At 40.8% G+C, this 57,671-nt stretch carries 56 protein-coding genes, 3 tRNA genes and 1 riboswitch (2 of these 60 running past the window's edge); of the genes, 18 read left to right on the top strand and 41 right to left on the bottom strand.

Annotation, left to right across the window (positions count from 1 at the left end; all coding sequences use genetic code 11):
- On the bottom strand, positions 1-670 hold the 5' end (the start) of the coding sequence (locus tag PQO05_RS14570; protein ID WP_273628047.1) for a putative LPS assembly protein LptD. It extends 1,979 nt beyond the left edge of the window; only the first 670 of its 2,649 coding nucleotides appear in the window; the start codon lies at positions 668-670; the stop codon falls past the left edge of the window.
- A gap of 147 nt (positions 671-817) precedes the next feature.
- Between PQO05_RS14570 and PQO05_RS14565 the strand changes: the two genes are divergently transcribed.
- Both PQO05_RS14565 and PQO05_RS14560 read left to right on the top strand, forming a co-directional pair.
- Complete coding sequence (locus PQO05_RS14565) at positions 818-1,696, top strand: N-acetylmuramoyl-L-alanine amidase family protein (RefSeq protein WP_273628046.1); 879 nt, start codon at positions 818-820, stop codon at positions 1,694-1,696.
- A gap of 27 nt (positions 1,697-1,723) precedes the next feature.
- Positions 1,724-2,668, top strand: coding sequence for an MlaD family protein (locus tag PQO05_RS14560; protein ID WP_273628045.1), 945 nt, complete (start codon positions 1,724-1,726; stop codon positions 2,666-2,668).
- Positions 2,669-2,698: 30 nt separating this feature from the next.
- Here the strand turns inward: PQO05_RS14560 and PQO05_RS14555 are convergent, their stop codons facing one another.
- The 4 genes from PQO05_RS14555 to PQO05_RS14540 all read right to left on the bottom strand — a co-directional run bounded on the left by PQO05_RS14555 (position 2,699) and on the right by PQO05_RS14540 (position 6,120).
- A complete protein-coding gene (locus PQO05_RS14555) occupies positions 2,699-3,616 on the bottom strand; it encodes a ribonuclease Z (protein ID WP_273628044.1) in 918 nt (305 codons plus the stop codon).
- A gap of 21 nt (positions 3,617-3,637) precedes the next feature.
- Complete coding sequence (locus PQO05_RS14550) at positions 3,638-4,015, bottom strand: STAS domain-containing protein (RefSeq protein ID WP_273628043.1); 378 nt, start codon at positions 4,013-4,015, stop codon at positions 3,638-3,640.
- A gap of 55 nt (positions 4,016-4,070) precedes the next feature.
- Positions 4,071-5,015, bottom strand: coding sequence for a phosphoribosylaminoimidazolesuccinocarboxamide synthase (locus PQO05_RS14545; RefSeq protein ID WP_273628042.1), 945 nt, complete (start codon positions 5,013-5,015; stop codon positions 4,071-4,073).
- A gap of 145 nt (positions 5,016-5,160) precedes the next feature.
- Positions 5,161-6,120, bottom strand: a complete 960-nt coding sequence (locus tag PQO05_RS14540) for a PhoH family protein (protein WP_273628041.1) — start codon at positions 6,118-6,120, stop codon at positions 5,161-5,163.
- Positions 6,121-6,224: 104 nt separating this feature from the next.
- Here PQO05_RS14540 and PQO05_RS14535 point away from each other — a divergent pair, with 104 nt between their 5' ends.
- The 4 genes from PQO05_RS14535 (at position 6,225) to PQO05_RS14520 (ending at position 10,964) form a co-directional block, all read left to right on the top strand.
- On the top strand, positions 6,225-7,001 hold the full coding sequence (locus PQO05_RS14535; protein ID WP_273628040.1) for an SAM hydrolase/SAM-dependent halogenase family protein: 777 nt from the start codon (positions 6,225-6,227) through the stop codon (positions 6,999-7,001).
- Between the two features lie 16 nt (positions 7,002-7,017).
- Positions 7,018-7,554, top strand: a complete 537-nt coding sequence (locus PQO05_RS14530) for a hypothetical protein (protein WP_273628039.1) — start codon at positions 7,018-7,020, stop codon at positions 7,552-7,554.
- A 26-nt stretch (positions 7,555-7,580) separates the two neighbouring features.
- Positions 7,581-9,410, top strand: a complete 1,830-nt coding sequence (locus tag PQO05_RS14525; protein WP_273628038.1) for an ABC transporter ATP-binding protein — start codon at positions 7,581-7,583, stop codon at positions 9,408-9,410.
- Between the two features lie 156 nt (positions 9,411-9,566).
- A complete protein-coding gene (locus PQO05_RS14520) occupies positions 9,567-10,964 on the top strand; it encodes an MBL fold metallo-hydrolase RNA specificity domain-containing protein (RefSeq protein WP_273628037.1) in 1,398 nt (465 codons plus the stop codon).
- A 160-nt stretch (positions 10,965-11,124) separates the two neighbouring features.
- Here PQO05_RS14520 and PQO05_RS14515 read toward each other — a convergent pair whose 3' ends face one another.
- From PQO05_RS14515 to PQO05_RS14490, 6 genes are all read right to left on the bottom strand, one after another.
- Positions 11,125-11,814 carry an SIR2 family NAD-dependent protein deacylase gene (locus PQO05_RS14515; RefSeq protein ID WP_273628036.1) on the bottom strand — a complete coding sequence of 230 codons (690 nt, stop codon included), beginning with the start codon at positions 11,812-11,814 and terminating at the stop codon, positions 11,125-11,127.
- Between the two features lie 67 nt (positions 11,815-11,881).
- Entirely contained in the window at positions 11,882-12,460 is a 579-nt protein-coding gene (locus PQO05_RS14510; RefSeq protein WP_273628035.1) for a DUF6580 family putative transport protein, read from the bottom strand.
- Positions 12,461-12,508: 48 nt separating this feature from the next.
- Positions 12,509-13,561, bottom strand: a complete 1,053-nt coding sequence (locus PQO05_RS14505) for a DUF5074 domain-containing protein (protein ID WP_273628034.1) — start codon at positions 13,559-13,561, stop codon at positions 12,509-12,511.
- A 10-nt stretch (positions 13,562-13,571) separates the two neighbouring features.
- Positions 13,572-15,617, bottom strand: a complete 2,046-nt coding sequence (locus tag PQO05_RS14500) for a TonB-dependent receptor (RefSeq protein WP_273628033.1) — start codon at positions 15,615-15,617, stop codon at positions 13,572-13,574.
- Between the two features lie 109 nt (positions 15,618-15,726).
- A riboswitch (cobalamin riboswitch) is annotated at positions 15,727-15,932 on the bottom strand.
- 109 nt (positions 15,933-16,041) lie between these two features.
- Positions 16,042-18,438 carry a ribonucleoside-diphosphate reductase subunit alpha gene (locus PQO05_RS14495; protein ID WP_273628032.1) on the bottom strand — a complete coding sequence of 799 codons (2,397 nt, stop codon included), beginning with the start codon at positions 18,436-18,438 and terminating at the stop codon, positions 16,042-16,044.
- 46 nt (positions 18,439-18,484) lie between these two features.
- The gene (locus PQO05_RS14490) at positions 18,485-19,459 is read right to left on the bottom strand and encodes a ribonucleoside-diphosphate reductase small subunit (protein WP_273628031.1); all 975 of its coding nucleotides are present in this window, start codon (positions 19,457-19,459) and stop codon (positions 18,485-18,487) included.
- A gap of 373 nt (positions 19,460-19,832) precedes the next feature.
- Between PQO05_RS14490 and PQO05_RS14485 the strand changes: the two genes are divergently transcribed.
- Positions 19,833-21,077 (top strand): serine hydrolase, encoded by a 1,245-nt coding sequence (locus tag PQO05_RS14485; RefSeq protein ID WP_273628030.1) that lies wholly within the window; start codon positions 19,833-19,835, stop codon positions 21,075-21,077.
- Between the two features lie 167 nt (positions 21,078-21,244).
- Positions 21,245-21,991 carry an SRPBCC family protein gene (locus PQO05_RS14480; RefSeq protein WP_273628029.1) on the top strand — a complete coding sequence of 249 codons (747 nt, stop codon included), beginning with the start codon at positions 21,245-21,247 and terminating at the stop codon, positions 21,989-21,991.
- Between the two features lie 71 nt (positions 21,992-22,062).
- Here the strand turns inward: PQO05_RS14480 and PQO05_RS14475 are convergent, their stop codons facing one another.
- From PQO05_RS14475 to PQO05_RS14445, 7 genes are all read right to left on the bottom strand, one after another.
- On the bottom strand, positions 22,063-22,506 hold the full coding sequence (locus PQO05_RS14475; protein WP_273628028.1) for a hypothetical protein: 444 nt from the start codon (positions 22,504-22,506) through the stop codon (positions 22,063-22,065).
- 74 nt (positions 22,507-22,580) lie between these two features.
- Positions 22,581-22,928 (bottom strand): 50S ribosomal protein L20, encoded by a 348-nt coding sequence (rplT, locus tag PQO05_RS14470; RefSeq protein WP_273628026.1) that lies wholly within the window; start codon positions 22,926-22,928, stop codon positions 22,581-22,583.
- An 81-nt stretch (positions 22,929-23,009) separates the two neighbouring features.
- Positions 23,010-23,210 (bottom strand): 50S ribosomal protein L35, encoded by a 201-nt coding sequence (rpmI, locus tag PQO05_RS14465; RefSeq protein WP_166586142.1) that lies wholly within the window; start codon positions 23,208-23,210, stop codon positions 23,010-23,012.
- A gap of 68 nt (positions 23,211-23,278) precedes the next feature.
- Entirely contained in the window at positions 23,279-23,848 is a 570-nt protein-coding gene (gene infC, locus PQO05_RS14460) for a translation initiation factor IF-3 (RefSeq protein WP_166586141.1), read from the bottom strand.
- 1 nt (position 23,849) lies between these two features.
- Positions 23,850-25,775 carry a threonine--tRNA ligase gene (gene thrS, locus PQO05_RS14455; protein ID WP_273628025.1) on the bottom strand — a complete coding sequence of 642 codons (1,926 nt, stop codon included), beginning with the start codon at positions 25,773-25,775 and terminating at the stop codon, positions 23,850-23,852.
- 288 nt (positions 25,776-26,063) lie between these two features.
- Positions 26,064-26,792 carry a (Fe-S)-binding protein gene (locus tag PQO05_RS14450; RefSeq protein ID WP_273628024.1) on the bottom strand — a complete coding sequence of 243 codons (729 nt, stop codon included), beginning with the start codon at positions 26,790-26,792 and terminating at the stop codon, positions 26,064-26,066.
- A 14-nt stretch (positions 26,793-26,806) separates the two neighbouring features.
- Complete coding sequence (locus PQO05_RS14445; protein ID WP_273628023.1) at positions 26,807-28,132, bottom strand: MFS transporter; 1,326 nt, start codon at positions 28,130-28,132, stop codon at positions 26,807-26,809.
- Positions 28,133-28,272: 140 nt separating this feature from the next.
- Between PQO05_RS14445 and PQO05_RS14440 the strand changes: the two genes are divergently transcribed.
- The gene (locus PQO05_RS14440; protein ID WP_273628022.1) at positions 28,273-28,779 is read left to right on the top strand and encodes a DUF3347 domain-containing protein; all 507 of its coding nucleotides are present in this window, start codon (positions 28,273-28,275) and stop codon (positions 28,777-28,779) included.
- 153 nt (positions 28,780-28,932) lie between these two features.
- Here the strand turns inward: PQO05_RS14440 and PQO05_RS14435 are convergent, their stop codons facing one another.
- From PQO05_RS14435 to PQO05_RS14425, 3 genes are read right to left on the bottom strand one after another with little or no spacing between them, the layout of a single operon-like run.
- Positions 28,933-30,534, bottom strand: coding sequence for an MFS transporter (locus tag PQO05_RS14435; RefSeq protein ID WP_273628021.1), 1,602 nt, complete (start codon positions 30,532-30,534; stop codon positions 28,933-28,935).
- A 4-nt stretch (positions 30,535-30,538) separates the two neighbouring features.
- A complete protein-coding gene (locus tag PQO05_RS14430) occupies positions 30,539-31,597 on the bottom strand; it encodes an HlyD family secretion protein (RefSeq protein WP_273628020.1) in 1,059 nt (352 codons plus the stop codon).
- 2 nt (positions 31,598-31,599) lie between these two features.
- The gene (locus tag PQO05_RS14425; protein WP_273628019.1) at positions 31,600-32,940 is read right to left on the bottom strand and encodes a TolC family protein; all 1,341 of its coding nucleotides are present in this window, start codon (positions 32,938-32,940) and stop codon (positions 31,600-31,602) included.
- Between the two features lie 80 nt (positions 32,941-33,020).
- Here PQO05_RS14425 and PQO05_RS14420 point away from each other — a divergent pair, with 80 nt between their 5' ends.
- Positions 33,021-33,821: a helix-turn-helix transcriptional regulator gene (locus PQO05_RS14420; RefSeq protein ID WP_273628018.1), complete on the top strand. Its 801-nt coding sequence runs from the start codon at positions 33,021-33,023 to the stop codon at positions 33,819-33,821.
- Positions 33,822-33,899: 78 nt separating this feature from the next.
- On the top strand, positions 33,900-35,165 hold the full coding sequence (locus PQO05_RS14415) for a tetratricopeptide repeat protein (protein ID WP_273628017.1): 1,266 nt from the start codon (positions 33,900-33,902) through the stop codon (positions 35,163-35,165).
- A 14-nt stretch (positions 35,166-35,179) separates the two neighbouring features.
- Here PQO05_RS14415 and PQO05_RS14410 read toward each other — a convergent pair whose 3' ends face one another.
- Positions 35,180-35,524 carry a winged helix-turn-helix transcriptional regulator gene (locus PQO05_RS14410; RefSeq protein WP_273628016.1) on the bottom strand — a complete coding sequence of 115 codons (345 nt, stop codon included), beginning with the start codon at positions 35,522-35,524 and terminating at the stop codon, positions 35,180-35,182.
- 76 nt (positions 35,525-35,600) lie between these two features.
- Between PQO05_RS14410 and PQO05_RS14405 the strand changes: the two genes are divergently transcribed.
- Both PQO05_RS14405 and PQO05_RS14400 read left to right on the top strand, forming a co-directional pair.
- The gene (locus tag PQO05_RS14405; protein ID WP_273628015.1) at positions 35,601-36,170 is read left to right on the top strand and encodes a hypothetical protein; all 570 of its coding nucleotides are present in this window, start codon (positions 35,601-35,603) and stop codon (positions 36,168-36,170) included.
- Between the two features lie 113 nt (positions 36,171-36,283).
- Entirely contained in the window at positions 36,284-37,462 is a 1,179-nt protein-coding gene (locus PQO05_RS14400; RefSeq protein WP_273628014.1) for a metallophosphoesterase, read from the top strand.
- Positions 37,463-37,530: 68 nt separating this feature from the next.
- On the opposite strand, the gene PQO05_RS14395 is transcribed toward PQO05_RS14400, so the two are convergent.
- The 4 genes from PQO05_RS14395 to kdsA form a co-directional block, all read right to left on the bottom strand.
- Positions 37,531-37,612 (bottom strand) — tRNA-Leu (locus tag PQO05_RS14395).
- A gap of 109 nt (positions 37,613-37,721) precedes the next feature.
- Positions 37,722-39,125: an undecaprenyl-phosphate glucose phosphotransferase gene (locus PQO05_RS14390; RefSeq protein ID WP_273628013.1), complete on the bottom strand. Its 1,404-nt coding sequence runs from the start codon at positions 39,123-39,125 to the stop codon at positions 37,722-37,724.
- A gap of 287 nt (positions 39,126-39,412) precedes the next feature.
- On the bottom strand, positions 39,413-40,348 hold the full coding sequence (locus tag PQO05_RS14385) for a KpsF/GutQ family sugar-phosphate isomerase (RefSeq protein WP_273628012.1): 936 nt from the start codon (positions 40,346-40,348) through the stop codon (positions 39,413-39,415).
- A gap of 4 nt (positions 40,349-40,352) precedes the next feature.
- The gene (kdsA, locus tag PQO05_RS14380) at positions 40,353-41,129 is read right to left on the bottom strand and encodes a 3-deoxy-8-phosphooctulonate synthase (RefSeq protein ID WP_273628011.1); all 777 of its coding nucleotides are present in this window, start codon (positions 41,127-41,129) and stop codon (positions 40,353-40,355) included.
- Between the two features lie 246 nt (positions 41,130-41,375).
- On the opposite strand from kdsA, the gene hscB reads away from it, so the two are divergent.
- Positions 41,376-41,903 carry a Fe-S protein assembly co-chaperone HscB gene (gene hscB, locus PQO05_RS14375; RefSeq protein ID WP_273628010.1) on the top strand — a complete coding sequence of 176 codons (528 nt, stop codon included), beginning with the start codon at positions 41,376-41,378 and terminating at the stop codon, positions 41,901-41,903.
- 9 nt (positions 41,904-41,912) lie between these two features.
- Positions 41,913-41,992, top strand: a tRNA-Leu gene (locus PQO05_RS14370).
- Positions 41,993-42,613: 621 nt separating this feature from the next.
- Here PQO05_RS14370 and PQO05_RS14365 read toward each other — a convergent pair.
- The 15 genes from PQO05_RS14365 to PQO05_RS14295 form a co-directional block, all read right to left on the bottom strand.
- Positions 42,614-43,096 (bottom strand): hypothetical protein, encoded by a 483-nt coding sequence (locus PQO05_RS14365; RefSeq protein WP_273628009.1) that lies wholly within the window; start codon positions 43,094-43,096, stop codon positions 42,614-42,616.
- Entirely contained in the window at positions 43,093-44,034 is a 942-nt protein-coding gene (locus tag PQO05_RS14360; RefSeq protein WP_273628008.1) for a heme-binding domain-containing protein, read from the bottom strand. The genes PQO05_RS14365 and PQO05_RS14360 overlap by 4 nt, the downstream gene beginning before the upstream one ends.
- 122 nt (positions 44,035-44,156) lie before the next feature.
- Positions 44,157-45,143: a zinc-dependent alcohol dehydrogenase family protein gene (locus PQO05_RS14355; RefSeq protein ID WP_273628007.1), complete on the bottom strand. Its 987-nt coding sequence runs from the start codon at positions 45,141-45,143 to the stop codon at positions 44,157-44,159.
- A gap of 36 nt (positions 45,144-45,179) precedes the next feature.
- Complete coding sequence (locus PQO05_RS14350; RefSeq protein WP_273628006.1) at positions 45,180-46,031, bottom strand: nuclear transport factor 2-like protein; 852 nt, start codon at positions 46,029-46,031, stop codon at positions 45,180-45,182.
- 7 nt (positions 46,032-46,038) lie between these two features.
- On the bottom strand, positions 46,039-46,422 hold the full coding sequence (locus PQO05_RS14345; protein ID WP_273628005.1) for a DUF302 domain-containing protein: 384 nt from the start codon (positions 46,420-46,422) through the stop codon (positions 46,039-46,041).
- A gap of 60 nt (positions 46,423-46,482) precedes the next feature.
- The gene (locus PQO05_RS14340) at positions 46,483-47,022 is read right to left on the bottom strand and encodes a carboxymuconolactone decarboxylase family protein (protein WP_273628004.1); all 540 of its coding nucleotides are present in this window, start codon (positions 47,020-47,022) and stop codon (positions 46,483-46,485) included.
- 68 nt (positions 47,023-47,090) lie between these two features.
- On the bottom strand, positions 47,091-47,615 hold the full coding sequence (locus PQO05_RS14335; protein ID WP_273628003.1) for a DUF417 family protein: 525 nt from the start codon (positions 47,613-47,615) through the stop codon (positions 47,091-47,093).
- Between the two features lie 171 nt (positions 47,616-47,786).
- Positions 47,787-48,629: a helix-turn-helix domain-containing protein gene (locus tag PQO05_RS14330; RefSeq protein WP_273628002.1), complete on the bottom strand. Its 843-nt coding sequence runs from the start codon at positions 48,627-48,629 to the stop codon at positions 47,787-47,789.
- Between the two features lie 230 nt (positions 48,630-48,859).
- Positions 48,860-49,459: a GIN domain-containing protein gene (locus PQO05_RS14325; RefSeq protein WP_273628001.1), complete on the bottom strand. Its 600-nt coding sequence runs from the start codon at positions 49,457-49,459 to the stop codon at positions 48,860-48,862.
- A gap of 246 nt (positions 49,460-49,705) precedes the next feature.
- Positions 49,706-50,941 carry an RNA polymerase sigma factor gene (locus tag PQO05_RS14320; RefSeq protein WP_273628000.1) on the bottom strand — a complete coding sequence of 412 codons (1,236 nt, stop codon included), beginning with the start codon at positions 50,939-50,941 and terminating at the stop codon, positions 49,706-49,708.
- 51 nt (positions 50,942-50,992) lie between these two features.
- A complete protein-coding gene (locus tag PQO05_RS14315) occupies positions 50,993-51,334 on the bottom strand; it encodes a YciI family protein (RefSeq protein WP_273627999.1) in 342 nt (113 codons plus the stop codon).
- A gap of 58 nt (positions 51,335-51,392) precedes the next feature.
- Positions 51,393-51,848: a carboxymuconolactone decarboxylase family protein gene (locus tag PQO05_RS14310; RefSeq protein WP_273627998.1), complete on the bottom strand. Its 456-nt coding sequence runs from the start codon at positions 51,846-51,848 to the stop codon at positions 51,393-51,395.
- Between the two features lie 174 nt (positions 51,849-52,022).
- A complete protein-coding gene (locus PQO05_RS14305; RefSeq protein WP_273627997.1) occupies positions 52,023-52,988 on the bottom strand; it encodes a phosphatase PAP2 family protein in 966 nt (321 codons plus the stop codon).
- Between the two features lie 417 nt (positions 52,989-53,405).
- Complete coding sequence (locus PQO05_RS14300; protein ID WP_273627996.1) at positions 53,406-54,218, bottom strand: patatin-like phospholipase family protein; 813 nt, start codon at positions 54,216-54,218, stop codon at positions 53,406-53,408.
- Between the two features lie 111 nt (positions 54,219-54,329).
- Positions 54,330-55,826 (bottom strand): TonB-dependent receptor, encoded by a 1,497-nt coding sequence (locus tag PQO05_RS14295; RefSeq protein ID WP_273627995.1) that lies wholly within the window; start codon positions 55,824-55,826, stop codon positions 54,330-54,332.
- A gap of 299 nt (positions 55,827-56,125) precedes the next feature.
- Between PQO05_RS14295 and PQO05_RS14290 the strand changes: the two genes are divergently transcribed.
- The 3 genes from PQO05_RS14290 to PQO05_RS14280 all read left to right on the top strand — a co-directional run.
- Positions 56,126-56,215: transfer RNA gene (locus PQO05_RS14290), tRNA-Ser, on the top strand.
- A 306-nt stretch (positions 56,216-56,521) separates the two neighbouring features.
- Positions 56,522-57,085 carry a TetR/AcrR family transcriptional regulator gene (locus tag PQO05_RS14285; RefSeq protein WP_273627994.1) on the top strand — a complete coding sequence of 188 codons (564 nt, stop codon included), beginning with the start codon at positions 56,522-56,524 and terminating at the stop codon, positions 57,083-57,085.
- Positions 57,086-57,109: 24 nt separating this feature from the next.
- On the top strand, positions 57,110-57,671 hold the 5' end (the start) of the coding sequence (locus PQO05_RS14280; protein ID WP_273627993.1) for a TolC family protein. The gene runs 902 nt beyond the window's last position; the window shows 562 of its 1,464 coding nt (coding positions 1-562); the start codon lies at positions 57,110-57,112; the stop codon falls past the right edge of the window.

Raw genomic sequence — 57,671 nt, 5'->3', positions numbered from 1 at the left:
TAGGTTTTGGGAAAAAACCGAATGGTATAGCCAAAGGTAATGGCACGCCCTCAATTTCGAGGTAAGCCGGCCCGGATACAATTTGATTTTTCTCTGCAATACCTTTGGTAATTACTATACCAAAGTGCGTATCCGGATAAGGCAAATCGCACGTACTGTATAAAACATTGTGGTAAGCCACCTCGTTTTCATTCAGTTTTTTGGCTAAACCACCCGAAACAAAGTTGCCCCCCTGCTCAGATGCAGGGTTAAACACTTTCCCTTTTTTGGTTTCATAATTATAGTAGATAGAATCTGCTGCGGCAGGTTTATCGTTTCTTTGCTTGGTAATTGGCCTGCCTACATAGCGGTGTGTACGTGGGTCTATCCGGCCTTTGGCAAATATCTGGTGGTTCTTTTGGTCAACCCTGATAAAATCTGCATCGAGCTCAAAATCTTCATAAGTTACCCGTGCTTTACCATACAGATACATAATATTATGGTCATTATCGGTGTAAGTAGAGTCTTCAGCACTCCATTTTACCATCGACTCAAGTCGGCTATTTGATTTTGAAGATGTATCTTTAGCTGCGGAAACAGGCTTAGCCCCTTTTACAGGTTTGCCTTTTTTACCCGTATTGGGTTTAGCTTTGTGTAGTGTGTCTCGCTGGATAATTGTATCAATTGCCAATAAATGCCTGTTTAAAGCGTTATAATTGGCAGCTAATGATACATTCGCCGCGATAACAAGTGATAAGAGAAAAATTAGACTGGCGAATTTCAAAATTAGTTTCGAATAGTATTTTTGCAGTTCAGATAATAACAGCGTTCAAAAATAATGAAAAATAAAGCATTCAAAAGATTCATTTACCGTACTTGTATATTCCTGTTTTCAATTCCATTGTTTTCATTTAAAATTTTACCAGATACAGCTAAAAAAGACAGCACCGTTTACAACGGCTATAAAGTTAAAACTATTGTTGTTGATGCTGGCCATGGTGGAAAAAGAGCCGGGGCGTCCGGCGATTATTCCGTTGAAAAGAATGTAACGCTGGCATTGGCTTTTAAATTGCAGAAGGCGTTAGAAAAAGATGTGCCCGATGTTAAAGTAGTGATGACCCGCACCACAGATGATGACATATTATGGCAAAAACGTTCTGATATTGCGAACGAAGCTAAAGGCGATCTTTTTATCTCATTGCATTGTAATTCATTATCTGACCGGGTTGTTACGGTAAACGGCCGCAAAAAACGGGTACCCGATCAATCAGGCCGGGGCGTTTTACTTTTGGTATACGGTTTTCACCGTGGCGGAAACGAAAAAGGCGGCGATAATGAAGAGGCTGCTGCAATAAGGGAAAACTTAATTGAGGAAAAAGATGTTAATGGGGGAAGTACGGTAGATTTTAACGACCCTACCCAAATGATTTTACTTAATGCGTTTAAAAATAAGTACAGAAAAAACAGCATCCGCCTGGCCAACATTTTAAACGACGAATTTAAAGAGACAGACGGGCGGCCAAGCGAAGGTGTGAGAGAGCAAAGCATTTTAATATTATGCCACAGTGCAATGCCGGCCGTGCTGGTAGAAACAGGATATATTAATAACCCTAAAGACGAAGCTTACTTAAATTCTGAGGATGGGCAAAACGAGATCATCAGCACTATTATAAGATCAATAAAAACGTATAAGGCAGAACTTGAACAATCAAACTAAACATATTCAATCTAAAACATCTACATTTTGAAAATAAATAACGAAACCAAGGTAGGCGTACTGACTGTAGTAGCCATTACTATATTATTATTAGGGTACAGTTACTTAAAAGGTTCTGACGTATTTTCGAGCGATAACCGCTTTTATGCCGTTTACAGAAGCGTTGAAGGCTTAACTGTTTCTAAACCTGTGTTGGTTAATGGCTTCCCTATCGGTAAGGTTTCTAAAATGGAACTGCAGCCCGACGGGCGTACTATTGTTGAATTTAAAGTTTCGCATAAGTACAATGTGCCGGTTAATACTTTGGCCAAACTGGAAAGTACAGACCTTTTAGGCGGCAAAGCCATTATATTTGAACTGGGCACCAGTAAAGAGTATGCGGATGATAAAGACACCCTCCGTGCCGACGTACAAGGTAGCCTGGCCGAAAGCCTGCAGCCAATACAAAGAAAAGCCGAGTTGCTGATCGCTAAATTAGATTCGACTTTGGGTTCGGTAAACAAGATCCTGAACCCTGATTTTCAGAAAAATGTTGACCGCAGTTTCCTGAGCATTGCAAACTCGTTACAAACGCTCGAAGGGACTACTAAGAAAATTGACAACCTGGTTGGCGCACAAAGCGGGCATATCAATAACATCATGTCTAATGCCGAGGTTGTATCATCAAACCTAAAGGTTACAACGGGGCACCTGCAAACGGTATCTACCAACTTCGAAACCTTTAGTACAGATTTGGCTAACGGTAACGTTAAACAAACACTGGATAATGCCAACAAAGCCGTTGCTGATCTACAGGCTACTATTGCCAAAATTAACAATGGCACCGGCTCTATCTCACTTTTGCTTAACGACGATAAGATGTACAAAAATCTTAACGCCGCTTCTGGTAACTTAAACAATCTGTTTATTGATATCAAAGCACATCCAAGCCGTTATGTAAGCTTCTCGGTGTTTGGTAAAAAAGATAAGTAAGAGATTATTTCAAAACGTTTACAATAGCAGCTACGCTCCTATTGTAAACGTTTTTCCTTCTATAGCAAGTTCCGTATTAGGGAACACGCTCCTGGCTTCATCCAAAAGCTCATTTAAAGTCTTGTAACGCGCAGAAAAGTGGCCGATGAGTAATTGCTGTGCATTAGTCTGTAAAGCTACGTCAGCAGCCTGCCATGCGGTTGTATGGTGTGTTTGCAAGGCACGGTCTAGCATATTGTGCAGAAACGTAGCTTCGTGGTATAGCAAATTGGCATTCGCTATCTGCTCAAAGTATTGTTGATTGTACAATGTATCCGAGCAATAGGCGTACATTTTGGGTGCAACAGAATCAATGGTGAGTTCATCGTTGTGATAAACTGTACCATCTGGAGCTACATAATTTAATCCACGTTTTAGTTGTGAGTAAAAACTAACCGGGATTTCAAGCGCTTCTATCTTCTCTTTAATCAGTTTACGCAGTGTTTTCTTTTGTTTGAAAATAAAGCCAGTACAGGCAATGCGGTGATCGAGCGGGATAGTTTCTACAATAATATCGTGATTCTCCAGAATTATCTGCGGGCCGCTGGGATCAGTGGGATAAAATTCGAGCTCGTAATGCAGGGTGGTTTCTGAATACTTAAACTGAATATCTATGATCTCCTTCAAAGCAGGCGGACCAAACAGTTTCAGCGGCTTTACACGACCGTTAAGATGTAATGAAGATAATAAACCTACCAGGCCTAGATAATGATCGCCATGCAAATGGCTGATAAAGATATGATCAATACGGCTAGCCTTTACATCAAACTTTAGCATTTGCTGTTGAGTGCCTTCGCCGCAATCAATAAGGTACAAACGCTCATTAATATTAAGCGCCTGCGCAGTAGGATTTCTGTTATATATGGGAGTTGCCGAGCTGCTGCCAAGTATAGTTACTTCAAACTTCATGAAGGCTAAACATAACTTGGCTTATTTTGCTTCTTTTTTTAGTTCTTTTTCTATTTCCTCCATAAAAACGAGGTCAACAGCTTCTTCAACAGAAGGAACAATGGTTAAAACGCTATCCAATTGAGAGATGGTAATCAGACGGGCAACCGCTTCGCTTAAACCAGACAGGATAAAAACACCTTCGGCATTTTTACATAAACGGTGGCCAACCAATAAACTGCTTAAACCAGATGAATCGGCAAACTTTACCTGGCACAGGTCAAGGATAATATTCCTTTGCCCTTCGGCGTTTACAAGAATAAGTTCTGACTTAAGCTGCGGGGTAAACAATGAATTCAGTTTCGATTCATTCAGCTTTAGCACAACGTATTTCTCGTGTTTATCAATTGCAAACTTCATTATTGTCTGATTATAATATTAAGCTAAGATATAATTATTTTGGTTATAAATAAAATTACAAAGCAGCAAGTGCAGCCGTAACATTTTTCTCAACTCTTGTCAATATCTCCCCTGCTTCTGGCTTAACAAAGGTTTCGCCGGTTATTTTGTTATAAAGTTCGATATATCTTTCAGAGATTGATTCAATAATTTTAGGTGTCATTTCAGGCACTGTTTGTCCATCTTTACCCTGGAAACCATTTTCAATTAACCATTTTCTAACAAATTCTTTCGAAAGCTGTTTTTGAGCCTCGCCTTTTTGCTGGCGCTCTTCATAACCTTCGCTGTAGAAATAACGTGAAGAGTCTGGTGTATGGATCTCATCAATCAGGTAAATTGTACCATCATGTTTGCCGAACTCATACTTGGTATCAACCAGTATTAAATCTTGCGCAGCTGCAATTTCGGTACCGCGTTGGTATACAGCACGTGTATATTTTTCTAACTGCTCGTAGTCTTCGCTGCTTACAATACCTTTAGCCAGGATGTCTTCTCTCGAAATATCCTCATCGTGCCCTACCGATGCTTTAGTAGTCGGCGTAATAATCGGTTCAGGAAGTTTATCGTTTTCCTTTAAACCTTCAGGTAAGCTTACGCCGCAAACCTGGCGTTTACCTGCGCTATACTCACGCCATGCATGGCCGGCCAAATAACCGCGGATCACCATCTCTACCTTAAACGGCTCACAAATACGGCCAATAGTAACGCTTGGATCTGGTACAGATACTACCCAGTTAGGTACAATATCTTCTGTCGATTTTAAGAATTTGGCAGCAATTTGGTTAAGCACCTGGCCTTTGTAAGGGATTGGCTCTGGTAATACCACATCAAAAGCAGATATGCGGTCGCTCACCACCATTACCAGGTATTCGTTATTGATAGTATACACATCGCGTACCTTCCCTTTGTAAAATGATGTTTGATTAGGAAAGTTAAACTGTGTTTCTTTTATAGCGTACATTAGATATGAGATTTTAGATATGAGATATGAGATGCCATAAAATCATATAATCTTAAAGCATCTCTTGTCTAAATTTAGATATGAGATGCAAATATAAGACTAAGCTGTTTTATCTCAAATCTAATATCTCACATCTCATATCTAATTATTGAATGTCGCCGTAGGCTTCCAGAATCTTCCGAACCAGTTTATGGCGTACCACGTCTTCGCCGGTAAGGTAAATAATGTCGATGCCTTTAATGTCGGTAAGGATGCGTAAGGCGGTGTGTAAACCAGATTGCTGTTTTTTAGGTAAATCTATCTGGGTTACGTCGCCGGTTACAATGAACTTTGCGGTTGGGCCCATACGGGTTAAAAACATTTTCAATTGCATATCGGTGGCGTTTTGCGCCTCATCCAATATTACAAAACAGTTGTCCAATGTACGGCCACGCATAAATGCCAATGGAGCAATTTCAATAGTACGGTTTTCCAGATAGGTTTTCAACTTCTCAGCCGGGATCATATCGTCCAACGCATCATATAACGGACGCAGATATGGATCGATCTTTTCTTTTAAATCACCCGGTAAAAACCCAAGGTTCTCCCCCGCTTCTACAGCCGGGCGGGTTAAGATGATCCGTTTAATTTCCTTGTTTTTCAACGCCCTTACTGCCAGTGCAACAGCGGTATAAGTTTTACCCGTACCTGCAGGGCCAATGGCAAACAAAATATCGCTGGTGTTGATGCTATCAACCATGCGGCGCTGGTTGGCCGTGCGGGCCTTAACCATAATACCGTTAGGGCCAAATACGATGACCTCGCCCGTGGTCGATTTATCGTTCGCAGCAGGATCGGTCACAGGTTGCTGTACCTTCGATCCAAGAATGCGTTCGATGTCGGTAATATTGAGATTGTCGAATTTTTCGACGTGATTTAGCAGATGTTGAAATTTTTCTCCGAACACGGTTAGTTCGTGATCATCGCCTAAAATTTTAACTTCGCTGCCACGCGCAACAATCTTAAGTTTAGGGTATTGCTTCTTAATAATTTCAAAATGATCATTATTAGGACCCCACAATACGGCTGGGTTTATATTCTCTAAAGATAATTTAAGTTCGTTCAATATGAATTGATTTTAGAGTAACAGATTTTTTATGCTTAAAAAATTTGAATATTTGCAGCTTGTAATCGCTTGTACAAGATTAACAATAAATATTTAAAAAAGTAATGCCCATAATAACATTAACAACCGATCTGGGAGATAAAGATATCTACCAGGCTGCCCTTAAAGGTAGCATATTAAGTCTGTTGCCAAATGTTAATATTATTGATATTACACACAGTGTAGCGGCCTTCAACGTACAGCAGGCCGCATTTATACTCAAAAACAGCTATCACTACTTCCCTAAAGGAACAGTGCATTTAATTGGTATTGATACTGTATACAATGCTCATACGCGTTATATCGCAGTTAGTTACAAAGGGCACTTTTTTGTTGGGGCCGATAATGGCATTTTTTGCCTGATGTTTGGCACCGAACCCGATGAAATTGTGGAGCTTAACATTATGCAGGACCTGAAGTTTTTGCACTTCCCCCTGGCCGATATTTTTGTAAAAGCGGCCTGCCATTTGGCACAGGGTGGTAAGCTAACAGAAGTAGGCATCCCTGTTAGCGGCACCGAAAAGAAAATGAATTTACAACCTACAGTTGAGCGAAACCTCATTAAAGGTGTGGTCATTTATATCGACTCTTTCCAGAACGTGATCACTAATATCACGAAAGATTTCTTTAACAAAGTGCAGCACGGCCGCCGCTTTACCCTTTACTTTAAGCGTAACGAAACCATTACCCATTTGAGCTGGCACTACAATGAAGTACCCGAAGGCGAAAAGCTTTGTTTATTCGGCATTAGCGACCATTTAGAAATTGCCATAAACAAAGGCAATGCAAGCGGGTTATTAGGTTTAAATCTCGGTGACAGCGTGATTATAGATTTTCAATAATCTAACCCTCTTGCTTATGAAAAAACTTTTGTTGCTGGCAGCCATCTGCCTGGCTTGTGGTATGGTATATGCCCAGCCCAATGCCGATTCGCTTGCTTATCAGAATCAGCGTAAAAAAATTAATGATATGCTGGCTGCACGTGCCGCTAAATTTGGCCAGTATGATGCCAGCCTGAGCCATCATTCCGGCATTTTTGGGATGCAGACCAAGAAAGACATCCGGCGCTCGAATGATATTCTGATGGATATTGTACACACCGACAATGATATTTTGCAGCAGACTAAAGTGCTGCTAACACTCAAAAACAACCAGCTCGATTACCGCAATTTTCAGCAGCAAACCATCCAAACCAAGGTAAAAGAAACGGAAGATAACTCACTGGCCTACATGAGTACCATCAATAAGCTGCGCGATCAGAACGAAAAGATGAAAATGACCGTACAAAACGCAGATAAAACTGAAGCAAAACTGAAGTTCTGGCTAATTATCTCGTTGATACTGTTCATTGTAACGTCAATTTTATGGATCAAGGCCAAAAAACGTGCGATTTAACGTAATTTAGCTGCTTTGAATTACAAATGGCGCGACAAAGATTAAACAGCGGAAACGCTGCTGAGAAAGAGTTACCAAAAGCAAAATTAAATAAACAAAGCCTGCAGAACATCGGCAAGCTTTTAAGTTATATTAAACCATACAAAGCCAAATTTATAGGCGGCCTTATTTTCCTGGTACTATCAAGCTTAACCGGCTTGGCATTTCCGGGTTTCTTTGGGGCTTTGATCGATGCTGCACAAGGTAAACAACGTTACGCTTTTATGCCTGCCAACTTAACTACTATTGGTGAGGTTGCTATAGCCGTGCTATTTGTACAGGCCTTTGTATCTTATTTCCGCATTACCTGGTTTGTGCAGGTGGCCGAGAAATCACTGGCCGATATCCGTCGCGATACTTATTTTAAGCTGATTACACTGCCGATGAACTTCTTCTCTAACCGTCGGGTTGGCGAATTAAACAGCCGTATTTCAGCCGATCTATCGCAGATACAGGACACCTTAACTACTACAATTGCCGAGGCTATCCGCCAGATCATCATCTTAGTTGGTGGTATCATTTTGTTGATGGTGGTATCTATCAAATTAACTTTCGCCCTGTTAATCGTATTACCGTTTTTAATTGCAACAGCTATATTCTTCGGCAAATTTATCCGTAAGCTATCACGCCAGGCGCAGGATAAACTGGCCGATTCTAATACCATTGTTGAAGAAACCCTGCAAGGCATAGCCAACGTTAAGGCGTTTGTAAACGAAGCTTTTGAGGCTGCACGTTATGATAAAAACCTGCGCGATGTAGTTAATTTAGCTATTAAAGGTTCTAAATATCGCGGCTTATTCGGGGCATTTATTGTATTCTGTTTATTCGGGACTATTTTTGGTGAGATCTGGTACGGCTCGTATTTGGTATCCATTCATGATAATGGATTTACCTTTGGTAAACTGACAACCTTTATTGTTTATGCTGCCTTTATCAGTGCCGCAATGGGTAGTTTGCCAGATTTGTATGCTAACATCCAAAAGGCAGTAGGCTCGAGCGAACGTGTATTAGAAATACTGGCCGAAGAAGGCGAAGAAGTATCAATCGACGCAGAAGAAAATAAAGTTAAAAAGAGAATTGACGGCAACATCAGCTTCAATAATGTAAACTTCCACTACCCTTCCCGTCCCGAAATTGAAGTGCTTAAAGGCGTTTCTTTTGATGCCGCAGCTGGACAAAAGATTGCCATTGTAGGCCCAAGTGGCTCAGGTAAATCAACTATGGCCTCGCTGATCCTGCAATTCTATCATCCGCAAAACGGAAATATTACTTTTGATGGTAAACCGGCTGATGAGTTTGCATTGACTGACATCCGTAACCAGGTTGCTATTGTTCCTCAGGATGTGTTATTGTTTGGCGGAAGTATATTAGAAAACATTGCTTACGGTAAATTGGGTTCGAACCGTGAAGAAGTTATTGAGGCTGCTAAGAAAGCTAATGCACATAATTTTATCAGTAACTTCCCTGAAGGTTATGACACTTTGGTTGGCGAACGTGGTGTTAAACTATCAGGCGGCCAGCGCCAGCGTATTGCCATTGCAAGGGCTTTATTGAGAAACCCATCTATCTTAATTTTGGATGAGGCTACATCATCATTAGATTCTGAATCAGAACGTTTGGTACAGGAAGCTTTGGAAGTATTGATGAAAGACCGTACATCAATCATCATTGCTCACCGCTTATCAACCATTCGCGAAGCAGATAAAATTATCGTTTTAGACAAAGGTACCATCACCGAAACCGGTAGCCATGCAGAGTTAATGCACAATGAAACAGGCCTGTACCGTTATTTAAGTCAACTGCAATTAGAAGCGTAGAATGTTGTACGTAGGACGTTATACGTTTGACGTTTAACTCCTTACAACAACATTTTGCTGCTAAATATAAACGTGTTATATTACATCAAACTTATATTAAAACTTAGGGATAGTTAACGTGTTTAAACGTACAACGTAATACGTCCAACTTACAGAATGAAATTAACCATACACGGGGCAGCCCGTCAGGTAACAGGGAGCATGCATTTGCTTGATGTTGCCGGATATAAAATATTGATAGACTGCGGGCTCGATTATGAACGCGAACGTAGCACTATCTCTAACGAAAACTTTCCTTTCAGGCCCGAAGAAATTGATGTGGTGATTTTAACTCACGCCCACATCGATCATTCCGGCAACCTGCCAACCTTAGTGCGTTTAGGCTTCAATGGTCAGATTTTATGCACCCCACCTACTGCCGATTTAGCCGAAATGCTGATGATGGACTCGGTGAGCATATTTATGAACAAAGCACAAGGCAGCCGCAAACGTGGCCGTGGCAAGCATCACAACCACGGTAGCAGCCAGCCATTGTACCTGCACAAGCATGTAATGGATACGGTTGACCGTTTTGTTACTATTGGCTTTAACCGCCCATTCAGATTGACAGGTAATATCGAGCTAACCTTTATATCCGTTGGCCACCTTTTAGGCGCAGCCGCTGCTGTATTGAAGATCAATGATAATGGCGTTGAAAAATCTATTGCCTTTACGGGCGATATTGGCCGCAAGAATTACCCGGTACTGAACGACCCGGAGGTTATCCCTCCGGTTGATTATCTGGTTACAGAATCGACCTACGGAGGTCGTTATCATACCAAAGGTAAAACCGTTGAAGAGGTTTTGGTGGAGACCATCGATAAAGCTTGTATTAAAGAAACCGGCAGGTTAATTATCCCGGCCTTTAGTATTGGGCGTACGCAATCATTGGTTTACTCGCTTAACAAGATCTTTAGCAGTGGTTTACTGCCGCCTGTTAAAGTATTTGTTGATAGTCCGCTGGCCATGCGCTCAACCCAGACATTCCGCAAATTTCATAGTTTGTTGAATGAGGAGGCCCATGATTTCTACAATAGAAAAGGTGACGAATTTGAATTTGACAACCTTACTTATATCGAGAACCTAAAAGATAGCCGGGATATTTCAAATTATTTTGAACCCTGCATTATCATATCATCAGCAGGTATGCTGGAGGGTGGCCGGATCCAGGACCACTTGTTTTATAATATTCAAAATTACTACTGCACCATCCTTTTCATCGGTTATTGTGCTAAAGGAACTTTAGGCCATCGCTTATTACGTGGCGATCCTATCGTGCACATTAAAGACCGCGAATTAGCCGTGTATGCGACTATCAAACAGACAGACCTATTCAGTGCCCACGGAGATCACGAAGATTTAATGAACACCGTTAAACAGCAGGATAAGGCCAAATTGAAGCAAATATTCCTGGTACATGGTGATCCACAAAGTATGGAAGCTTTTGCCGCGGGATTAGAAGCTGAGGATTATCCGGTTGTGATTCCTGAAAAGGGATTGGTTTATGAGTTGTAAGACTGCAAAAATAACCCAACCCGTCATTGCGAGGTACGAAGCAATCCCCGATTTACAGAGCGGTTCTGTATAGTTCGCGATTGCTTCGTACCTCGCAATGACGGGTTGGGATAACTATACCTAAAAGTCATTTTGCTGCCAATGTGGAACATTCCACCCTTTACACGCCTGCCAATAACTCCTCTACCAAGGCAGGTACACTTTCAGTTGCTTTAGCTTTAATCTTAATTATTCCTGATAAGGATACATCCGGTATTACCGGATCGACAATATATTTAGGCGTTTTACGAGGTACGTAATTGATTAATCCTGCAGCCGGGTAAACCGCTAATGATGAACCAATGAGGATAAACAGATCTGCCGAATGACAAATTTCTGCCGCTGGCTCAATCATAGGCACAGCTTCGCCAAACCAAACTACATGTGCACGTAGCGGCGAGCCGAGTTCGCAAACTTCGTCCATACCTATCTCCCAGCCTACTATCGGGTAAGTTAATTGTGGATTCAGGCTCGATTGCGAACGGGTGATGATACCGTGCAAATGCAGCACATTGCTTGATCCGGCACGTTCATGCAGATCGTCGATATTTTGGGTGATGATGGTTACGTCGAATTGCTCTTCCAATTTAGCCAGGGCATAATGTGCTGCATTAGGTTTGGCCTCCAATACCGATTTACGGCGCTGGTTGTAAAAATCCTGCACCATGGCCGGGTTACGCGCCCAGGCTTCGGGGGTGGCTACATCTTCAATATTGTATCCCTCCCACAAGCCATCACTGTCACGAAAGGTTTTCAGCCCGCTTTCTGCGCTGATGCCCGCGCCGGTTAATACCACTAACTTTTGTTTCATAGCTAATTGTTATTCATAAAAAAAGCGATGATCACTCATCGCTTTTAAATTTCGTTTATTTATCTGATTAAGCTGTGGCCAATTTAGGCTCGTTGCGTAACACAGTGTATTTGCTCTTAGCCAGTTCAAAGCCTCCGAACAGTATTAGTCCGAAAACCAGATCGCCCAGGATCATATTTTTCTCAAACGGAACAGCTGCTATCAGCGATTGGAAATAACCGTTAATACCTTTAGCATACGTTGTTCCGTTTAACCATGGGTCGATGTCGGTTAGCAACCAGTGTACAAGTATGCCCCCTACAGATGCTAACACTACAGTACCAAAATTTACTTTTTTAATCAGGCTACCAAAAAACACCATAGCAAAGAAACTGGCATACATCCATAACGAACTGCTGTACCAAACCAGTTTAGAGAAGTACATGTAATTGATGATGAGATCGCTTACAAAAAGCGCCGCAAATGGCACCAGGTACGCTTTCCACTTATCGTTAAAATAGGTGCCACCAAAAATGGCGATAGCGCCTACGGGTGTAAAATTGCTTAACACCTGATATTTATAACTTACCAGGCGCATTGCTGCGGCAGCAATAATCATGAGGATTAAAACTGCGTTTCTGATATTGATTTTCTGTTGTTGCGACATTGTATAATATTGGTAAACAAATTTACTGATTATCGAACGAAATAAAAACTACTTGTTTACAAACACAATATTAGCAGGATTAATACCCACTGTAATGGTATATTCCTGTTTACCGTTTTTGTCAAAAGCATACAAAGTACCGTTTGATGAATAATCTTTAGCGTCTGTTACAAATACCTCGCCTGTGGTGCTATTAGCAGCAAGGCCATAAGCAGCTGTTAATTTTGTACCATCTGTAATAAAATTGGCGCTGCTAATAGCTTGTGTTTTGGTGTTGTACACAACAACTTTGCCAGTACCACTCAGGTAATAACCGTTATCACCACTAACCACAAATGGAGAACCGTAACCTACATCTACAGTAGTTTGTGAGGTTGCTACATCTGCAGTATTGTCAATAATACTTATGCCAGGCATAACAGAAGCATAATCTCCATTTGAAATAACATAAACATGGCCATAGTTGTCAGCCCCAATCGCTACCGGGTTAATAATTACATTAATAGTTTTAGTTACTGCTAAAGAAGTTAAATCAATAACTGATACTGTTTTATCGTAAGTTACGGCCAAACCACCAGAGTTTGCTACGTACAATTTATTGTTTGACACCACCAATTGTTCCGGATAAGATCCCACTGTAATATGTTTGCTTATGGTTAAAGCAGCAGTATCTATAACGGCAACTGTACCATCGTAAGAGGTAACAAATGCATTGTTTTTGTAGAAGGCAATGCTGCGTGGTTCGCTATCACCAAAAGAAATTTGCTTAATTAACTTGGCTGTTTTAGGGTTAACCACATTAATAACCTTAGACTTATCTACAACGATATACATTTTAGATCCATATACTTTCAAATCGTTTGGAAGGCTCCCAACCCCAGCGCCGTTTGCTGTTGTATAAATATCTGGTGTTGTTACTTTGGTTGTGTAATCGTAATAGGTAATGCTACCTGTGCTTCCGCCCTGGTTTAAAACATAAACACCGGCCACTTGCGCAATGGGTGTAGTTGGTGTTACATCATTTTTGTCTTTATGGCACGATGACAACGCTGCCGTTGTAACAATCGCGAATAAGAAATTTTTAAGTTTAAAGTGTTTCATTTTGATATGATTAAATTGTTATTTGAAAAGATAATCTGTACGATCGGCCAGGCATCGGGTAACTGTAAAGCACTACGTAACGCTCATTAAAAAGGTTGTTGACCTCAAATGAAGCATTCACGGGCACACTATGTGTCAGGAACTTATATATTAGCGAAGCATTACTTACGTTGTATGATGGCAGGTAATATTCGGGCACATTATTATTCTCGTAGTATCTTGATGATGAAAACGTGCTGTTATAATATAGACCTAAAGCTTTGTAATTAATGCCTGCATTTAAGTTGAGTAGATTTTTTGGTGTGTAAGGTATTTGGTCGAGGTAATAAGAATCACTCGGGTCTGTAACATTAATGGCATTTTGATAAGTGTAATTGACAGAGATTGTGCCCAGCCATCCCACTGCAGGTATTACATCGGTTTTCAAAGTCACATCCAGTCCCTTAATATCTACACTACCCAGGTTAGTAACAGAAGGCGTTTCTGGCGAACGTGAAGGCAGGTAGATGATCTTGTTTCGAACGTTATTATAATAAGCATCGGCAGTAACTGCTAAATCGTGCACAAAACCGTTAAAGCTTTTTTGGTAGGTTATTCCCAGATCGTATTGCTTGGTGCGTTCTGGATCAAGATTGCGCGGCCTTACTGCATAATAATACTGTTCGGCGAAGGTGGGATTTCTGAATATATCTTTATAGAATGCCCTTAACTGTAATCCAGAGTTTAGAAAGGGTTGAAAAGTGGCCGACAAACTTGGCGTAAATGCAGATTTAGATGCAGCTGCTATGCCATTCTTCACATGATCTGTGATATAGGTGTTCAATAAATTACCCTGAAGATGCCATTTATCGAAAGCCAGATCTGTTGCTACCGCATTAAACAATGTTAGCCTTGTTGGGAAAGCATATTGGTAATAATTGGTATAAACATCACTAAATAAGTTGGTGAGCGCGGCATCAGAGGCATAAGATACTTCCCAATTATGCAGAATATGGTAACCAACCGAAGCCGATTGGTAAAACTCGTGCTGCATGTAATGTTCATTACTGCCAATTGCTCCATCCGGAAGTGACGGGTCAAGATAATGCAGGTAGTTTTGCGAATACTTACTATTCAACAATAAATGAAAACTGCTTTTGGCAATGTACTCGTATGCCGATTGTACCAACAGATCGTGATTTTGCATGCGTTGGTTGGATTGTGTGGTATAATAAATTACCGGCCCGGGCAATCCCCTATCGCTGTTATAATAGTTGAATTGTATCTTAAATTTATTGCTGTCGCTTTTAGCCCAATATAAGGCACCATCTGTTTGTAAGGCTTTGATGTCGCTATTTCTGCGGGTGGCTAAGGTATCAGAACCATCGCCGTTTTCTTTGTACTTATATTGCCCGTTTGCATAAGTATAATTGGCATTTAACACAACCGACCATTGCTTAGATACACGTTGCTGCCATTGCAGGTAAGGATTTAGTAACCCAAATGAACCGCCATTTCCCCCAAGTGAAACCTGGTAAGGTTTGGCTGCGCTCAATTGTGGCCTTGTAGTTTTAATATCTAATATGCTGGCCGATGCAAATGACCGTGCAGGTTGCACAATGTTTGGTGCCTGGCCATTATATAAGGTAACAGACTGTACATTGTAAAGACTGAATTTGCCCAGGTCAATCTGCCCGTTCTGTGCATCGTTCAGTATAACGCCATCGTATTGTACACCGGTATGGGTAGCTCCCATGCTGCGTACCGAGATGGTTTTTAATCCGCCAATGCCTCCGTAATCTTTAACGTTTACACCTGCAAAGTTAGCGGCAATATCAGCCACAGACAAGGCCGCATAATGACTAAAATCGGCGTTGGATATTTGCTGTACAGGTATAATGGTTTGCACCTTGGGTAAGGTTGATGAAGTTACATTAACCTCTTTCAGCTTTTTAGAAGTATCCTGCTGGGCTTTAAGCCGGGTTGATAGCAATAACAGCATACAGGCAATACAAATACTGTATATACCGTAACGGGATATTAAAACAGGCCGAAATTTTGCTGTAAACTTTTCCATTGCTTAATAATTCAAAGCAATACAACGGAAAAATGAATGGAACACAACCAATCAAAATTATTGATCAGTTTTAATGTATTTCACCCAAGCTTCAATCCGCGAAAGCTATGAATTGGTAATGCTTTTGGCAGGTCTTCTGGCTCATCCTGTGTTGACGTCTTCCCATACCGATTTAGAATCGGGACAGTGACTAATTAATCAACTAACCTCTTTATCAGAAGCCGGACTTACAGCTGCGGGACAGCTCCGGAATTACACCGGATTCCCTTTTAATCTTTACCTTAACGGCAAGGAACCTAAAAGCTGTGCAAAAGTAACATAACAAACTGACATTTAGCTATAGCGACAATACATCGCACAAAAAAACCGGACTATCTTTTCAGACAGCCCGGTTAAAATTAAGGTTGAAAAACTTCTTTTATGTTTATGATGAACAGGTTACGCAACCTTCTTCCATACTGCAGCTTGGGCCGCTGGTTTGGGTAAGTTCTATACCGTCCAGATCATTCATTTGTACGTTTGGTTCTGGTGCAGGGATAACCGGCTCCATTTCTTTACTGCCTTGTTTCTCAACTGTAAACTGTACCGCTTGCGTTGCAGCTTGTGTACGCAGGTAATACATACCGGTTTTTAAACCGCGTTTCCATGCGTGGAAGTGCATTGAGGTTAGTTTAGAGGTATTCGGACTGTCAACAAACAGGTTTAATGATTGCGACTGGCAAATAAATGCGCCACGATCTGCCGCCATATCAATCAGGCTGCGTTGTTTAATTTCCCAAACTGTTTTGTAAAGTTCTTTCAAATCAGATGGAATTTCAGGGATATGCTGGATAGAACCATTGGCCGCAATGATATTGTTTTTCATTGTGTTGTTCCACAAGCCAAGGTTAACCAAATCTTTCAGTAAGTGTTTGTTCACAATCACAAACTCACCGCTTAATACACGACGGGTGTAAATGTTTGAGGTATATGGTTCAAAACACTCGTTGTTACCAAATATCTGCGAGGTTGATGCTGTTGGCATTGGCGCCATTAACAGCGAGTTACGCACTCCATGTTTCATCACAGCTTTACGTAAGCTTTCCCAATCGTGGCGATCTGTTGGTTTAACATCCCAAAGATCAAACTGGAATTTACCTTTTGATAATGGCGAACCTTTAAAGGTTTCGTAAGCACCATCCTGCATAGCCAGGTCTTTACTTGCCGTCATGGCAGCAAAATACATGGTTTCGAAGATGTTTTTGTTTAACACCTTAGCCAGGTCGCTTTCAAATGGTAAGCGCAACAGGATAAACACATCGGCCAAACCTTGCACACCTAAACCGATTGGGCGGTGGCGCATGTTTGAAGTACGGGCCTCTTCTACCGGGTAATAGTTGTTATCTATAATTTTATTAAGGTTTTTAGCAGCATCATAAGTGATCTCGTATAATTTATCGAAATCAAACTGACCATTGATCACAAAACGTGGCAATGCTAACGAAGCCAGGTTACATACAGCTACCTCATCAGGGCTGGTGTATTCCATAATTTCGGTACAAAGGTTACTGCTTTTAATAGTACCTAAGTTTTGCTGATTGCTTTTCTTGTTTGCAGCATCTTTATATAACAGATATGGGTTACCGGTTTCGATCTGTGCATCCAAAATAGCAAACCAAAGATCTTGTGCGCGGATTACTCTGCGGGCACGGCCTTCTTTTTCGTAACGGGTGTACAATGCTTCGAACTCGTCACCAAAACACTCAGACATACCTGGTGCTTCGTGCGGACAGAATAGGCTCCACTCACCGTTTTCTTCTACGCGTTTCATAAACAAATCGCAGATCCAAAGGGCATAGAACAAATCACGTGCACGTGCTTCTTCTTTACCGTGGTTTTTACGCAGGTCTAAGAAGTCGAAAATATCTGCATGCCAAGGCTCTAAGTAAACCGCAAAGGCTCCTTTACGTTTACCACCACCCTGATCTACATAACGGGCTGTATCGTTAAATACACGCAGCATAGGGATAATACCGTTACTTGTACCGTTAGTACCACTAATGTAGCTGCCTGTAGCACGTACATTATGGATAGCTAAACCGATACCACCTGCGCTTTGTGAAATTTTGGCTGTTTGTTTTAGTGTATCATAGATACCATCGATGCTATCATCTTTCATTGAAAGCAGGAAGCATGATGACATTTGCGGCTTAGGAGTACCCGCATTAAATAAAGTTGGCGTAGCGTGTGTAAACCAACGCTCACTCATTTGATTGTAGGTTCTGATAACGCTGTCGATATCATCCTTATGGATACCTACAGAAACACGCATATACATGTGCTGAGGGCGCTCGGCTATTTTGCCGTCAACTTTCAGCAGGTATGATTTTTCTAAGGTTTTAAAACCGAAGTAATCGAAACCGAAATCGCGATCGTAAATAATAGAGCTATCCAATATATCGGCGTTTGCACGGATTATTTCCATTACATCATCGGCAATTAAAGGCATTTTACGATCGTTGTGCTCGTCTGTATAATCGTAAAGTTTCTCCATTGTTGAAGAGAACGACTTGATAGTATTTTTATGCAAATTGCTTACCGCAATACGGCTTGCCAGCAAAGCATAATCAGGGTGTTTGGTAGTTAATGATGCAGCAGTTTCGGCAGCAAGGTTATCCAGTTCGGTGGTAGATACACCATCGTATAAACCTTCTACTACTTTTTTAGCCACATCTATCGCATCAACCAACGGACTTAAGCCGTATGCGAGTTTCTGCACGCGTGCGGTTATCTTATCAAACTTTACGCTCTCTTTGTTCCCAGCTCTTTTAATTACAAACATTAATTTCCCTCCTTATTTTATGTAAACCTATTTGATACTCTTTTCCTTAAAAATCTTCGTCAAGCGAAAACGCCTGGCTGTCTTTGGTGTTGGTTGCCAATACACCTGCTTTTTGATAATCACCTACCCTCTTTTCAAAGAAGTTGGTTTTACCTTGCAGCGAAATCATCTCCATAAAATCAAACGGATTGGTTGCATTGTAAACTTTAGCATAACCTAATTCATCTAACCAACGGTCGGCCACAAACTCAATATATTGTTGCATCAGGCGTGCATTCATACCGATCAAATCAACCGGTAATGCATCCGTCACAAACTCTTTTTCAATCACTACAGCATCCAGGATAATCTCGTGTACACGCTCTTCGCTCAACTTGTTACTCAGCATGCTGTAAAGCAGGCAGGCAAATTCGCAATGCAAACCCTCATCGCGGCTAATTAATTCGTTGCTGAATGTTAAGCCCGGCATTAAACCGCGTTTCTTTAACCAGAAGATAGAGCAAAAACTGCCTGAGAAGAAAATCCCTTCTACCGCAGCAAATGCAACTAAGCGCTCCGCAAAGGTTCCGTTCTCAATCCATTTTAAAGCCCATTCTGCTTTGCGTTTTACACAAGGCACGGTTTCAACGGCATGGAATAGGCGGTCTTTCTCTGCATTATCTTTAATGTATGAGTCGATCAGTAACGCATAAGTTTCTGAGTGGATGTTCTCCATCATGATCTGGAAACCGTAAAAGCAACGTGCTTCAGGAAGCTGCACTTCGCTCATAAAGTTTACAGCCAGGTTTTCATTCACAATACCATCACTTGCCGCAAAAAACGCCAGGATGTGCGAAATGAAATGGCGCTCTCCATCATTCATGTTGTTCCAGTCTTTCTGGTCACCGCTCAGGTCAATTTCCTCGGCAGTCCAAAAACTGGCTTCATGTTTTTTATACATTTCCCAAATTCTGGGATAATTGATAGGCAAGATCACAAAACGATCCTTATTCTCCTGTAATAGTAATTCTTCCTGTTGCATAGCAATTATTGTTTTTTTTAATAAAAGTCGGCGAATTGAATAGAGACAAGAATGCATGCACCGAAAAATTCGGCGGGTGTGTCTGGCTCTATTAAAAACCCAAATCGTGAAAGCTTTAACAAATAAATTTCTCTTTTGGCAGGTTTGGCTTTATAATTTTCGAGCCCGCAAGACGCTCGTTTGCCTTTTTTTATCACGAAATGCTGATTGCAGCCCGTGAGCCAAGAGAAATTGTTGCATTGAACTTGAATCAAATCTAAAGGAAAAATGGGGAGGTAGTGTATGATAGTTTTTAACAAAAGGCCGAGTTATTAACAATTGAGAAAATATTTCACAACCATATTGGCTATCTTCGAAACTGTTAATCTTGATAATGAAACGCTTACTATTTCTATTTGCATTGTTTATTTCTATGTCGGCTTTTGGTCAAAAAACCGATACCCTGTTTTTGAAAAATTTATTGCTGGCCAATCCCGAAATGTTTGATGGTATACTAAAACACCCTACACAAAACGAGGTACAAATATTATATACACGCATAGATCGCGACGAGCACAATATACCACATTTTACCTCCTACAGTTATCGTTTAAACCCTAATCATTACTTCTACCCTGCCAGCACGGTAAAACTTCCTACTGTGATTTTTGCCTTGGAAAAACTAAATGAGCTGCATGTCAAAGGCTTAACAAAAAGATCTATCATGCTCACAGACAGTAGCTTTAACAAACAAACGAGCGTTACTATTGATAGCACAGCCCGCAATGGCAACCCCAGTATAGAACAGTATATCAGGAAGATACTATTGGTGAGCGACAACGATGCCTACAACCGGTTATATGAATTTACGGGTCGGGGTGAGATAAACAGCAAACTCAAAAAATATCAACTTAATAACACCCGTATCATCGGCAGACTGGCTGTTGGCGATGGTGGCAATAATGCCCGTGCGACTAACCCAATCAGGTTTTATAAGGGTAAGAAACTGGTGTACAATTCACCTTCACAATATGATAAGGCAGACTACCCTATGCAGCTCGAAAACATGGTACAAGGCAAAGGCTATATTGATGGTAAAGGCCAGTTAGTAATGCAGCCTTTTAACTTTAGCGATAAGAACGTGTACCCGCTCGCCGACCAGCAATTGGTATTGAAACGCCTGTTATTTCCTGAAGCTTTCCCCAAAGAGCAACGATATAATTTAACGGCGAGTGATTACAAGTTCATTTATCATTATATGAGTATGTACCCTACAGAAAGTAAATGGCCAACCTACAAACAGCCGGACTACTACCCTGCTTATTGCAAATTTCTATACTATGGCGCGGATAAGGAAGCATCAATAAATCCCAATATCAGGGTCTTTAATAAAGTGGGGGACTCTTATGGATACGATATTGATAATGCATACATTGTTGATTTTAATAACAAGGTAGAATTTATGCTTTCGGCCGTTGTACAATCTAACGAGGATGGGATTTATAATGATGACAAGTACGAATACGAAACAGTTTGCCTGCCATTTTTAAAGAACCTGGGCAGAGTGATCTATCTTAACGAACTAAACCGCAAGAAAGAGCACCAACCTAATTTATCGAAGTTTAAGTTTAGTTATTGATTTTAGTTACTCGTTATTGAGTTATTAAGTTATCGAGCAAGCCCCCCCAATGACCTAATAACTCAGTAACCAACTACCAAACCATAACTATAAGTCAATCAATTTAAATTTAAAGAAAACATCGCCCCGACTACACTGTTGTTTCTATATACCTATAAATAGATATTATGACAACTACAGCATTACAGCGAACAACCATGTATCATGGTGAAAACAATGCCCATATAAATTTAGAATGGCCAGAGCGTTACGTATCTATAGCTGCCGGCGTTAAACTGGCCTTTTCGGGGCTTACGCATATCTTTAAACATCCGTTCACCAGTATTTTAAAGATCGGCGCGGGTGGCTATTTGCTTAATCGTGGTGTTACAGGCCATTGCGAACTTTATAACCAAATAGGAAAAGTGAGCACCGAACCTGTGAATGTTAATATCCGCACTTCATTTACGGTAAATAAACCACGTCACGAAGTTTATGGCTTTTGGCGCAGGCTTGATAATCTTCCATTATTTATGAAGCACCTCGAAAGTGTGGAGATCCTGGATAGCACCCGCTCGCACTGGGTACTTAAATTACCTACCAATGTAGCTACCGTAAGCTGGGATGCAGAAATTGTACACGACATCCCTGGCGAATTAATCGGCTGGAGTTCGTTACCAGATTCAACAATTGATAATGCCGGAAAGGTACGTTTTAAAGACGGCCCTGATCCGGGCACTACATTAGTTAATGTGGTGATCAGCTATCAGCCACCAGCAGGTGGTGTAGGTACAGGTCTTGCACATATACTAAACCCGGTGTTTAAAACTATGGTAAACCAGGATGTCCGCAACTTTAAACAATACATGGATATTGAAGAAGCTGGCGCAGGCAACCCTACCGTAACTACCATAGTAATTGAGTCTGAAGAATAAGTTACACTTAGGCTAGCCTATAAAACAATAAAACCCGCTAAAGCGGGTTTTATTGTTTTATAGAATCTCATTTATTCCAGCACATACGGTGCGTATGGCTTTGGTATTTTGTAATTAAAGTTAGCGCTATCCTTACTGATAGGCTTAATTTTGGCATTAGCAACAAAACGCGTTATACGCTCAAAATCAATAGTTTTCCTATCGAATAGGCATTGACTCACTAATGTTTTATCATTAAACAGCATCACCAGACAAATCTGATCATCAGTATCAACCCCTGTTGCCAGGATTTCTTTCTGATAAGGCTTCAAAACACCATCCAATTGCTTAGTGCTGGTGTAAGGGCCTAACACATACATGGTGTTCCAGTTTACATCCTTATAAGCGCTTAATTTCAGAGAGCCTTTATTATCCTTCAGGTTTTCTTTTACATAGTTCAGTAAATGGCTATCTGTGCCTTTATTACAAGCCGATAAAATAAGCAGGCAAAAGCCAAGCAATAACAGTTTTTTCATGATTTAAATACGGGATAAAACTAAACAAAAAAGGGAGCTTGTGGGCTCCCTTTTTTACAATATGTTATTGATGCTTATTTAGTAGCAGCATCAACGATAGCTTTGAAAGCATCAGGATGGTTCATCGCTAAGTCAGCTAAAACTTTACGGTTTAAGCCAATTTCTTTAGCGTTTAATTTACCCATTAATTGTGAGTAAGAAATTCCATGCTGACGGGCACCTGCGTTAATACGTTGGATCCATAAAGCTCTGAACTCTCTTTTTTTAGTTTTACGGTCACGGTAAGCGTACTGTAAACCTTTTTCAACTGTGTTCTTTGCAACGGTATAAACCTTGCTGCGTGAACCGTAATAACCTTTTGCAAGGTTCATTACCTTTTTCCGGCGTCTTCTCGACGCTACTGCGTTAACTGAACGTGGCATTTTTTTGCGTTTTTGGTAGTGAGTGTCTGTTTAAGATCTTTAATACTCTAATACCTGGTTAAAAAATTTGTTTCTTAGAAATTACTTGCCGATACAAAGCATACGTTTTACGTTACCCATGTCTGCGTCAGACACCATGCTGGTGTGACCAAGGGCACGTTTACGTTTTGTCGACATCTTGGTTAAGATGTGGCTTTTGTATGCGTTCTTTCTTGCGATTTTACCTGTTCCAGTAAGCTTAAAGCGCTTTTTGGCACTGGAATTGGTTTTCATTTTTGGCATAACTCTATTTATTTATTGTGTTTCACGTAGTATGCACTACGTTTGTCTTAATTCAGTTTTGCTAACAATTACTTTTTACCTGCCTTAGGCGCAACGGTTAAAAACATCCGTTTACCTTCCAGTTTCGGTAATTGCTCTACTTTACCAACTTCTTCTAAAGCCTGTGCAAAGCGTAACAGTAATATCTCACCCTGCTCTTTGTAAACAATTGCACGGCCTTTAAAGTGTACGTAAGCCCTAACTTTTTCACCGTCCTCCAGGAATTTAATTGCATGTTTCAGCTTAAATTCAAAGTCGTGGCTATCTGTGTTCGGTCCAAAACGGATCTCTTTAATTACCGTTTGTTTCGCATTGTTCTTTATCTCTTTAAGCTTTTTCTTTTGCTCGTAGATAAATTTGTTATAGTCAGTAACTTTACAAACCGGAGGTACAGCATTCGGCGATATTTCAACCAAGTCCAGTTCCTGTTGCTCAGCTATTGCCAATGCATCCCGGAGTGAATACACACCCGGTTCTACGTTATCACCAACGAGGCGAACTTCCTGAGCCCGGATAAATTGATTGATATTATGTTCAGCTTCCTTTTTTTTGAAGGGAGGGCGTGGCCCTCTGCTAAAATTTGGTTTATTTAATGCCAAGTTATACTGTTGTTTCTTTAATTAATTGTTGTTTAAATTCTTCAATCGTTAAACTCCCCAAGTCGCCGGTACCGTGTTTTCGAACGGAAATAGTGCCTTCGGCAGCTTCTTTTTCCCCCACAATTAACATATATGGGATCTTTTTAACTTCCGCGTCTCTGATCTTTCTGCCTATCTTCTCGTCTCGGAAATCAATTAGCCCGCGAATATCGGAATTTTTTAGTTCATCTGAAAGATTTTTTGCATAATCTTCAAATTTTTCTGATATCGGCAGGATAATAAACTGATCTGGCGACAACCACAATGGGAAATTACCGGCGCAATGCTCTATCAAAACAGCCACAAAACGCTCCAGTGAACCAAATGGTGCACGGTGGATCATTACCGGGCGGTGTTTTAAGTTATCGCTGCCAGTGTACTCCAGTTCAAAGCGTTCTGGTAAGTTATAATCTACCTGGATAGTACCTAACTGCCATTTACGGCCTAAAGCATCCTTCACCATAAAATCAAGCTTAGGGCCATAGAAAGCCGCTTCACCTAATTCTACTACAGTTTTCAGGCCTTTTTCTTCAGCCGCTTCCATAATAGCAGATTCGGCCAGAGCCCAGTTCTCGTCGCTACCGATGTATTTCGATTTGTTTTCAGGATCACGTAAAGAGATCTGTGCAGTATAATCTTCAAAGCCCAGGGCCGAGAAAACATACAGTACCAGGTCTATCACCTTCATAAACTCCTCTTTCACCTGATCGGGACGGCAGAACAAGTGCGCATCATCCTGAGTAAAGCCACGTACACGGGTTAAGCCATGCAGCTCGCCGCTTTGCTCGTAACGGTAAACAGTACCAAACTCTGCATAACGAACCGGAAGGTCTTTATAAGAGCGTGGTTTAGTTTTATAGATCTCGCAGTGGTGCGGGCAGTTCATCGGTTTTAAGAAGAACTCCTCCCCTTCCTGCGGGGTTTTTATCGGTTGAAAGCTATCCTTACCATATTTCTCATAATGGCCAGAAGTTACATACAGGTTTTTGTGGCCTATATGCGGAGTAATTACCTGCTCATAACCAGCTTTAACTTGCGCACGCTGTAAAAAGTTAACCAAGCGCTCGCGCAATGCAGTACCTTTTGGCAACCACAATGGCAAGCCCATGCCTACTTTTTCAGAGAAAGCAAACAGTTCAAGTTCTTTACCCAGTTTACGGTGATCGCGTTTTTTTGCTTCTTCAATAACACGCAAGTATTCGGTAAGCTCACTAGACTTAGGGAAAGTAACACCGTAAATACGGGTTAACTGCTTGCGTGTTTCGTCGCCACGCCAGTATGCGCCGGCAGTGTTCATCAGCTTAATAGCCTTAACGAAACCTGTATTAGGGATATGCGGACCGCGGCACAAATCAGTAAAACTGCCTTGTGAGTAAAAAGTGATAGCGCCATCGGGCAGGTCCTTAATCAGGTCCAGCTTGTACTCATCGCCTTTTTCGGTAAAATATTCAATAGCATCTGCTTTACTAACCGGCTTGCGGATAAATTCCTCTTTAGCCTTAGCCAGCTCCAGCATTTTATCTTCGATCTGTTTAAAGTGATCTGAAGAAAATTCCTGATCGCCGAAGTCTACATCATAATAAAAACCGGTTTCGATAGCCGGGCCGATACCAAACTTGGTACCCGGGTAAAGTGCCTCAAGCGCCTCGGCCATTAAGTGGGCCGATGAGTGCCAGAAGGTTGCCTTACCGGCATCGTCATTCCAGGTTAATAATTTAACGTTCGAATCTTCTTCAATCGGGCGGCTTGCATCCCATACCTGGCCGTTTACTTCGGCGGCTAATACATTACGTGCTAAACCTTCGGAAATGGATTGTGCAATTTGCATGGAAGTGATCCCCTTGTCGTACTGACGAACGGAACCATCGGGAAGTGTAATACTAATCATCTACAACTATGATTTATTGTTCAATAAAATTTTAATAAACAATCACCTACAAAGTGATTTATTGTCGAATTGCGAAGATACTGTTTTTTTAGGGATTTCGGATGTCGGATTTTCGATTTCGGATTTATCACTTGAGCGTCATTGCGAGGTATGAAGTAACCCCTTTCCGATAGCTATCGGGACTACAAAGCAGCCCTGTACAGTTCGCGATTGCTTCGTACCTCGCAATGACGTGTCTTTTTACTATTACTTATAAATCCGAAATCGAACATCCGACATCCGAAATCATCAAACATTTCCCCATCCCATAGCCAAAACATCGGCCAGGTGCATAGTTTTAATAGGTAATTGCTGTTTATCGATATAGCTTTGCAGGTGCAACAGGCATGATGCATCGGTAGAGATAATATAATCGGCATTGGCAGCCAGGGCGAAATCAACCTTTTGCTGCGCCATCGCGCTGGATATAGCATCGAACTTTACAGCAAATGTTCCGCCGAAACCACAACAGGTTTCATTATCGGGCAGGTCTACTAATTCCAGCCCATGCACTTTGGATAAGAGTTGGCGGGGTTCGGCTTTGATCTTGCATTCGCGCAGGGCGCTGCAGCTATCATGGTATACGGCATGGCCTTCCAGCTCGGCACCAAAGTAATCTACGTTGAGGATATTTATGAGGAAGTCAGACAGTTCGTAAATATTGCCTTGCACAGCCCGGCATTTATTATGTACCGCAGTATTGGTAAACAGATCATTATAATAATTACGCACCATACCAGTACAAGAGGCTGATGGTGATACAATTACGCTATCGGCCGAAAAATCATCCAAAAATTTACTGCCTATGGCTTTGGCATCGTCCCAGAAACCAGCGTTGAAAGCAGGCTGACCACAACAGGTTTGAGCCGTATTATAGGTTACTTTGCAACCGGCCTTCTCCAATACCTTAACGGTATTAAAAGCAGTACCAGGATACATTTGATCAATAAAACACGGAATAAATAACTCAACCTTCATCAGCCTATATTAAATTACAAACCGCTAAGTTCCGAATTTTTATGATTTTTCTTCTCAGCAGCCAGCAATGAAAATAACAAAATCATCCCGACAATAAAAAATATAGCCAGTATAAGCGCTGAATTACGCATGCTGTGGGTTAACGACTCCACAAAACCGAAGCAAAATAAACCGATTACAATGGCCAGTTTCTCGGTAACATCATAAAAGCTGAAGTAGGATGCCGTATCGGTAATATCTTGCGGTAAAAATTTAGAATAAGTAGAACGTGACAGCGATTGGATCCCTCCCATTATTAAACCAACTACAACAGCAAGCGCGTAAAATTGCATGGCATTGGTTGTTAAATAAGCAGCGATACAAGCGCAGATCCAAATGAATACTACCCCTATTAATACCTTAACGTTACCGTATTTATCAGAGAGTTTCGACATTAGCGTAGCGCCACCAATGGCTACAATCTGGATTACCAAAATGACCCCAATAAGGCTGGTTTCCGGCAACTTTAATTCTTTAGCACCAAAATTAGCTGCTACCAGCATGATGGTTTGTACGCCCATTGAGTAAAAAAAGAAAGCAGGCAGGTAACGTTTAAGCAGTGGCATTTGCATAACGTTTTTCCAAACATGGCCCAGTTCTTTAAAACCACCGCTAATTACATTATAGTTAGGTGATACCGAAGCATTGGGCACACCTTTTGGTAAACCCGCGAAAGGAATCTGTGCGAAACCAATCCACCAGATACCTACCAATAAAAATGATAACCGTGCCGGGAAAGTAGCATCTGTAATGCCAAACGTTTTGGGCGATAATACAAATACAAAGCAGATGATCTGTAAAATAACACTGCCGATATAGCCGTAAGTAAAACCTTTGGCACTAACTGCATCCTGCTTATCGAGTGTGGCAATTTGAGGCAGGTATGAGTTATAAAATACAAATCCTCCACAGTAGCCAATAGCCGCAATACCGAAGCAGATCATTCCGGTTTCGAGCGTATTTAATTTGAAGAAATAGAGACCGCAGCAGGCAATACCCCCCATCAGGGTAAAGAATTGCATGTAGCTTTTCTTATTGCCTTTATAGTCGGCTATCGAAGTTAATATCGGTAGCATTAATACTACTAACAGGTAGGCTGCGGCTAATACATAGTTAGATAAAGCGGTGTTGATGAATTGGTGGCCGAAAAATGTAACCACATCGCCATGCTCTTTGGTGGTGGTTATAGCTGTAAAATAAGCCGGGAAAATAGTTGAAGTGATAACCAGGTTGTACGATGAGTTTGCCCAATCGAACATAGCCCAGGCGCGGATGGTTTTGGGGTTGTTTTTAGCTTCCATGCTGATGCTAAGATATACATTTTACAATGCAACACAAGGGGGACTTATTTAAGCTTTGCAGCTGTATTTATAGATCGATATTGGTTTATTAAAATGTTCTTAACATATTTACGTTCACAATTAATCAGATTACACAAACCATGAAAACAATAAAAACTCTTTCACTATCTCTGCTACTGGCATGCGCAGTATTAGTAGCTAATGCACAAGCCAATACATCTGTCGATAAAATAACTCAGGCTTATTTGGGGCTAAAGAATGCCTTAGTAGCCAGCGATGCCACCGCTGCAAAGGCCAAAGCTGCTGCTTTATTAACCGCATTATCAGCCCCGGTTGATAAAAGCTTGAAACCAGATCAACAAAAATTATTAGCAGCTAACCTGGAGAAATTGCAATTTGATAGCCGCCATATCAGCGAATCAAGTGCCATAGATCACCAGCGCGAGCATTTTGAAAGCTTATCTAAAAATATGTACACTGTACTAAGCGGCTTAAAAGCTAATAGCACCGTGCTTTACGAGCAGTACTGCCCAATGAAGAAAGCATACTGGATCAGCGAAAAATCTGCCATTGAAAACCCATACTATGGTAAAACGATGCCTGATTGCGGTGAGGTGAAAGCTACTTTGAAACCGGTTGGTAAGTAAAGCCTGTAATTGTTGGTGACAACAACAACCACGGCGAAAATACGATGAAGGGGTTATGAGCAATGCTCATAACCCCTTCGGTTTTTAGTTTAGTTAATAGTTATTAGTACGAGCTTATTTACCTGTTAGTTACAGCTATGGGATAATAAATTTTTAATAGGAAGCCGGAGCTGGTTGATTACCTTCCAGGTTTATTTTAGTACGGTTAATGTACGGATAAATAGCAACCAGTAAAATGACAACCAAAATTACCCAGCTAATCAGTTGGTAATAATCCATACTGTAACGCATTAAGGTTTGTGCATTTACGGAGCGAACTACCAGTCCATTGGCAGCTTTAGCAGCCTGATCGGCCGCCATACCACGGCCCATTAGCGCTTGTTTATATCCGGCGATACGTTGTACAGTAACAGGATCGGCATCAGAAATTGATTGCTGAAAGCGATTGAAATGCCCGCTTTGCTTAAACAACGAGAAGTAATTGATAAACGCAATACTCGAGCAAAAACCCGCGAACCTAAAGAACACACCTGTTGCTGATGCCGTACTACCCAAATGGGTTGGCACCGATGATACGGTAAAAATGATAAGCGGTGCCATTAACAGCCCTGCACCTAAACCCTGCACAATCAGCGGAATAATGAACTCTGAAGCATTGGCCTGAGTATCGAACAAAAAGCACATCCACACGTGGAAAACCAGCATAAAGCTAAAACCCAGCATAATGATAAACCGCATAGGCCTGTGCAACAACAACATCCTCGATGATATAATCACGCCCACAAATATCCCAAACATGTTGGCTATCAGTATATCGGCCAGATGGAAAGGATCCATCCCTAAAACAGCCGAAAAATAAGTTGTTGTAATACCCAAAGCACCACGACAGATATAGAGTATAAATATCAGCAACAGCCCTACCGAAAAGTTACGGTATTTAAAAACTTCGAGCGTTAAATAAGGCCGCTTTAAACTAAGCTGCCTAACAATATGAATGGCTAACAAAACTATAATTGCTATAACCGACCACAGAATACGTCTATCCTGCAACCAGTAATATTGTTGTCCGTATAGCAACACATATCCCATAAGGCTCAGCATTAAAGCGTAAATAATAAAACTGGGCCAGTCTACCTGGTAAAGCGGAAATTTTTTATCAAGCCGCACATTGTTCATCATCATAAAAAGCAGCACTGCACCCGGCACATAAAAGTAGATGATGAATTTATACAGCACGTTGTAATTAAAAGCATCTACCACCCCCGCTGTTACCAGTGTTGTAAGCGGCGTAATACAAAGCAGCAAACCATAAAACAGAGAGTAGCCAATCTCACGGGCACGCTCGCTTTTAAGCCTGCTGAATATCAGCGTAATACAAATACTGGTGCTTGCACAATTGGCCATGCCCTGTATAAAACGGAATATAAACAGCACATGCAGGTTGCGGGTACTAAAACAAATGTATGAGGTAACCACCTGAACTACAGTGGAAATAATAAGATATTGTTTTACAGCTATAAAGCTAAAGAAACGGCGTTCCAACGCAAAAAAGCTGGCTACGGCAGCATAGAATATTACCATAGAGTATTGTACATCTGCAGGTTCTATCCCGTAGAAGCCCGCGGCTGCACCACCATTAGCCGTAGACAAACCGAACAAGCCAAGCGATGGTACAACAACCATAAAAATGGCGAACCGGATAAGCCATTCGGAAGCCCAGCCTTTAAACACCGGCATAACTTTTCCTGTGCTCATGATCTTATTTTTTACGGATAATAACGTTGGTGTTCATACCTGCACGCAGCGGTGCAATAGTATTAACATCATCAGTAAGCCTGATACGAACCGGGATACGCTGTACAATCTTCACAAAGTTACCGGTAGAGTTATCGGGCGGCAACAATGAAAAGCTTGAACCCGTGGCCGGTGATAAGGAAATGATCTTACCATTAAACTTCTGACCCGGATAGGCATCGGCTTCAACCTCAGCGTTATCGCCAACCTTCATGTTTTTCACCTGGGTTTCTTTAAAGTTGGCAACCACCCATTTACCGGCATCCTGATCCACTATAAAGGCAAGCGTTTGCCCGGCTGTAATGGCCTGGCCTTGCTGTATGGTTCGGCGGCCCATTTTACCGTTGTATGGGGCAGTTATAATGGTGTAATCTACATTTAGTTTGTTACGGCCAACTACAGCTTCCCTCCTTTTAATTTCGGCTTGTAAAACTGCGGTTTGTACACGTGCATCGTTTACTTTGGATAAAGAAGCCTGGTAGTTTTCCATCGTTGTTTGATAATCTGACCGGGCAATATCCAGCGCAGCCTGCATATTTTCCAATTGTTGTTTCGTGGCCGATTCAACATCATACAGTTTTTTATAACGATCGTAATCTTGTTCTTTATTCAGCAAACGTGCTTTGGCAGCCGCAATTTGCGACTGGCTTACCTGCGATGTTTTAGCCGATGTTTCGATATTGCTGTTTAGTACCTGTACCTGCGCACGGGCATTATCTAAAGCAGCCTGTGCTTCCTGTTGCTGAATAGCATATTCGCTGTTATCGATTACGATCAGTGTATCGCCCTTTTTAACGTCCTGATTTTCTTCGTAACGGATCTCGCGGATATAACCCGACACGCGGCTGGTTACCGGGTTAATATATTCCTGTACCTGGGCATCATTGGTATCTTCGTACAAATACAAATTGTATAAGGAAATGCCCCCCCATACGATGAGGAACAGTAGGATTATCCCTGCTATCCAAGCCGTTATGCGGGTAATTAATTTATCTGTTTGGGTGTATTGATTAGAGGTGCTCATGATTATAATTTGCCTGTAACTTCCTGTAACTTGTAATATTGCATTTGTGCGCCTATTTGCGCAGCAGCCAGATCAAATTTGGTTTGAAGCAACTGGGTATTGGCCTCAAGCAAATCGGTTACCAATGATGTTTGATTAAAGTATGTGTTGTTGATGATCCTTGAATTTTCTGTAGCCTGTTGAATATTAGTTTGGGCTACACTGATGCGGTTAAGGGCTTCCTTATAACGCAGATAGGCTTCATTTACTTGCTGCCTTACATTGTCCTGCGTATCCAGATGCTCCACCTCCTGTTGTCTGAACTCAATTTCGGAAGCTTTTACCTTATGCTTATTATGGTAAAATGCCGAAATTGGGAACGAAGCCTGGATACCCGCCATACCCAAACCATACAGATAGCCTCCATAAGGATAAAACTGGATTTGCGGATAGCTGTAAGCATAGTTAGCAAACAAGCCAATTTTGGGCGACAGATTAGCCTTTACATCTTTTAATTGCAATCTGCGTAAATTGGTTTCCTGTTCTGAAATTTTGTTCTGAAAAGCATGGCCTTGTGCATCATTCAGGTAGTCAGCATAAGATTTAACCGAGGCAGAATCAACGCCATCAGCATTTACGGGATTAACCACCAGGCTGTCGGGTTCACCAATCATAATGTTAAGTTTCTGATTAGCAATGGCTATATCATTGGTGATGGTGGTAAGCGTTAGCTTTTCTTTCGATAACTGCAGTTCTGCACGTAGTACATCGCTTTTTAAAACCACACCATTTTTCAGCAACTGCTTAATACGGTCGAGTTGTTTTTCCTGCTCGGCGATGTTGCTTAACATGAGTTGTTTGAAGATCATGCTGCGTTGCAAGTCCAAAAAATATCCTGAAGCCTGGAGCTTGATCTGCGATACCGTCAGGTTTTTCTGCTCTTCTCTTATCTTTTGGATAGTTTGCTGTTCCTCTATTTTCAGATTGGTTTTGCCACCACTATAAATATTGAAGTAAGCATCGGCACCTACCTTATAATAGGTATGTATGAGCGGATACTGGGTTGGGGTACTAAATATGCCGTTCTCAAACATGGGCATATTACTTACTTTGGCGTACTCGCCTTCGGCCTTAATATCGGGCAGGCGTTCTGCTTTAGCATCTTTTATTTCTTCTTCGCTGCTTTGCACGTGCAGCTGCTGCATCTGTATGGTTCTGTTATACTGTACAGCTTTTTCCCAAACCTGCGGTAAAGCCAGGTTTACAGCGGCGCTTGCAGTGGTTTTCTGCTGTGCAAATGCCCCTGTTGCAGCCAATGCCAGGCTTATGAAAAGGAACAACCGCTTATTATTTTTAAGTATCATAAATTTTATGATACAAAATTACTTATAGCATTTGCGCACTATTTGATGTAAATTGCCTAATATTTGATGATTCCAGCCACATGAATATACAGCAATTAAGTTCGGCCGAACAGTTTATTGAGATTGATAAACACAGTAAGTCAATTTATGTAATGCCCCAAAAATCCGAACGGCGTTTTCCTGTCCACAACCATAAAAAAGGGCAGCTAAGTTATGTAGAGGGTGGTTTGGCATATATCCATTTTGTGGGTAACACCTTTGTGATACCAGCCAGGCATTACATCTGGATACCGCCGGGAGTTGATCATTTTTTGCAGATCAGGCTCTCAAGTGATGCCATTATCCATAACATATATTATCCTGATGATGATAAGCATATTTTTTACCAGCATACAGGTATTTACCCTGTAAATAACTTATTGCATGAAATGATTAATTATACGCAGCGTTACGATTATGATATCAAGCCCTCCGATCCGGATTTTGCATTTTTAATCGCCATTAAAAATATATTACCAAGCCTCAGCCCCCAGAATGTACCCATAGCCCTGCCCACTACTACAAATGAACGCCTACGCCCCATATTGCGTTATTTGTATGAAAATGTAGAGAAGCAACTCACCCTAAAATCTGTAAGTGAAAGATTTAATATTGCCGAACGCTCTTTGTCGCGCCTGTTTCAAAACGTGTTAAGTATATCTTTTCTGCAATATTTAAAGCAGGTGCGCATCGTAAAGGCTGTAGAATTAATGCTTCAAACTGATTTAACACTAAGCCAGATCGCCTTCGATACCGGCTATCAAAGCATTTCGGCATTCAGCAATACGTTTCAGCAACTGGCCAATATGAGGCCTTCAGAATTTGCCGCTACGGTGCGATAGAATATATTATCGGTATAAATAAAAAATAAAATACCTAATTGCTTATTTTAGGCCAACCTACAGGCACATCAATCTGGTATGAAAAAACTATCCTTACTAATATTTCTACTATTTATCGTCTTTACATCTTTTGCCCAATCCAAACAGGTTGATAGTTTAAAGCATTTGTTAACTATCGCCAAACAGGATACAGAAAGGTTATGGTTAAACAACCAGATAAGTTCAAAGTATCAGGATCTGGGCAACTACCCTATGTCGTTAAGCCACGCATTAACATCCTTAAAACTTGCAGAATCTTTGAACCTTAAAAAAGAGATTGGCAATGTTTATATGGACTTATCCTTTATATACGGAAGCCAGAAAGACAAGGAAAAATCAATCGAGTACGAACTTAAGGCACAGCAGTTATTTTCTACCATTAATGAGCCTGTTAACCTGGCCATAGCCACTTATGTGCTTTCATCGGCATACGCAGATAACCACCAATATCAACTGGCGCTTAAATACGCACAGTTGGCTTACCAAATGGTTAAAAACCTAGGCAACCGGATGACGGTTTTACAACAATGTGAGGCGCTAACAACCTTAGGACAGGCACATTTTGGTTTACATAACTATTTAGTGGCCCAAGGTTATTACCAGCAAAGTTTGGTAAATGCTATAAAAGCAAAATCAAATTATGGTATGTTTATCAACTACCAGGGGCTTTCGGCTTTGTTTAATAGTAATGGTAAAACAGATTCCTGCATTTATTATACTAAGAAAGAATTGGAAACGGCTAAATTAGTCCCCTATCTGCCAGGTGTTATAGAGGCCAATGAATTACTGGCGAAATTGTATGCAACAACAGATCCTAAACAAGCTATTGGCTATTACCAGCATGCTTTACTATTAAAAGACAGCACGTTTAACGAACAAAAAATAAGACAGGTACAAAACCTTACCTATAATGAACAACAACGCCAGCGCGAATTACAGGAAGAAAAAGAAAAGCAACTAGAAGAGCGAAAAGAAAACCTGCAGTTATCGGCTATTGCACTGTTTATCGTAGTGTTCTTACTTGTAGCCCTTTTGCTTAGCCGAACCAGAACCCACCGGCGGATTATTGAATTTATGAGCGTTTTAAGTTTATTGCTGATATTTGAATTTATCACCCTCCTCATCCACCCCTGGGTGGAGAAACTAACTAATCACACCCCTGTTTTCGAATTATTAATATTAGTAGCGCTTGCTGCTGTGTTAGTACCATTACATCATAACTTAACGCATTGGTTGAAAGAAAAACTGGTTCATGCACAGGAGAAGGTAGTTGGTAAGATTGATGAAGAGCAAACAGAGGAGTAATCTCCAATTCACTTTTACTCTTGTTTAACAGCCAAATCTTTTAGCCCCCACTCCTGCATTACAGAAATTATGGGCATCAATGAGAGGCCTTGCGCTGAAAGCTTATATTCAACTCTGGGTGGTACTTCGGCGTATACTGTCCTTTCTAAAATACCGTCTTCTTCCAATTCACGTAATTGAGTTACCAGCATTTGCTTGGTTATTAAGGGCAACGCTTTCTGTAGTTTGCTGAAACGGTTGCATTTTAAGCTGATAGCATATATGATCAGTACTTTCCATTTGCCACCAATCTTGTTCATGGTATGCGTTACCGGGCAGTTGTAGGGGTTAAAATCTTTGTTTTTACGTATACTTGCCATTAGTATGAAAATAAGTACTATGAACTAAATTAATGACTATATTTTAATTTGGAACAATGTTGCTGAACTTTAACCTATGACAGCAGAACAAACACAACAATTTATTAAAGGCGGTATTTGGCAAAGCATTACCACAGAGCTACGCCCCAGTATAATAAAAAACACATCGGGCGATATCCAGCCCTTTTATTTAAGCCGGAAATTTGAATACGGAAAAAGCAACAGCTTTGCTTGTAGCATTATCAATTATGCAGATGCTATAGGCAGTGTCCCATTGGTTAAAATCGAAATTAAGGGCCACCTGGCGTGGCAGGGACCACATCCATTAACTGAAGGAGCTTATAAAGTTGATTACGTAGCAGATGAATCCTACGAAATTACACCATTACACCAGGGCTTTGCAGATGCGGTTAACAAGTTTCCGTTGCCCGATATTGAGCCTTGGGCTATTAATACCACACAAGATGTAAAATCAAAGGCATTCCCTATTTTTGGCCTAAGCGCAGACAAAATATACGTAGACTATGATTTGATCTATATTTATAACAACATGCTTTTTAATGGCAGCAAAAATGTTGATGGGCGTGCATTTGATAAACCTGAGAACAGGCCTACCAATTTGCAGTTACCGTTGATACGGGTATAATTTATTTATTTGCAGACGTTAAAAGGTAACTAATCTTTGTCATCCCTAAGTCTTTATTATTCTAATCGCATAGCGGATTAAAATGTTAGGCTATCTTAATCGTCTGTACTGTTATGGCTAAACGTTTTCCATTAATTTTATTAATCTGGATTATTTCAGATCTATATTTCGCCCAGGCGATCAACACCTTAACTACCAATAATTTAATACGCAATGGCTATTGGTTTATCGACGTAATACTGGTTTTAGGCTTAATAAGCATTGTTTTTTTACGCCGAAGTAAAATTGCCCCTGCGGGTTTAGGTAACTGGCTAATGGCTTTTGCCCTGCTCACCCTTGTACCTAAAATATTTGCTATGCCGATATTGCTGGTCGAAGATATTATCAGGCTATTCCGCCACTTTCCGCCGCGTAGTGTTTGGGTAAGTGAGCTGGCCGTATTTATTGGCGCGATACCATTTGTAAGTTTAATTTACGGGATGACGGGCGGCCGCCACCATTACAAGGTACACCGCACAATACTTAAGTTTAAAGATCTCCCTGCCGAGTTCGATGGATTCACCATTACCCAGTTATCAGATATACACGCAGGAAGTTTTACCAGTAAACGCGGAGTTGAAAAAGGTATCAATTTAGTAAACAAGCAAAACAGTGATGTCATATTGTTTACAGGCGACCTCGTTAACAACCAAGCCAGCGAAATGACACCCTGGATTGACAGCTTTGCTACACTTAAAGCCCCATTAGGTAAGTACTCTGTACTGGGTAATCACGATTATGGCGATTACATCCGTTGGGAAAGTGAAGCTGATCAAGCGGCAAATCTGGTACGATTAAAAGAGGTACATCAGGAAATGGGCTTCAGGTTGCTTTTGAATGAAGCTATGCAGATTGAAAAGAACGGTCAATATATCGCACTTATTGGTGTAGAAAACTGGGGCAAAGGTGGATTTCACAAATACGGCGACCTGGTTAAAGCATCGCAAAGTATAGATGACCATGAGTTTAAAATCCTGATGTCGCACGATCCATCACATTGGGAAGCGCAGACGCTGGAGCACAACAAGCATATCAACCTCACCTTGGCAGGCCACACTCACGGCATGCAATTTGGTATAGAGCTGTTTGGTTTTCAATGGAGCCCTGTTAAATACGTATACCCGCAATGGGCTGGCTTATATCATAGGCATGATAAATACCTATATGTTAACCGGGGATTTGGCTTTTTAGGCTTTAAAGGCCGATTGGGTATTTGGCCCGAGATTGCTGTGATTACATTGAAGCGGGGATAAAATCATAAATTGTGTAAAAGCACAAAAGCCTCTTTAAATTTCTTTAAAGAGGCTTTTCTCATTTAATGTGCGGAAGAAGGGACTCGAACCCCCACGCCGTGAAGCGCCAGATCCTAAGTCTGGTGCGGCTACCAATTACGCCACTTCCGCGGTTATTTTTGAGATTGCAAAGATATACTTCTGAGCCAGCTTTCGCAACCTTTTTTGCAAATAATTGCTTTAGGGTTCATTATCAGGCATTTTAATTTCCAGGATCTGCTTAGAAGGCATTTTTATCGCCTTTGGCAGTATTCCAAAAGGTTAAAAAGATAATCTTCAGATCCAGCAAAAACGACCAGTTTTCGAGATACCAAACGTCAGCCTCTACCCTGTTGGCCATAGCTTCAGTATTTTTAGTTTCGCCACGGAAACCATTTACCTGTGCCCAGCCGGTGATGCCTGGCTTAAGAAAGTGGCGTACCATGTATTTCTCAATCTCTTTAGAGTATTGCTCGGTATGGCTTACCATGTGCGGACGTGGCCCTACTACCGACATGTTACCTATCAGCACGTTGAAGAACTGGGGCAGTTCATCGATATTGGTACGGCGCATAAAAGCACCTATTTTGGTAATACGCGAATCGCCGCGGGTGGCCTGCTTTTTATCAGAATCCTTGTTAACCTTCATGCTACGGAATTTGTAGCACTTAAAGTTTTCATTCTCGCGCCCCGAGCGTACCTGCATAAAAAATACAGGCCCTGGCGATTGTAGCTTGATAATGATAGCCAGTATTGGAAATAACCAGCTAAAAACAAAAAGCAGTATGCACAACGAGAAAAGAATATCAAAAACACGTTTAATAAAACGGTTAAGCACACTTTCCAGAGGTTCTGGCCTTAATGATATTACAGGTATATGGCCAAAGCTTTGTACCAGTGTAGGCCTGTTGCTGTAGCTATAATACTCGGGCACCAGCTTAAAGCGGATCATATTTTTATCGGCCTCCAGCATCAGTTTCTCTATCGATTTAGCTTCTGTGCTTGGTAAGGCACAAAATATTTCGTGTACCTTGTTTGAGATCACATACTCCACACATTCGTGAGTTTTACCCAAAAACATATCCGTATTGTTAACACGATCGGGGTCATCATCAAAAAAGCCGATCATGTTATAACCTCTGTCGGGGTTGCTCTGAAAATAATTATATAAATCAAGGCCCACGCGCCCGGCACCTACAATGATCACATTTCGTTTATCCATCAAAACGCGCCTGTCGCCACGGCGGATGGTGAGGAATATGAGTTTCCAGATGCCCAATAAAAACCCGAATAAAGCTATTGACGCAAAGAGATATTCGCGGGTAATAAAGTAAGCCTTGGTACCAATAATAATGATAATAGTAACGCAGATGAGCCCTACAAATATTAAATAAGTTTTAAAAACACTGCGATAAGTGTTTATCGAATCCTTATTTAATACCGACTCATAAAGCCCTGATATATTGGCCGATAAAAGCCATATCAGGTTAAAAACCAACACAATGGGTAAATAATTTTTGTTATTTATCCACATGATGAAAGATTTATCTACGATAAGATAAGCTATCACCATGCTAATATTCAGTATAATATAGTCAATAGTTAAATTAATAGCCTTGATAAACGTAGCGTATCTGTGAATCATATATAGTAACTTCCAAAGAAAAATTAAGCGGGTGCTGTAAATGCACCGCTAAAATAATATAATTATTTGAGTTGAAAATGACAATGAAAATTTAATGGGGTTCTCCTTATCAAATTTTCAATTATTAATTAGAAAACACACGGAGCTCTCAATAAATATGCCCCTAAGTTAATATAAAATATGCAATTCTAATGCCCAACTAAAGGGTAAAAACACCCATATTATTTACATAATAAGCAATCAATTTCTATAAGCAGATTAACAATTTAACCCGTAGAGCTTGTATTTTACCTATTGTAAATTTGATATACGCCACTCACGGTATGCTCATTTACCGAGCCCACCAAAACTGTTGTGATTTTTTTCTGTATCATAACCTGTTCGGCCTCATCAACCAACACTTCCTCATTAATAATAACAGGTGTAGTGGTCATAATTTCTGTGATATGAAGATTCGACAAATCCGGGTGTTTCAACAATGCCCTGCGCAAATCGCCATCAGTTACAATGCCTTTAACTTCATTTGCCGAGCCCACTATAACCATCCCCAGCCTGCCTTCAGACATTTTGAGCAACAGATCTGTAAACGCAGCATCTTCATTAATAAATGGTATAGCATCGCGCTGCATTACATCTTTAACCCTGGTAAGCAGCCTGCGCCCCAAATTACCCCCGGGATGGAAACGCGCAAAATCATCGGGTTTAAAATCACGGGCTTCCATCAATGCAATAGCCAGGGCATCGCCCATAACCAAAGTAGCTGTGGTAGACGATGTGGGTGCCAATGCCAACGGACAAGCTTCGCGCGTAACAGCAACAGCCAAGTGATGGTCGCTGTTTTTAGCCAGCGTTGATTCGCGGTTACCGGTAATACAGATAATCAAATTACCATTCCATTTCAAAAACGGGATGATCTTCAGAAGCTCATCGGTTTCGCCCGAGTACGAGATCAGGATAATGGCATCCTTAGGCTCAACCATGCCCAAATCACCATGAAAGGCTTCTCCCGGATGCAAAAAGAAACTTGGCGTACCTGTACTGGCCAACGTGGCTGCTATCTTTTTACCAATAAGGCCCGATTTGCCAATACCGGCAACAATAAGCTTACCTTCGGTATTTAAAATAGCATTTACCGTATTGGTAAAGTTATCGTCAATCATATCGGCCACATGCCTTAACGATTCTATCTCGATATCAAATACCCTTTTGGCAATATCATTCATGCAATTAATCTAAAAGCGATTTGATGATCTCTTCTATATTCTCCAGTTTAACCTGGTTAGGCCCGTCGCTCAGGGCATGGTCTGGGTCTGGGTGTGTTTCCATAAAATAACCTGTTGTGCCAAACGCCTTAGCAGCTAAAGCCATCATCGGTACAAAGGTACGGTCGCCACCAGTTTTACCCCCTGCCCCGCCCGGGCGTTGTACCGAGTGTGTACAATCCATACAAACCGGGAAGCCAAACTTCTTCATATCATAGATATTACGGAAATCAACAGCCAGGTTATTATAACCATACATATTACCGCGCTCGGTTAATATTACCTGATTATTACCCGCTTCTACAACTTTTTGTGCCGGATATTCCATATCCTGACCAGATAGAAACTGTGCCTTTTTAACGTTAACAATCTTGCCTGTTTTAGCGGCCGCTACTAACAGATCTGTTTGGCGGCATAAAAACGCAGGAATCTGCAGTATATCGGCAACTTCGGCAACAGGTGCAGCCTGATAGCTTTCGTGAATGTCTGTTGTAACCGGCAGGTTAAATTCTTCTTTAATTTTTTGTAGCCATTCCATCCCCAACTCCAAACCCGGTCCACGGTACGAGTGGATAGAGGTACGGTTAGCTTTATCGTATGATGATTTAAAAATCACCGGTACATTATATTTCTGGCCTATAGTGGCAACCTTTTCGGCTACAGTATAAAGCAACTCCAGATTTTCCATTACGCATGGTCCCAGTATAAAGAAAGGGCCTTGCTGCATTTGTTCAAATAGCATAGTGTTATTGTATAATTACAAAGATGATGATTTTTTTTAGTTGTCGGTTGTCAGTTATCCGTTGTCGGCAAAAACTAAAACGGATAAACAAGTTACCATGGTATGATGTATACCTTAAGCAGTAAATATTACATTTGTACGTTCCTTGTTTGACTGGCAACAGATAACCGACAACAGAGCATGTACTACATTTTTGAATCATAAAAGTTGTCTGACAACCGACAACTGACAACCGACAACAGAACAATGATTAATTTTTTTGAATTTTACGATATACCTGAATCTTTCGAGCCTGATCAGGCTAAGCTTAAGAAGCAATTCTACGAGTTAAGCAAAAAGTACCATCCCGATTTTTATGCTAATGAAAGCGATGAACGCCAGCAGGAAATACTGGAGCTATCAACCATCAATAATAAAGCATATCAAACCCTCTCCAATCCTAACAAACGTTTGGCTTATATATTAACCCAGCACAATTTGCTGAACGAAGGTGCCAAGCCTCAATTACCAGGCGACTTTTTAATGGAGATGATGGACATTAACGAACGACTGATGGAGGTGGATGACAGCGAGCAATTGGCCAAAATCACTGCTGAAACGCTGGAAATTGAAAATAATTTACAAAAAGATCTTGACGCGCTAACTACAGATTATCAGGAACTTGATGATACTGCAAAAGAAGATCGGCTCAATAAAATTGCAGATATTTACTACAGACAAAAATATTTATTGCGAATTAAAGAGACTTTAGATACATTTGCAGCCCGGTTATGACAACCGAATGCCCAGCTGGCGGAATTGGTAGACGCGCTGGTCTCAAACACCTGTGGGAAACCGTGCCGGTTCGACTCCGGCGCTGGGTACATTTTCAAATAAAAACCTATTTAACGTACTGATTATCAGATAGTTAAATAGGTTTTTCTCATTTAAGACCGCCATATTTATCAAAGGGTAATTATTTTATCAATATCAAAATGCTGACATTCAATAAGTTAAATAATTAAAATGGTTCGACTCCGCTAAGGTAGCATAGATAAGTTAATTTAAATTAGTTAACCTTAAATTGAAAAACAGTAGATTCTGATGTATTTCCAACTGCATCCTTGTTACTATTTTCCAATAGTATTTGTTGCCGCCAGAAACGTCGACATCCTGTTTGCTATCCGTTAAACCACTTTTAAATATTACCGGGGTAGCTGTAGTACCAAATAAAGGTCATAACTACTAATATCGTTATCAACATCTGCCCCTCTCCAGCTCAGCGTTACTTTCCCACTATTTGCCGTTACGTTAAATGATCAAAAGATAGCTGAGCCCTCGAAATATTGGCGAAAACTAAAATAATTAGAATAAGAAAAGCATATTTCTTCATTGGCTACACAATAATGGTTGTGTTAACCGCTGTTCTAAATTAATAAAAAGGCAGCAATAAAACTGCGACACCTCCCTAAGATGTAAGCGCCCCCGGTAGCATTAATCTTTATCTATGGCATTACAGATGCTCTTTGACTTAAAATAAAATTTGCCTGGCTTTGCTGGCCGGTTGTATCTCTCTCCTGTTCCAGATTGGGACCCAATAACTTTTGATAATCTATTTTTGGCTTGAGATTCTCACCCGATAATTTCACAATTTCTACAGACTGTAATTCGCCAGGGATATTGGCCCCAAACCAATGTACATCTGCCTGCCTTTTCCAGGTTACTAAAGCCAGCTCTTCACCTTGCTTTGCCTGATGATCGGCCGTCCTGAGTCGTTCAGCGGCTAACTTATTCCCATACAATATGCTAATGGTATTTTTTGTCGGATTAAAAGATGTATTTAAAACAGATAGCCCACTTTTGACAATATCAAATTTTGCAGGCACTGTAGCTTTGTTATTATAAAGCTCATTATCTGTTGCGGGCTGTTTACAGGCGCATAAACTGAATAATAAAATGGCAGTTAGTAATTTAGTTAGCGTTTTCATTGGTTCAGTTTTATAGGTTGTGTAAATACGAAATCTGTTTTCTCTTCGGGGCGATGGCAATTGATGCACTCTGTGGCAAACATGGCCGTTTTACCATAAGGCACCATTTTGGTTGTTTTAAACCTTGCAAATCCCCATCCCTTAGTAGAGGCATATTTATCGGCGTCCTTAATCATAAATTCAACCTGCTTAAATTCTCCGGACGAGACTATACCATCTTTACCTTTATTCTGAGCAAATGCAACCTTCGCAAAGGTAGCACCTTGTGGCCATGGTGATATTTTATGCTCACGAATAGCCTTAATAGCAATAGGGTTACCTAATATTAAACGCATGGTACCATTATCAAAACGTTCTGAAGCGCTTACTACCTGCCAGTTTTTATACTCGGGAATAAAAGCAATGCCGTTAAGCGCAACTGGTACAGATTTTATTTTAAGGCTATCAGCTCCCCATTTTGTAAACTGTGCACTTGCGGCAGAATCGGTGGAAGCATTATAATTCAACGGCTTTACTTTCGACAAAAGGAATTGCTTTAAAACATTAATATCTTCTTCACTTAATTTGGCCGATGAGTGAACTGCCGTATAAGATGGCAGCGGCATTGCCCCGGCTACAACCTGGTTAAGTGCTTCCCAAAGCTTAGCTTGCTGATCAGGCTTTGGCATTTTTTGCCATTCAGAAAAGTTCAATACCTTTCTGCCCTCTCTAACATCTTTTACAACCTGCCAGTAGGCCGGGTTAACCTCATCGTACCAACGTAAATTGGTTTGGTTAGAGTGGCAATCGTAACAACTTTTTACAAGTATGCTTTTAACATTATCGGGTACAACAATCTCTGCAGTAGCCGGGGGATTAGTGAGCTGCGGGCGGATGGCCTGGATACATAAAAATATAACCAGGAGAATAAGCACAGCAATGAAGTATTTCTTTTTCATTCGTGGGGTAGATTATATTGTAATATACTATTTAAGCGGGCAAATGGTTGTTTAATATGTAAAATAGAAAAAAGGCCGGCTTTTTACGGCCCGCCTTTTGCTAACAAACTACACACAACACATTAAAATACAATATCTACAACCACTTTGCCCTTGTTTGAGCCATCCTGTAAATATTGATACGCTTCTTCAATTTTATCAGGAGTAAAGGATTGCTGGTCGACCGCAGGGATCAGTTTTCCCGCCTCAATCAACAAAGCGGCTTCGTGTAGAATTTCGCCATGATGAGCCCTACCTTTACCAGATATCAAGCGATACAAGGTAAATACACCCGAATAAGTTGCGCCTTTAAATGACAGTGGTGCAAGCTGATGGGTACCCCAGCCTAATATGCTGATTACGTGCCCGAAATATTGTTTAGCTGCTTTAAAAGATGCATCTAACACAGCACCACCTACAGTATCAAAAATTATATCGAAACCTTCGCCGCCCGTATATTGCTCCACATACTCTTCAACCGATAAGGTGTTGTAATCTATCGGTGTAGCACCGTAAGAGAGAATCAAATCATTTTGTGTCGACGACACGGTACTGAAAACATTGGCTCCCCTTGCTACCGCAATTTGAACAGCAACATGCCCTACACCACCGGCACCGCCGTGGATTAATACATTTTTACCCGGGCCTACGTTAGCACGATCAACCAAACCTTCCCAGGCGGTAATAAATATAAGTGGGATGGCTGCTGCATCGCGCATGCTTAAGTTTTGAGGCTTTTTGGCGATAAGCTGCGCATCTACCGCTGCATATTCGGCAAGTGTACCGGGTACGCCAGCAATGCCGCCCGTCATGCCATAAACTTCATCGCCAACTTTAAAATTGCTCACACCTTCACCTATGGCTGTTACCGTACCTGCAAGGTCGATACCCAGAATATTGGGCAATTGTGCCTTAGCATGAGCAGCCTGACCTGTTTTAATTTTCAGATCGAGCGGGTTAATGCCACTTGCGGCAATTTTAACCAACACCTGCCCTTTTCCGGCTTTTGGTGTTTCTATTTCTTTTACCTGGTAGGGCGTATTAAATTGTTCTAAAATGAGTGCTTTCATATCTTTTTGTTTTTATAAAACTTCACCGTTTAACAATTAATCAATAATGCCAGGTACAAAAAACCGTTCGATACCAGGTACATCAGATAAATGAGTAGTTAAACCTGTTATCTTGTCGCCATTCAATTGAAAAACAATAGTCACATACTCATCCAGTATAAGTTCTCCTCTTTTGCCGGTATTATGCAAGGATAAAGCAACGCTATCCCATCCGTTAAGAATATGGAGTAACTCGAACATCACACCAAATTTCTTTAGCGATTGGGCACGCTTAATAATAGCATCAACACCAATAGCCGGACCAGATAAAAGGCTTTTGCCCGGCAACGTCCATTCAATATCGGGTATCATTACCGATTGCATCAGCTCCCAGTTATTGGTTTTCATGGCCGTAAGAAAAGTATTAGCTGCCGCCCATTTCTGTTCGAAGCTAGGACGTTCCATCTCCAATTGTTCTTCATGAAGCAATTTACCGTCGAAAAACCCATTCATATTGGGAAGATCTGATACATAACTTCTGATCGCAGCAATCTTATCTCCACGAAGCGTAGCTACAATGGCAACGTGTACATCGAGTTCGGCATCGCTCTTTGCTGTTTGATTATGTACCGATAATGCAAAGCCACTATAACTTAACTGGATATTTTTAAGTTGCAGGGAAACACCACTATTAACCAGTGTTTTTGCCCGCTTGATAAACTCTTCCCCACCAATGGCAATTCCCGAAAGAAGATTTTCGCCCGGTAATGCCCATGTTGCATCCGGGGTTATAATGGATGCCAAAGAATCCCAATTTTTGTTGCGAAGAGCTAATAAGAATTGATTGGCAATACTCTGTTTCTCATCATCAGAGACAATATTTATCGCCAGATCTTTATCTGTGTTCATGAATTTATTATTTTAAGATTTTCAAGATTACTGCGCCAATATCAATTAATTGTGCAGCACAATTACTGAGTGAATACCGGCTTGCCAAATAATTAATATCGTTAAAGGCGATATAATTATTCAGCTTTTCATCCTGCCAGGCAATAACCTTCAACGGCAGGTCTAAAGCAGCTAAAGCGTTTTCAACCATTACCTGCCCGCCTTTTGCGGGGTTGCCGAAAAGGAGAAATACAAGTGGGTTAATTTTAGTACCATTGTTAGCGGCTTCTGCCTGCTGATCAATCCTTGCATAAATAGTGATACCATTTTGCCTGAAAAATTTCTCGAGCAATTTTATCGCATCCTTCGGTGCAAATTTTATTGGCTTAACAATAACTCCTTTAGCTTTCATAAAACGTTGTTATGATTTTTATGCAGGATGTCATTTTACAATAACACCTGACTGTCCTTTTTAATTTAATGCAGGTGCTGCCGGATAGTCAACCGGGACCTTGGTGATGGCAAAAACATAATTGGTAAATACCCTTACGGCGATAAGTCCAACTACTTCCATCAATGCTGCCTCATCAAAACCTGCATTAAAAAATTGATCCAGGTACTGAGTTTCAGGGTGACCGTTGTTTTCTGCTATTGATTTGGCTAATTGCACAATTGCATTAATTTTCTCGTCATTTGAATGGCCTTTTCTAATGTCGATTGTATCAGCGCTTGTTAAACCATTTTTCATCGCTACCAGGGTGTGCCCTGCCAGGCAATATTCACAATGATTTAACTCTGACACCACAAGCGCTACAGCTTCTCTCTGCTTAGCTGTAAGTACACCCGCAGCCAAAGTGGCATCCATATCTAAGAATGCTTTTAAAGCATGAGATGAGTAACCCATGGTAGCGTATAGGTTAGGCACCTTGCCGATACGTTTTTGCATTGTTTCAAACAACACCTTCGATTCTGGGCTAACCTGCTCAATTGAAGGAACAACGATATTTTTCATTTTATATAGTTTTAGAGATTAATTAGATTTTTCTTTTTTACGTGACAGATATAACCTTGCTGATTCACTCATATTAAGAATTGCACCCCCCAGAATAACAATATCTTTAATAACCAACGGCCGCGGCCCGAGAGATATGGGAACCCATAAGACGGATCGCCAAGATGGGGTACCCAGCTTTCGGGCGTAGTTACTAGGAATGACAGCGTGCCAAGTGTCATGATAAACATCAGAATACTGGCAATCATGCTTGGCAATGGTATTACCCGGTAAAATGCCACTAACAAACCTAAAATGATCAGAAACGTACCCAAGCCGTAAGAAAAGCCATAAGTATTATTTTGCTCATGCCAGTTGTGATTGGCAGGGATTAATGCACCTTCGGGGTTTATATGTTTCTTATATTGTTCGGGCTGATTGTAGAAACCTGACATAAATGGGCTGTTGGCCACAAACGGTACTATACCATCGGCCTCATAAGTTGTAAATTTTAAGGCCCCTATCCAAAGAAATACAACTACGATACCGTAACGGATTGCAAATTTCCCGAAGCCTTCTAAACCGGCGATGGAGTGTAAAAGTGATTTATTCATTGTTTTGTTGATAATTGTTTTCGTTAAATTATATACCAAAGTTAGGCAGGTACCTGCCCCGCCAACATGGACAAATCGGGCTAATGCATGCACTTATGGGACAGCAGAAAGCAACTCTACAGGAAGTGAGTTATTAAGTTAATAGTAATAAGTATTGAGACTTGACGAACGTTAGTACGAAGCCATATCGGCAACTATGGAAATACCTGCCTGCTCTCGATATACCTGTGGGGATACTTTGGTAAATTTTTTAAAAAAGCGGCTAAAATAAAACTCATCCGAAAAATTAAGGGCGAAAGCGATTTCTTTAATGCTTTGCCTGGTTAGGTGCAGTTTCTTTTTCGCTTCCAGTATCAAACGCTCCTGGATCATTAGCGATGGTGATTTGCCATAATAACGATTACACCGCTTACTGAAGTTATTGGGCGACATAGCAAGCAAATTAGCATAATCTGTAGGCTTGTGAAGCACCATGTAATGCTGCTCCAGCAACTGCATAAAGCGCTCCATTTGCTCATCTTTAGGCTGTTCTTTTTCTTCGGCAGCCATATTGCGTAGTTTAACACTGCTCGATTTTGCCAGAAAAAGCTGAAGATATGACCTTAGCACAACCTCATCGTGTTCATCGGCATTAAATTCATTTTCAATATCCTGGCAAATGCCTTCAAATATCGCAGCTTCATTGCCGCTTAATTTTACTGAAGGCTCTATATAGATATTATTGAATAACAACCCGTTACAGGCAACTCTTGCTTTGTGATATTCGATGCAATAAAAGTCGCCATGAAATTGCAGGATGTAGCCATTAAGCGTTACGTTATGCTCCACTTTTAAACTTTGAAGTGGTGTTGAGAAAAGCAAAACCGGTGCTTCAAAATCAAACTTACCGATATCGGCATAATACCTGCCACTACCTTCAGTAATCAACATAACACTATAAAACGGGAACTGCTTTGCCTTCTCCAGGAAGGGGGCCGCAATTTTTTCTATTCCCATTAAAATGTTCTTATCCATTGAAGGTGCTGTATTACTCATTTTTCGAGATCGCAATCTACATTAAAATCTGTGATTGATTAAATGCGACTACGGTTTAATCAATCACGGATGTACTCTGCATTTAACTGCCTGATATCCGAAGTTTTTGTCAGAACAGACCGGGCGAAGATTGAATCCGTAAAATAAGAAAAGCCATCAATTTTTGATGGCTGTGAGCATATATATTGAACTTTTTGCAAAGTGTTTTCTTATAAACCGGCTACCTGCTCTGCTTTTGCAAAACCATCGTAGCTTACTTTACGAACCATGTTAGTGGCTACAAATTTGGTGCTGTTTACTGTGGCAGACTGGTTGTATTTTAAGTTACAATCGTTTACAGTACCTGTTAAGTTGGCAGTAGCCTGATCGTTTACATTGATGTTGGCGCTGTAAGCTTCCATTTCAAGGTTAGCGGCTGCGCGGTTGTAAAGGTTAACTTCCAGGTTAATGCTGTTTAATTTGCCGAATGATTTTACGGAAGCATTATCATAGGCGGTGATGCTTTGTAATTCGGCTGCGGTTACCCAAATTACCAGTTTTTCTTTTTTATATGATGCGATGCGTAACACGCCGTTTTGGTTTTGTACAAAAGCGTTTTCGCTGTAGTATTTATCGTATACTTTTACATTATCAGTTGCACCGTCTGATACGTATAATTCAACGTTGCCGCGAACCTCAATTTTGTTGATATGTTTTACATCTGTTAATACAGTGCTGGTGCTGCTGCTATGAGTTGCTGCGAATGTGTTTGTGCTGGTTGCTAATGCTAATGATAACACTGTTGCAATGGTTAAGATTTGAGTTTTCATATTATGTAATGTTTTGATGATCTGTTAATTGTAATAGCCTCTGTGCTAATTACGATAATAAGACGCACCCGTTTTTAAAACGTTACAGCCCCCGTTACCCAATAAGGCATCTAATATGTAAACAGGCAGTTTTACCCGGTGAACGGGTTAATTTTATCGGCGAAAAGCTAAAGAAAAATATCAAACCCAGGCGCATAAGCAATTTCACTTATGGATAAACAAGTAGTCGTTAACTTCTCTTATGGCTCACCCAAGTTTATCTATTTTTTCCTGGATGCCTTGTTTTTCTATTTGAGTTTTGGCTAAGGCCTTGGCGTTCTCATAATTGCTTTTTGCCATGGTAATATCAATAGTTTGATATAACTCGCCCAGTAAAAGGTAATAAAAATGATTTTGAACCAGGTTCAATTCCAGAACTTCTGTTAGTGCGGCCTCCGGTCCGTTTACCTTGTATAAAGCGTAAGTGCGGTTCAATGCCACCATCGGCGAATAATTGATCTGTAAAAGCTGATTATACAGTTGTAAAATCTCTTTCCATTTATCAGCTGTATCCTCCTTTTGGCTATGCCAATAGGCAATACGCGCTTCCAGATGGTAAGAGGTAATTTCGTTTCCTTGTACAGACAATTTCAGGAAGTGTATGCCTTGGTTAATTAATTGTTGATCCCACAACGCTACATCTTGTTGATCATAAAGCACAGTTGTACCACTACCGGCCTGCCGCGCATTAAATCGCGAAGCGTGGAAACACATCAATGCTATTAAGGCGTTGGTTTGCGGCAAATTTGTTTTAGGATATTCGATCAACATTATACCTAACCGCAAAGCTTCAACGCACAAATCTTTACGCAGGATCTCATTCTGTGTTTTAGAATAGTACCCCTCATTAAAAAGCAGGTAAATAATGTGCAATACATTATTGAGCCGTGTGTGGATCTCGCTCTCGGGCGGGAACTCTATTTTTATCTTCTCGCTTCGCAGTTTTTCTTTAGCACGAAATAATCGTTTGTTGATAGTTTCTTTATTAGATAAAAAGGCCTCGGCGATTTCATCGATCCCAAAACCGCAAAGAATGCGAAGGGCCAGGCCAATCTGTGCTTCACTTGCAATAGCCGGCGTGCAGATGGCAAAAATCATCTGCAACTGGCTATCTTTAATATTTTGGTATGAGAAATTCAACTCGCCCATTTCTGTATGCCCATCCTGCTGCATACTGAGTTGGGGCATTACCTTTTCAACATAGATTTTATTACGCCTGAAATATTGCAGCGTTTTTTGTTTAGCCACCGTATATAACCAGGCTGCCGGATTAAGCGGAATGCCTTTCTCTCTCCAGGTTTCGGTGGCCAGTAAAAAAGTATCGTTTACTATGTCTTCGGCAATTTCAATGTATTGTAAACCATATAGTTTACTAATTACCGCTACCATTTTAGCAAACTCCTGCTGAAATAGATGCTTTAAAGCTGATTCGTGCTGATCCATTAACTTAGCCTTTCCCAACCTGTATTTGGCCGGGAAAGGCATTAAAAAGGTTTATACAAATACAGATCTAATCTCTACGCTACCGCCCTCATCAATAGCGGGGCAACCATGGGCCAGGGTAATGGCCTCATCCATGCTATCAGCCTTAACTACTATAAAGCCGCCCAATATTTCTCTTATTTCTACAAAGGGGCCATCGGTAACTACACCGCCTGCTTTTAATACACTACCTCCTGGTGTTAAGTGGAGACCATTACTGGCTAATTTTCCCTGTGAAGTAATACCATCAATCCACTCCATCCATTTTTTCTGGATTTCATCATGATTTTCGGCATTATGGCTTAAATCCGGCTGGCGGAATAAAAAAACAAATTCATTATTTGCCTGATCCATGTTCATATATTTAACTGTTGTGTGAATTTAAATTAATCCTGCTAAATAGCACTGATAATTACGATTTAAATTGACCGGGCTGATAACTGCCTGCCGGGGTTTGGAAAGCAATATTAATACGGTTATAGCTGTTGATAGTCACTATTGCCATAGTTAAATCTATAAGTTCCTGCTCTGTAAACTCGGCAGCCGCAGCAGTATATACATCATCAGATACATGAGTTTTGGTAACCCCCTCGGCAAAAGCAAGGGCAGCACGCTCGCGGTTGGTATACACGGTTCCCTCACGCCAGGCATCCAGCATATACAGGCGCTGCTCGGTTTCACCCGCTGCGCGTAAATCTTTCGAGTGCATATCCAGGCAAAAAGCACAGCCATTAATTTGAGATACACGGAAATAAAGTAAATGAAGTAACTTTTGCTCAACCGGTGATTTTGCGAGGTAAGCGCCAAGGCTATACATTGCTTTCAGCGCGTCAGGTCCTTTTGCGAAAAAATTGATTCTTGGTTCCATTTTCTGTTGGTGTTAGATAATTAATTTTTGTTTATACCTCAATAATGATTGAGATACTATCAATTGGACACCCGACAGAAAATATTTTTTATCGCTTCATTTTGTAGCTATCTGGTATAGCAAAAAGGACATAAATCAGAAAAATTTAGACCTTAGTATAGTGAGATCCGAATATTAAAGCGACACAAAGAACGTAACACCAGTCATGCTGCTTGAGATAGCCGGTAATATCTGGTAATTAAAACCTACTTTCTTTTGCTTAATTCCATCACCCTCTAACATTCTCTTTTCTTCCTGTCTCTTTTCGAACAAGCGGGAGCTCATTACAATGCCCTGCCCTATTACAGTACCTAATAAGCCTCCTGCTACCATATCGCCTACCCAATGCTGATGCGCATCTACGTCTGCAAAGAAAATAAAGGCAACTGTACCATAAGGAATCCAATAGTTGTGAAATTCCATGGCCATTACCTTGGCTACGGCAAAATAGGCTGTGGCATGCATAGATGGAAAAGACATGCCGGTTACATCTCCACCTGTATCAAATCTAACACGGTGAAAGTTAAAAAAGTCGTATGGGTTATCTGTATACCCTTTTCTTGGTGGTTTCCCGTCGCTTAAAGTTGGGTCGGGCCTATCCCTTCCAAATATAGATTTTAGGGTTACCTGTGTAATAAGATATGAATAGGCTAACGCTTTCATTGAGTTTAGCGCAGCCATTTGCCCGGTTTTATAATTAGCTGCTAATGACCCACCGTATAACCCTAATATGGCGTAGTCTAAATAGGCATCATTACCATAAAAGTAACGACTGCCCTTAGAACCGGGAAGTGCCGGTAATTTATACTTAAGCGTTGTTTCAATATGATCCTGATACCATTGGGTTACCGGTTTATCAGCAAGTATCATCAGCGAAATACCGCCTACACATGCAGCAGTTACACGCCAATCTTTTGTCAGTACCTTTCCCATTTGTACAAAATCGCCGGGTACGTCCAATACTGCTGTTTTTAATGCTTTTCCGGCTGTTTGTAAGTGGCCGTCTTTTACAGGTGTGGTGTCAACCTTTGCAGTGATGCTATCTATAGCCGGGGTAGCTTTAAGCGAATCACGTTCCTGGGCAACGCAAAAGAAAGACATGAAGATAAAGAAGAATAGAATGGCGGTAATTTTTGTCAATATCGTCATCAAAGGGGCATATTTCTTTCGAAATTAACAAAAAAACTCAGTAAGCCGAATTGAAATTTATAACGATCTTAAATCGATGACAGCATCCTTGCCATTAAATTAATGATGAAGATTATCGCTATCCACATCAAGCAGTATTCTTTCTGTAATTCCAGGGATCTGATTTCGGTAAGCCTGCCACTTCTGGCAAGTTTGCTGAGCTTTGTCTTAATATATCTCCGATAAAATAATATTATCAAAATAAGCAGTACAGAAATAACATTTAATACAACATTTGTAAATATCTTATGCATACACCGCTTCTCCTTTACAACCATTACGAGTAGTGTAACTAAAAAGTTGCAAATGATATGTGTTAAATGCTATATGCTATCCCGCCTTTTGCCTTAAAACTATTTCTTTAAGTCTTTCGTTACCCTCAATAGCTTTTAGTCCTTCTTCATAACCTATCATAAAAATCTCATCAACAGCTTTGGTATCAAATATGCCATAGCCGCCAAGGCCATGTGGCTCGATAACAACATCGCATAAGTTTTTATGTACGTTAAGGTTCGAATTAATAGCGATCATGGCGGCCCTATCTACAAGGTTGCCAAACGATTTGATTTCGGTAACCACAGGTAAATGATTGCATGACGACCCGATGATCAAATCGCAGTTACCTACCAAGGGCTCTACAGGAAAGTTATTTAAAATCCCCCCATCTACATACATGTGCCCGTTAATAACAATAGGCCTAAAAATACCCGGCAAACAGCAGGAAGCTAAAATTGCCATATCAAGATCGCCTTCGGTGAAATAAATCAATTTACCTTCGCCGAGGTCAACCGCCGAGGTTGTAATCTTTATTTTAAGTTTTTCGAATGAATTATGCGGGATATACTTTTCTATTAAAAACCGGGCATTAAGAATAGATATTAAGCCAGTACTGCCAAGCGAAGGGCGTAACAACTTTAACAACCGGGTATCTTTAATAATCTGGAGAAACTCTTTTGGCGAATATCCTTCTGCAATAAATGCTGCACCAATAGCCCCGGCACTTGTGCCCGAAATATGAGAGAATTGAATACCGTGATCCATTAGAGCTTGCATTACGCCCAAATGCGATACGCCCCTTGCACCACCTCCTGACAATGCTAATCCTATCTTTTTTGGTTGACTTTGATCTTTAGATGAATTCATATTATTATTGATAATATGAAGATAAGACATTTGCAGATATATAAAAGTTTAACAAAAAAGGTCTGCAAAAATTACTTGCAGACCTTTTTTGTCATTTTAATCTTTTCTTTGTTATGCTTTATCTAAAGCCTTTTTAGGCGTTTCAGCTTTTTCGTCGGCATCTGGTTTTACAAACTCTGGTTCACAGGCATAACCAAACAGGCAGCGCTCTTTTATCACTGCTGCTACTTCGGCAGGTACATAATCTTCCCAGCCATGTGCGCCTTTTTTAATAAGCTGTAATACATTATCTGTATCAACATTCAGGTTATTCTCGTTATAATGCCGGATGTCTTCAATCTTATTATTAGCAAGCAAATAACGGAACAGATCGATAAGATGCGGCGGCGGGAAAAATTTCAGGCAGTTTAAAATATTACCATCGCGCAGGGTTGGATAAATAAACAGCTTTACCTTGCGACTAAACAATGTAGCAAAAGACTCCAAAATACCGCCCGGAAGATCCTGGTAATGCTCTTCAGAGAAAATATATTCGAGGTTTGGATAACCCAAAACAACGCCCAATTTTAATTTGGTGATCTTAGACAGGTATGCTACCAGTTTATAGTATTCGTGGAAATTAGAAATGAGTACAGTTTGCCCAAGCGAACAAAGAATATCAACCCTGTCTAAAAAGTCCTTTTCATCAATATCTGCATTTAGATCGGCATCCCGTTCTTTTAACGATTGTAGCGTTAACTCCGTAATAACCATTACATTTTTTGGATCAACATCCGGCTCCTGCAAAAATTGCTTTACGCCGGTGTTAAGCATATCCATGTGCACATTAATCAACGGACGGAAACGTCCACGAATAACTACCGTATGTTTTTTATATAAAGCTTCAGATGGCTGCAAGTTATGCCCATCGGGGCCAAAAACGGCGGCATCAGAGAAACCATATTTAACCAGGTGCAAACTCATCAAACGGTTATCAACCCTGTTAAAGTCGGGTCCCTCAAAACGGATCATATCTATTTGGATCCGGTCTCTCGATAGGTTATCCATTAACGAAAGCAAAAACACAGGAGGTGCTTCGTGATAATAAAAGCAAGCATATATGAGGTTAACACCCAAAATACCTGCAGCTTGCTGCTGCAAATTATTATCGTTATCTAATAACTTTACGTGTAGCACTACATCATTAAACTCGCCATTGGGTTTAAGCTGAAAACGCACCCCCATCCAGCCGTGACCTTCATTGGTTTTATTGTAGTTAAGTGCTGCTATCGTATCTGAGAACGCAAAGAAAGTTGTTTGGTCGCCTCTCTGTTCTGCAAGGCGCTCAATTAATAATCCATACTCATGATTAAGCATCGATATTAATCTTGATTCACTTACATACCGGCGAACCTGCTGCACGCCATAAATAGCATCAGAAAAAGTCATGTCGTAAGCCGACATGGTTTTTGCTATGGTGCCAGATGAAGCACCGGCTTTAAAAAAGTTTGCAGCTACATCCTGCCCCGCACCAATCTCGGCAAATGAGCCATAGATCTGCGAATCTAAGTTAATAGCAAGCGCTTTTTGTTTGGTACCAATATCTTTATTGTGAATGACGCTATTCATACGTGAGTTATTTTAAATCATTATTTGGCCTAAATGCAGAAGCCAGCAATAGCAGAAATTTAAGAGAAGTTTATCCTGTTAAATGTTGCCGCAAAAATAAGCATTTAAAGCATCTTAAGCTACATTTACTAGTTAAGTTTGTTTTAAAACCGCTCATTTTACGGTATTATTATTTAACACCTTAAATATTTCATCTTTTGTAAAAATTAACTCGCAGGGCTTCACCGTTTTAAAAGGCATTCAAAAAATAATTAAAAATCAAATTTGGCAATCCGCCCCGGATTTGTACTTTTGCGCCCGGAGAGTTGGCAGAGTGGTCGATTGCGGCAGTCTTGAAAACTGTTGAACTGTGAAAGGTTCCTGGGGTTCGAATCCCTAACTCTCCGCCAGTAAAAAGCCTCTTAATCATTTTGATTAAGAGGCTTTTTTTATTAGCACCAATCTTACATATTTGATAGTTAAGGCGTAGAATTCAGAATCCATCGAGCCTTATATGCGATAATCTAACCTATAACAATGTCATTTTAAATGATTTGATTATGTATGGGTGATTTTTCTTACTACCTCCCACCATTCATCAGAACAAAAGCAAAATAATTATTCGATTGCGTATCGTTTAGTCAAAGTATTGTTAAAATCTGCAAATAGTAATTTAACAGACTTGTAAGTTTACTATTTGTATCTACCTTTGGTTCATGAAACCAGTAGTTGTATTAGATAAGATCATGGAAACGGCAGAGCGCCTGTTTTATGAGCAAGGATATAATTTAACCGGTATTAACCAGATCATCGAAGAGGCAAATATTTCCAAGCCTTCTTTATATAATCACTTCAAATCTAAGAATGATCTGTTGCTGGCCTATTTAGATCAGGCATACAGTAAGTGGTTTGAAGACCTGGCCATATTTACCGCAGGTATGACAACGCCGTTCGACCGTCTGATTGCGCTTTTTGATTACCGCATAAGCCGGCAGATAAAAACCGATTTTAAGGGATGTGCTTTTGTAAAAATTAGTGGCGAAGTTTCGAATGATAACATTGATGTATTTGAGCGCACTAAAAAATATAAGAACGATATTAAAGCCCATGTCATTGATTTGGTTAAACAGTTAGACCGGCCAAAGGATAGGCTGTTAAGTAACGACGAATTAGCAGAAACTATTTTTTCAATGCTTGAGGGCAGTCTGCTCATGGCTAAAATAAACAAATCATACCAACCATTAGAGGACGCTAAAAATATTGTACGCAAGCTGGTTTAGCCCGGCACCCATCAACAATTAACCATGAAAATAGCACATTTTAAAAAGCCCGGCATGCCGGGACGGGGATTTCTATGCCCATTTTTTAGCCGAAGATCAGGCCACCTGATGACGACCTTAACGTTAAGCCTGCTACTGGGGGGCACTGTGGCAAGTGCCCAAACACAACTGAGCTTAAAACAAGCCATCCAAACAGGTTTGGATAATTATGGTACCATCAAAGCTAAAGAAGCTTATGCTAAGGCTTCGGCAGCAGGTGTTGTGCAGGCCAAACTTGATTATTTGCCCAACTTCAATTTATCAACACAGGCCGATTACGGAACAGCCAATGGGCTAAACGGCCCAGCTTACGGCTTCGGCCCCTCAGGGATTGCTTCCGGAGGTTTGCCATTGGGAAGCCAAAACTGGAATGCAACTTTTGGTTCACTTTACCTCGCCAATGTAAACTGGGACTTTTTTGCATTTGGACGATCAAAGCAGAAAATCCTGACTGCAGATTTTAAACGTAACCTTGATGCCAGCGATGTTTCGCAGGAAAAATTTCAGCATGAGGTTAGGGTTTCAGCCGCTTATCTTAATTTACTGG

The sequence above is a fragment of the Mucilaginibacter jinjuensis genome, from assembly GCF_028596025.1.
In the GTDB taxonomy this organism is placed as follows: domain Bacteria; phylum Bacteroidota; class Bacteroidia; order Sphingobacteriales; family Sphingobacteriaceae; genus Mucilaginibacter; species Mucilaginibacter jinjuensis.
The sequence above is the reverse complement of the archived record's forward strand: the minus strand, read 5'-3'. Positions and strand labels throughout refer to the sequence as shown.

Bases quoted from the DNA above. Each gene is read 5' to 3' on its own strand.
- PQO05_RS14565 (WP_273628046.1), top strand. From the start codon at position 818: ATGAAAAATAAAGCATTCAAAAGATTCATTTACCGTACTTGTATATTC.
- PQO05_RS14420 (WP_273628018.1), top strand. From the start codon at position 33,021: ATGAATATACAGCAATTAAGTTCGGCCGAACAGTTTATTGAGATTGAT.
- PQO05_RS14510 (WP_273628035.1), bottom strand. From the start codon at position 12,460: ATGTCGCAACAACAGAAAATCAATATCAGAAACGCAGTTTTAATCCTC.
- PQO05_RS14515 (WP_273628036.1), bottom strand. From the start codon at position 11,814: ATGAAACAAAAGTTAGTGGTATTAACCGGCGCGGGCATCAGCGCAGAA.
- PQO05_RS14440 (WP_273628022.1), top strand. From the start codon at position 28,273: ATGAAAACAATAAAAACTCTTTCACTATCTCTGCTACTGGCATGCGCA.
- PQO05_RS14330 (WP_273628002.1), bottom strand. From the start codon at position 48,629: ATGGATAAGAACATTTTAATGGGAATAGAAAAAATTGCGGCCCCCTTC.
- PQO05_RS14295 (WP_273627995.1), bottom strand. From the start codon at position 55,826: ATGAATAGCGTCATTCACAATAAAGATATTGGTACCAAACAAAAAGCG.
- PQO05_RS14555 (WP_273628044.1), bottom strand. From the start codon at position 3,616: ATGAAGTTTGAAGTAACTATACTTGGCAGCAGCTCGGCAACTCCCATA.
- PQO05_RS14495 (WP_273628032.1), bottom strand. From the start codon at position 18,438: ATGTTTGTAATTAAAAGAGCTGGGAACAAAGAGAGCGTAAAGTTTGAT.
- PQO05_RS14310 (WP_273627998.1), bottom strand. From the start codon at position 51,848: ATGGAACCAAGAATCAATTTTTTCGCAAAAGGACCTGACGCGCTGAAA.
- PQO05_RS14505 (WP_273628034.1), bottom strand. From the start codon at position 13,561: ATGAAACACTTTAAACTTAAAAATTTCTTATTCGCGATTGTTACAACG.
- PQO05_RS14475 (WP_273628028.1), bottom strand. From the start codon at position 22,506: ATGAAAAAACTGTTATTGCTTGGCTTTTGCCTGCTTATTTTATCGGCT.
- PQO05_RS14430 (WP_273628020.1), bottom strand. From the start codon at position 31,597: ATGAGCACCTCTAATCAATACACCCAAACAGATAAATTAATTACCCGC.
- PQO05_RS14405 (WP_273628015.1), top strand. From the start codon at position 35,601: ATGACAGCAGAACAAACACAACAATTTATTAAAGGCGGTATTTGGCAA.
- PQO05_RS14530 (WP_273628039.1), top strand. From the start codon at position 7,018: ATGAAAAAACTTTTGTTGCTGGCAGCCATCTGCCTGGCTTGTGGTATG.
- PQO05_RS14300 (WP_273627996.1), bottom strand. From the start codon at position 54,218: ATGAATTCATCTAAAGATCAAAGTCAACCAAAAAAGATAGGATTAGCA.
- hscB (WP_273628010.1), top strand. From the start codon at position 41,376: ATGATTAATTTTTTTGAATTTTACGATATACCTGAATCTTTCGAGCCT.
- PQO05_RS14335 (WP_273628003.1), bottom strand. From the start codon at position 47,615: ATGAATAAATCACTTTTACACTCCATCGCCGGTTTAGAAGGCTTCGGG.
- PQO05_RS14485 (WP_273628030.1), top strand. From the start codon at position 19,833: ATGAAACGCTTACTATTTCTATTTGCATTGTTTATTTCTATGTCGGCT.
- thrS (WP_273628025.1), bottom strand. From the start codon at position 25,775: ATGATTAGTATTACACTTCCCGATGGTTCCGTTCGTCAGTACGACAAG.
- rplT (WP_273628026.1), bottom strand. From the start codon at position 22,928: ATGCCACGTTCAGTTAACGCAGTAGCGTCGAGAAGACGCCGGAAAAAG.
- PQO05_RS14305 (WP_273627997.1), bottom strand. From the start codon at position 52,988: ATGTCTTTCTTTTGCGTTGCCCAGGAACGTGATTCGCTTAAAGCTACC.
- PQO05_RS14360 (WP_273628008.1), bottom strand. From the start codon at position 44,034: ATGAAAAAGAAATACTTCATTGCTGTGCTTATTCTCCTGGTTATATTT.
- PQO05_RS14385 (WP_273628012.1), bottom strand. From the start codon at position 40,348: ATGAATGATATTGCCAAAAGGGTATTTGATATCGAGATAGAATCGTTA.
- PQO05_RS14545 (WP_273628042.1), bottom strand. From the start codon at position 5,015: ATGTACGCTATAAAAGAAACACAGTTTAACTTTCCTAATCAAACATCA.
- PQO05_RS14355 (WP_273628007.1), bottom strand. From the start codon at position 45,143: ATGAAAGCACTCATTTTAGAACAATTTAATACGCCCTACCAGGTAAAA.
- PQO05_RS14550 (WP_273628043.1), bottom strand. From the start codon at position 4,015: ATGAAGTTTGCAATTGATAAACACGAGAAATACGTTGTGCTAAAGCTG.
- PQO05_RS14535 (WP_273628040.1), top strand. From the start codon at position 6,225: ATGCCCATAATAACATTAACAACCGATCTGGGAGATAAAGATATCTAC.
- rpmI (WP_166586142.1), bottom strand. From the start codon at position 23,210: ATGCCAAAAATGAAAACCAATTCCAGTGCCAAAAAGCGCTTTAAGCTT.
- PQO05_RS14320 (WP_273628000.1), bottom strand. From the start codon at position 50,941: ATGGATCAGCACGAATCAGCTTTAAAGCATCTATTTCAGCAGGAGTTT.
- PQO05_RS14500 (WP_273628033.1), bottom strand. From the start codon at position 15,617: ATGGAAAAGTTTACAGCAAAATTTCGGCCTGTTTTAATATCCCGTTAC.
- PQO05_RS14285 (WP_273627994.1), top strand. From the start codon at position 56,522: ATGAAACCAGTAGTTGTATTAGATAAGATCATGGAAACGGCAGAGCGC.
- PQO05_RS14425 (WP_273628019.1), bottom strand. From the start codon at position 32,940: ATGATACTTAAAAATAATAAGCGGTTGTTCCTTTTCATAAGCCTGGCA.
- PQO05_RS14400 (WP_273628014.1), top strand. From the start codon at position 36,284: ATGGCTAAACGTTTTCCATTAATTTTATTAATCTGGATTATTTCAGAT.
- PQO05_RS14390 (WP_273628013.1), bottom strand. From the start codon at position 39,125: ATGATTCACAGATACGCTACGTTTATCAAGGCTATTAATTTAACTATT.
- PQO05_RS14445 (WP_273628023.1), bottom strand. From the start codon at position 28,132: ATGGAAGCTAAAAACAACCCCAAAACCATCCGCGCCTGGGCTATGTTC.
- PQO05_RS14415 (WP_273628017.1), top strand. From the start codon at position 33,900: ATGAAAAAACTATCCTTACTAATATTTCTACTATTTATCGTCTTTACA.
- PQO05_RS14450 (WP_273628024.1), bottom strand. From the start codon at position 26,792: ATGAAGGTTGAGTTATTTATTCCGTGTTTTATTGATCAAATGTATCCT.
- PQO05_RS14490 (WP_273628031.1), bottom strand. From the start codon at position 19,459: ATGCAACAGGAAGAATTACTATTACAGGAGAATAAGGATCGTTTTGTG.
- PQO05_RS14325 (WP_273628001.1), bottom strand. From the start codon at position 49,459: ATGAAAACTCAAATCTTAACCATTGCAACAGTGTTATCATTAGCATTA.
- PQO05_RS14525 (WP_273628038.1), top strand. From the start codon at position 7,581: ATGGCGCGACAAAGATTAAACAGCGGAAACGCTGCTGAGAAAGAGTTA.
- PQO05_RS14345 (WP_273628005.1), bottom strand. From the start codon at position 46,422: ATGAAAGCTAAAGGAGTTATTGTTAAGCCAATAAAATTTGCACCGAAG.
- PQO05_RS14410 (WP_273628016.1), bottom strand. From the start codon at position 35,524: ATGGCAAGTATACGTAAAAACAAAGATTTTAACCCCTACAACTGCCCG.
- kdsA (WP_273628011.1), bottom strand. From the start codon at position 41,129: ATGCTATTTGAACAAATGCAGCAAGGCCCTTTCTTTATACTGGGACCA.
- PQO05_RS14350 (WP_273628006.1), bottom strand. From the start codon at position 46,031: ATGAACACAGATAAAGATCTGGCGATAAATATTGTCTCTGATGATGAG.
- PQO05_RS14520 (WP_273628037.1), top strand. From the start codon at position 9,567: ATGAAATTAACCATACACGGGGCAGCCCGTCAGGTAACAGGGAGCATG.
- PQO05_RS14480 (WP_273628029.1), top strand. From the start codon at position 21,245: ATGACAACTACAGCATTACAGCGAACAACCATGTATCATGGTGAAAAC.
- PQO05_RS14340 (WP_273628004.1), bottom strand. From the start codon at position 47,022: ATGAAAAATATCGTTGTTCCTTCAATTGAGCAGGTTAGCCCAGAATCG.
- PQO05_RS14365 (WP_273628009.1), bottom strand. From the start codon at position 43,096: ATGAAAACGCTAACTAAATTACTAACTGCCATTTTATTATTCAGTTTA.
- PQO05_RS14435 (WP_273628021.1), bottom strand. From the start codon at position 30,534: ATGAGCACAGGAAAAGTTATGCCGGTGTTTAAAGGCTGGGCTTCCGAA.
- PQO05_RS14315 (WP_273627999.1), bottom strand. From the start codon at position 51,334: ATGGATCAGGCAAATAATGAATTTGTTTTTTTATTCCGCCAGCCGGAT.